Source organism: Methylocella tundrae, assembly GCF_901905185.1.
Taxonomy (GTDB): Bacteria; Pseudomonadota; Alphaproteobacteria; order Rhizobiales; family Beijerinckiaceae; genus Methylocapsa; species Methylocapsa tundrae.
In genome coordinates this window covers 1-53,837 of record NZ_CABFMQ020000083.1, presented here as the reverse complement: position 1 = coordinate 53,837, position 53,837 = coordinate 1, and the positions used below count along the sequence as shown (strand labels likewise).

Annotated in this window: 61 protein-coding genes, 2 tRNA genes and 4 pseudogenes; 19 read left to right on the top strand and 48 right to left on the bottom strand. The window is 61.4% G+C overall.

All coding sequences use genetic code 11. From position 1 onward, the window contains the following. Window positions 1-177 precede the first annotated feature (177 nt). A complete protein-coding gene (locus MPC4_RS11615) occupies window positions 178-879 on the bottom strand; it encodes an outer-membrane lipoprotein carrier protein LolA (protein WP_134486446.1) in 702 nt (233 codons plus the stop codon). Window positions 880-1,197: 318 nt separating this feature from the next. Between MPC4_RS11615 and metB the strand changes: the two genes are divergently transcribed. Next, window positions 1,198-2,355, top strand: a complete 1,158-nt coding sequence (metB, locus tag MPC4_RS11610) for a cystathionine gamma-synthase (RefSeq protein ID WP_174512652.1) — start codon at window positions 1,198-1,200, stop codon at window positions 2,353-2,355. A gap of 76 nt (window positions 2,356-2,431) precedes the next feature. Here metB and MPC4_RS11605 read toward each other — a convergent pair whose 3' ends face one another. Then, window positions 2,432-5,095 (bottom strand): DNA translocase FtsK, encoded by a 2,664-nt coding sequence (locus MPC4_RS11605; RefSeq protein WP_174512651.1) that lies wholly within the window; start codon window positions 5,093-5,095, stop codon window positions 2,432-2,434. A 279-nt stretch (window positions 5,096-5,374) separates the two neighbouring features. Here MPC4_RS11605 and rpmB point away from each other — a divergent pair, with 279 nt between their 5' ends. The 3 genes from rpmB (at window position 5,375) to MPC4_RS11590 (ending at window position 7,186) form a co-directional block, all read left to right on the top strand. Beyond that, window positions 5,375-5,665: a 50S ribosomal protein L28 gene (gene rpmB, locus MPC4_RS11600; RefSeq protein ID WP_134486442.1), complete on the top strand. Its 291-nt coding sequence runs from the start codon at window positions 5,375-5,377 to the stop codon at window positions 5,663-5,665. Between the two features lie 92 nt (window positions 5,666-5,757). Beyond that, a protein-coding gene (locus MPC4_RS11595) for an IS5 family transposase (protein ID WP_174512650.1) occupies window positions 5,758-6,521 on the top strand; the annotation gives its coding sequence in 2 pieces (ribosomal slippage) (window positions 5,758-6,093 and window positions 6,096-6,521; 762 coding nt in all). A 422-nt stretch (window positions 6,522-6,943) separates the two neighbouring features. Further along, on the top strand, window positions 6,944-7,186 hold the full coding sequence (locus MPC4_RS11590) for a hypothetical protein (protein WP_174512617.1): 243 nt from the start codon (window positions 6,944-6,946) through the stop codon (window positions 7,184-7,186). A 14-nt stretch (window positions 7,187-7,200) separates the two neighbouring features. On the opposite strand, the gene MPC4_RS11585 is transcribed toward MPC4_RS11590, so the two are convergent. Continuing rightward, entirely contained in the window at window positions 7,201-7,998 is a 798-nt protein-coding gene (locus tag MPC4_RS11585) for a M48 family metallopeptidase (RefSeq protein WP_174512649.1), read from the bottom strand. Window positions 7,999-8,073: 75 nt separating this feature from the next. Beyond that, window positions 8,074-9,363 (bottom strand): polyhydroxyalkanoate depolymerase, encoded by a 1,290-nt coding sequence (locus tag MPC4_RS11580; protein ID WP_174512648.1) that lies wholly within the window; start codon window positions 9,361-9,363, stop codon window positions 8,074-8,076. 434 nt (window positions 9,364-9,797) lie between these two features. On the opposite strand from MPC4_RS11580, the gene MPC4_RS11575 reads away from it, so the two are divergent. The 3 genes from MPC4_RS11575 (at window position 9,798) to MPC4_RS11565 (ending at window position 12,357) form a co-directional block, all read left to right on the top strand. Beyond that, window positions 9,798-11,138 carry an ActS/PrrB/RegB family redox-sensitive histidine kinase gene (locus MPC4_RS11575; RefSeq protein WP_174512647.1) on the top strand — a complete coding sequence of 447 codons (1,341 nt, stop codon included), beginning with the start codon at window positions 9,798-9,800 and terminating at the stop codon, window positions 11,136-11,138. Window positions 11,139-11,332: 194 nt separating this feature from the next. Next, on the top strand, window positions 11,333-11,932 hold the full coding sequence (locus tag MPC4_RS11570) for an ActR/PrrA/RegA family redox response regulator transcription factor (RefSeq protein ID WP_174512646.1): 600 nt from the start codon (window positions 11,333-11,335) through the stop codon (window positions 11,930-11,932). Window positions 11,933-12,281: 349 nt separating this feature from the next. Beyond that, window positions 12,282-12,357: transfer RNA gene (locus tag MPC4_RS11565), tRNA-Ile, on the top strand. A 308-nt stretch (window positions 12,358-12,665) separates the two neighbouring features. Here the strand turns inward: MPC4_RS11565 and cobT are convergent. The 3 genes from cobT to MPC4_RS11550 all read right to left on the bottom strand — a co-directional run bounded on the left by cobT (window position 12,666) and on the right by MPC4_RS11550 (window position 16,312). Further along, window positions 12,666-14,564 (bottom strand): cobaltochelatase subunit CobT, encoded by a 1,899-nt coding sequence (gene cobT / locus MPC4_RS11560; protein WP_174512660.1) that lies wholly within the window; start codon window positions 14,562-14,564, stop codon window positions 12,666-12,668. A gap of 61 nt (window positions 14,565-14,625) precedes the next feature. After that, a complete protein-coding gene (cobS, locus tag MPC4_RS11555; protein WP_174512645.1) occupies window positions 14,626-15,627 on the bottom strand; it encodes a cobaltochelatase subunit CobS in 1,002 nt (333 codons plus the stop codon). 82 nt (window positions 15,628-15,709) lie between these two features. Next, window positions 15,710-16,312: a J domain-containing protein gene (locus MPC4_RS11550; RefSeq protein WP_134486427.1), complete on the bottom strand. Its 603-nt coding sequence runs from the start codon at window positions 16,310-16,312 to the stop codon at window positions 15,710-15,712. Window positions 16,313-16,431: 119 nt separating this feature from the next. On the opposite strand from MPC4_RS11550, the gene MPC4_RS11545 reads away from it, so the two are divergent. Beyond that, window positions 16,432-16,761: a BolA family protein gene (locus MPC4_RS11545; protein ID WP_174512644.1), complete on the top strand. Its 330-nt coding sequence runs from the start codon at window positions 16,432-16,434 to the stop codon at window positions 16,759-16,761. Between the two features lie 76 nt (window positions 16,762-16,837). Continuing rightward, a pseudogene (locus MPC4_RS21765) lies at window positions 16,838-16,961 on the top strand (cobaltochelatase CobT-related protein); the annotation flags it as partial. Between the two features lie 139 nt (window positions 16,962-17,100). Here the strand turns inward: MPC4_RS21765 and secB are convergent. After that, window positions 17,101-17,598 (bottom strand): protein-export chaperone SecB, encoded by a 498-nt coding sequence (gene secB / locus MPC4_RS11540; RefSeq protein WP_174512643.1) that lies wholly within the window; start codon window positions 17,596-17,598, stop codon window positions 17,101-17,103. 247 nt (window positions 17,599-17,845) lie between these two features. Here secB and MPC4_RS11535 point away from each other — a divergent pair, with 247 nt between their 5' ends. Both MPC4_RS11535 and MPC4_RS11530 read left to right on the top strand, forming a co-directional pair. Then, window positions 17,846-18,478 carry a thiamine phosphate synthase gene (locus MPC4_RS11535; RefSeq protein ID WP_174512642.1) on the top strand — a complete coding sequence of 211 codons (633 nt, stop codon included), beginning with the start codon at window positions 17,846-17,848 and terminating at the stop codon, window positions 18,476-18,478. Then, a complete protein-coding gene (locus MPC4_RS11530) occupies window positions 18,462-19,487 on the top strand; it encodes a tetratricopeptide repeat protein (protein WP_244628969.1) in 1,026 nt (341 codons plus the stop codon). The genes MPC4_RS11535 and MPC4_RS11530 overlap by 17 nt, the downstream gene beginning before the upstream one ends. Window positions 19,488-19,491: 4 nt before the next feature. On the opposite strand, the gene MPC4_RS11525 is transcribed toward MPC4_RS11530, so the two are convergent. The 4 genes from MPC4_RS11525 to MPC4_RS11510 all read right to left on the bottom strand — a co-directional run bounded on the left by MPC4_RS11525 (window position 19,492) and on the right by MPC4_RS11510 (window position 23,348). Then, the gene (locus tag MPC4_RS11525; protein ID WP_244628971.1) at window positions 19,492-20,121 is read right to left on the bottom strand and encodes an RluA family pseudouridine synthase; all 630 of its coding nucleotides are present in this window, start codon (window positions 20,119-20,121) and stop codon (window positions 19,492-19,494) included. A gap of 74 nt (window positions 20,122-20,195) precedes the next feature. After that, window positions 20,196-21,176: a magnesium transporter CorA family protein gene (locus MPC4_RS11520; protein ID WP_174512639.1), complete on the bottom strand. Its 981-nt coding sequence runs from the start codon at window positions 21,174-21,176 to the stop codon at window positions 20,196-20,198. Window positions 21,177-21,334: 158 nt separating this feature from the next. Continuing rightward, the gene (locus MPC4_RS11515; protein WP_174512638.1) at window positions 21,335-22,912 is read right to left on the bottom strand and encodes an OpgD/OpgG family glucan biosynthesis protein; all 1,578 of its coding nucleotides are present in this window, start codon (window positions 22,910-22,912) and stop codon (window positions 21,335-21,337) included. A 157-nt stretch (window positions 22,913-23,069) separates the two neighbouring features. Further along, the gene (locus MPC4_RS11510; protein ID WP_244628968.1) at window positions 23,070-23,348 is read right to left on the bottom strand and encodes a hypothetical protein; all 279 of its coding nucleotides are present in this window, start codon (window positions 23,346-23,348) and stop codon (window positions 23,070-23,072) included. Between the two features lie 215 nt (window positions 23,349-23,563). Between MPC4_RS11510 and MPC4_RS11505 the strand changes: the two genes are divergently transcribed. Next, window positions 23,564-25,321, top strand: coding sequence for an AMP-binding protein (locus MPC4_RS11505; RefSeq protein ID WP_174512637.1), 1,758 nt, complete (start codon window positions 23,564-23,566; stop codon window positions 25,319-25,321). Here MPC4_RS11505 and MPC4_RS11500 read toward each other — a convergent pair. After that, a pseudogene (locus MPC4_RS11500) lies at window positions 25,318-26,285 on the bottom strand (IS481 family transposase). The gene MPC4_RS11505 and the pseudogene MPC4_RS11500 sit on opposite strands and share 4 nt — an antisense overlap. A 48-nt stretch (window positions 26,286-26,333) precedes the next feature. Here MPC4_RS11500 and MPC4_RS11495 point away from each other — a divergent pair. Further along, window positions 26,334-26,825: pseudogene (locus MPC4_RS11495) on the top strand (IS630 family transposase); the annotation flags it as partial. A gap of 15 nt (window positions 26,826-26,840) precedes the next feature. Beyond that, entirely contained in the window at window positions 26,841-27,128 is a 288-nt protein-coding gene (locus tag MPC4_RS11490) for a hypothetical protein (RefSeq protein WP_174512636.1), read from the top strand. A gap of 81 nt (window positions 27,129-27,209) precedes the next feature. Here the strand turns inward: MPC4_RS11490 and MPC4_RS11485 are convergent, their stop codons facing one another. The 32 genes from MPC4_RS11485 to MPC4_RS11330 all read right to left on the bottom strand — a co-directional run bounded on the left by MPC4_RS11485 (window position 27,210) and on the right by MPC4_RS11330 (window position 47,524). After that, window positions 27,210-27,791, bottom strand: coding sequence for an adenylate kinase (locus MPC4_RS11485; protein WP_174512635.1), 582 nt, complete (start codon window positions 27,789-27,791; stop codon window positions 27,210-27,212). Next, entirely contained in the window at window positions 27,788-29,116 is a 1,329-nt protein-coding gene (secY, locus tag MPC4_RS11480) for a preprotein translocase subunit SecY (protein ID WP_174512634.1), read from the bottom strand. Before secY ends, MPC4_RS11485 begins: the two co-directional genes overlap by 4 nt. Next, window positions 29,117-29,323: a hypothetical protein gene (locus MPC4_RS11475; RefSeq protein ID WP_174512633.1), complete on the bottom strand. Its 207-nt coding sequence runs from the start codon at window positions 29,321-29,323 to the stop codon at window positions 29,117-29,119. Window positions 29,324-29,428: 105 nt separating this feature from the next. After that, a complete protein-coding gene (rplO, locus tag MPC4_RS11470) occupies window positions 29,429-29,917 on the bottom strand; it encodes a 50S ribosomal protein L15 (RefSeq protein ID WP_174512632.1) in 489 nt (162 codons plus the stop codon). A gap of 26 nt (window positions 29,918-29,943) precedes the next feature. After that, a complete protein-coding gene (rpmD, locus tag MPC4_RS11465) occupies window positions 29,944-30,153 on the bottom strand; it encodes a 50S ribosomal protein L30 (protein ID WP_134488340.1) in 210 nt (69 codons plus the stop codon). A gap of 11 nt (window positions 30,154-30,164) precedes the next feature. Then, window positions 30,165-30,734, bottom strand: a complete 570-nt coding sequence (gene rpsE, locus MPC4_RS11460) for a 30S ribosomal protein S5 (protein ID WP_134488342.1) — start codon at window positions 30,732-30,734, stop codon at window positions 30,165-30,167. A 141-nt stretch (window positions 30,735-30,875) separates the two neighbouring features. Then, on the bottom strand, window positions 30,876-31,238 hold the full coding sequence (rplR, locus tag MPC4_RS11455) for a 50S ribosomal protein L18 (protein WP_134488344.1): 363 nt from the start codon (window positions 31,236-31,238) through the stop codon (window positions 30,876-30,878). Between the two features lie 27 nt (window positions 31,239-31,265). Next, window positions 31,266-31,799, bottom strand: a complete 534-nt coding sequence (rplF, locus tag MPC4_RS11450; protein WP_134488346.1) for a 50S ribosomal protein L6 — start codon at window positions 31,797-31,799, stop codon at window positions 31,266-31,268. A 24-nt stretch (window positions 31,800-31,823) separates the two neighbouring features. Continuing rightward, on the bottom strand, window positions 31,824-32,222 hold the full coding sequence (rpsH, locus tag MPC4_RS11445; RefSeq protein WP_134488348.1) for a 30S ribosomal protein S8: 399 nt from the start codon (window positions 32,220-32,222) through the stop codon (window positions 31,824-31,826). Between the two features lie 12 nt (window positions 32,223-32,234). Then, window positions 32,235-32,540 carry a 30S ribosomal protein S14 gene (gene rpsN, locus MPC4_RS11440; RefSeq protein WP_134488350.1) on the bottom strand — a complete coding sequence of 102 codons (306 nt, stop codon included), beginning with the start codon at window positions 32,538-32,540 and terminating at the stop codon, window positions 32,235-32,237. Window positions 32,541-32,581: 41 nt separating this feature from the next. Beyond that, window positions 32,582-33,304 carry a 50S ribosomal protein L5 gene (gene rplE / locus MPC4_RS11435; RefSeq protein ID WP_174512631.1) on the bottom strand — a complete coding sequence of 241 codons (723 nt, stop codon included), beginning with the start codon at window positions 33,302-33,304 and terminating at the stop codon, window positions 32,582-32,584. Then, window positions 33,297-33,614, bottom strand: coding sequence for a 50S ribosomal protein L24 (gene rplX / locus MPC4_RS11430; RefSeq protein ID WP_134488354.1), 318 nt, complete (start codon window positions 33,612-33,614; stop codon window positions 33,297-33,299). The genes rplE and rplX overlap by 8 nt, the downstream gene beginning before the upstream one ends. Beyond that, window positions 33,614-33,982: a 50S ribosomal protein L14 gene (rplN, locus tag MPC4_RS11425; RefSeq protein ID WP_026606357.1), complete on the bottom strand. Its 369-nt coding sequence runs from the start codon at window positions 33,980-33,982 to the stop codon at window positions 33,614-33,616. Before rplN ends, rplX begins: the two co-directional genes overlap by 1 nt. Window positions 33,983-34,090: 108 nt before the next feature. Continuing rightward, window positions 34,091-34,330, bottom strand: coding sequence for a 30S ribosomal protein S17 (gene rpsQ, locus MPC4_RS11420; protein ID WP_134488356.1), 240 nt, complete (start codon window positions 34,328-34,330; stop codon window positions 34,091-34,093). Between the two features lie 64 nt (window positions 34,331-34,394). Then, on the bottom strand, window positions 34,395-34,607 hold the full coding sequence (rpmC, locus tag MPC4_RS11415; RefSeq protein ID WP_134488358.1) for a 50S ribosomal protein L29: 213 nt from the start codon (window positions 34,605-34,607) through the stop codon (window positions 34,395-34,397). A gap of 11 nt (window positions 34,608-34,618) precedes the next feature. After that, window positions 34,619-35,032 (bottom strand): 50S ribosomal protein L16, encoded by a 414-nt coding sequence (gene rplP / locus MPC4_RS11410; protein WP_134488360.1) that lies wholly within the window; start codon window positions 35,030-35,032, stop codon window positions 34,619-34,621. Between the two features lie 31 nt (window positions 35,033-35,063). Then, window positions 35,064-35,783: a 30S ribosomal protein S3 gene (gene rpsC / locus MPC4_RS11405; protein ID WP_174512630.1), complete on the bottom strand. Its 720-nt coding sequence runs from the start codon at window positions 35,781-35,783 to the stop codon at window positions 35,064-35,066. Between the two features lie 9 nt (window positions 35,784-35,792). Then, the gene (gene rplV / locus MPC4_RS11400; RefSeq protein ID WP_134488364.1) at window positions 35,793-36,179 is read right to left on the bottom strand and encodes a 50S ribosomal protein L22; all 387 of its coding nucleotides are present in this window, start codon (window positions 36,177-36,179) and stop codon (window positions 35,793-35,795) included. A 1-nt stretch (window position 36,180) separates the two neighbouring features. After that, the gene (gene rpsS, locus MPC4_RS11395) at window positions 36,181-36,459 is read right to left on the bottom strand and encodes a 30S ribosomal protein S19 (protein ID WP_134488366.1); all 279 of its coding nucleotides are present in this window, start codon (window positions 36,457-36,459) and stop codon (window positions 36,181-36,183) included. Between the two features lie 2 nt (window positions 36,460-36,461). Continuing rightward, complete coding sequence (rplB, locus tag MPC4_RS11390) at window positions 36,462-37,301, bottom strand: 50S ribosomal protein L2 (protein ID WP_174512629.1); 840 nt, start codon at window positions 37,299-37,301, stop codon at window positions 36,462-36,464. A 27-nt stretch (window positions 37,302-37,328) separates the two neighbouring features. Then, window positions 37,329-37,640, bottom strand: a complete 312-nt coding sequence (locus MPC4_RS11385; protein WP_134488370.1) for a 50S ribosomal protein L23 — start codon at window positions 37,638-37,640, stop codon at window positions 37,329-37,331. Then, window positions 37,637-38,257 carry a 50S ribosomal protein L4 gene (rplD, locus tag MPC4_RS11380; RefSeq protein ID WP_174512628.1) on the bottom strand — a complete coding sequence of 207 codons (621 nt, stop codon included), beginning with the start codon at window positions 38,255-38,257 and terminating at the stop codon, window positions 37,637-37,639. The genes MPC4_RS11385 and rplD overlap by 4 nt, the downstream gene beginning before the upstream one ends. After that, on the bottom strand, window positions 38,254-38,982 hold the full coding sequence (gene rplC, locus MPC4_RS11375) for a 50S ribosomal protein L3 (RefSeq protein ID WP_174512627.1): 729 nt from the start codon (window positions 38,980-38,982) through the stop codon (window positions 38,254-38,256). Before rplC ends, rplD begins: the two co-directional genes overlap by 4 nt. Window positions 38,983-39,066: 84 nt before the next feature. Then, entirely contained in the window at window positions 39,067-39,375 is a 309-nt protein-coding gene (rpsJ, locus tag MPC4_RS11370; RefSeq protein ID WP_026606368.1) for a 30S ribosomal protein S10, read from the bottom strand. A 129-nt stretch (window positions 39,376-39,504) separates the two neighbouring features. Beyond that, window positions 39,505-40,695 (bottom strand): elongation factor Tu, encoded by a 1,191-nt coding sequence (gene tuf, locus MPC4_RS11365; protein ID WP_134488375.1) that lies wholly within the window; start codon window positions 40,693-40,695, stop codon window positions 39,505-39,507. 41 nt (window positions 40,696-40,736) lie between these two features. Continuing rightward, a complete protein-coding gene (gene fusA / locus MPC4_RS11360; protein WP_174512626.1) occupies window positions 40,737-42,812 on the bottom strand; it encodes an elongation factor G in 2,076 nt (691 codons plus the stop codon). Window positions 42,813-42,849: 37 nt separating this feature from the next. After that, the gene (rpsG, locus tag MPC4_RS11355; RefSeq protein WP_134488379.1) at window positions 42,850-43,320 is read right to left on the bottom strand and encodes a 30S ribosomal protein S7; all 471 of its coding nucleotides are present in this window, start codon (window positions 43,318-43,320) and stop codon (window positions 42,850-42,852) included. An 81-nt stretch (window positions 43,321-43,401) separates the two neighbouring features. After that, the gene (rpsL, locus tag MPC4_RS11350) at window positions 43,402-43,773 is read right to left on the bottom strand and encodes a 30S ribosomal protein S12 (protein WP_012589627.1); all 372 of its coding nucleotides are present in this window, start codon (window positions 43,771-43,773) and stop codon (window positions 43,402-43,404) included. 399 nt (window positions 43,774-44,172) lie between these two features. Further along, window positions 44,173-45,594 carry a serine--tRNA ligase gene (gene serS / locus MPC4_RS11345; RefSeq protein WP_174512625.1) on the bottom strand — a complete coding sequence of 474 codons (1,422 nt, stop codon included), beginning with the start codon at window positions 45,592-45,594 and terminating at the stop codon, window positions 44,173-44,175. 95 nt (window positions 45,595-45,689) lie between these two features. Further along, on the bottom strand, window positions 45,690-46,475 hold the full coding sequence (gene tatC / locus MPC4_RS11340) for a twin-arginine translocase subunit TatC (RefSeq protein ID WP_174512624.1): 786 nt from the start codon (window positions 46,473-46,475) through the stop codon (window positions 45,690-45,692). A gap of 138 nt (window positions 46,476-46,613) precedes the next feature. Next, window positions 46,614-47,237: a Sec-independent protein translocase protein TatB gene (gene tatB / locus MPC4_RS11335; protein ID WP_174512623.1), complete on the bottom strand. Its 624-nt coding sequence runs from the start codon at window positions 47,235-47,237 to the stop codon at window positions 46,614-46,616. Window positions 47,238-47,275: 38 nt separating this feature from the next. Next, window positions 47,276-47,524 (bottom strand): twin-arginine translocase TatA/TatE family subunit, encoded by a 249-nt coding sequence (locus MPC4_RS11330; RefSeq protein WP_134488383.1) that lies wholly within the window; start codon window positions 47,522-47,524, stop codon window positions 47,276-47,278. A 330-nt stretch (window positions 47,525-47,854) separates the two neighbouring features. On the opposite strand from MPC4_RS11330, the gene MPC4_RS11325 reads away from it, so the two are divergent. Further along, window positions 47,855-49,267 carry an APC family permease gene (locus MPC4_RS11325; protein WP_174512622.1) on the top strand — a complete coding sequence of 471 codons (1,413 nt, stop codon included), beginning with the start codon at window positions 47,855-47,857 and terminating at the stop codon, window positions 49,265-49,267. 45 nt (window positions 49,268-49,312) lie between these two features. Here MPC4_RS11325 and MPC4_RS11320 read toward each other — a convergent pair whose 3' ends face one another. Then, window positions 49,313-50,407, bottom strand: a complete 1,095-nt coding sequence (locus MPC4_RS11320) for a sensor histidine kinase (RefSeq protein WP_174512621.1) — start codon at window positions 50,405-50,407, stop codon at window positions 49,313-49,315. A gap of 317 nt (window positions 50,408-50,724) precedes the next feature. On the opposite strand from MPC4_RS11320, the gene MPC4_RS11315 reads away from it, so the two are divergent. Beyond that, window positions 50,725-51,516: a TIGR01458 family HAD-type hydrolase gene (locus MPC4_RS11315; RefSeq protein ID WP_244628967.1), complete on the top strand. Its 792-nt coding sequence runs from the start codon at window positions 50,725-50,727 to the stop codon at window positions 51,514-51,516. Between the two features lie 166 nt (window positions 51,517-51,682). Then, window positions 51,683-51,772: transfer RNA gene (locus MPC4_RS11310), tRNA-Ser, on the top strand. A 62-nt stretch (window positions 51,773-51,834) separates the two neighbouring features. On the opposite strand, the gene MPC4_RS11305 is transcribed toward MPC4_RS11310, so the two are convergent. Continuing rightward, complete coding sequence (locus tag MPC4_RS11305; protein ID WP_174512620.1) at window positions 51,835-52,314, bottom strand: EVE domain-containing protein; 480 nt, start codon at window positions 52,312-52,314, stop codon at window positions 51,835-51,837. Then, on the bottom strand, window positions 52,311-52,673 hold the full coding sequence (locus MPC4_RS11300) for a VOC family protein (protein ID WP_174512619.1): 363 nt from the start codon (window positions 52,671-52,673) through the stop codon (window positions 52,311-52,313). Before MPC4_RS11300 ends, MPC4_RS11305 begins: the two co-directional genes overlap by 4 nt. Before the next feature lie 67 nt (window positions 52,674-52,740). Here MPC4_RS11300 and MPC4_RS11295 point away from each other — a divergent pair, with 67 nt between their 5' ends. Together MPC4_RS11295 and MPC4_RS11290 are read left to right on the top strand one after the other, a co-directional pair. Beyond that, on the top strand, window positions 52,741-53,175 hold the full coding sequence (locus tag MPC4_RS11295) for a MarR family winged helix-turn-helix transcriptional regulator (protein WP_174512618.1): 435 nt from the start codon (window positions 52,741-52,743) through the stop codon (window positions 53,173-53,175). 61 nt (window positions 53,176-53,236) lie between these two features. Then, window positions 53,237-53,714 (top strand): annotated as a pseudogene (locus tag MPC4_RS11290) (IS701 family transposase); the annotation flags it as partial. Window positions 53,715-53,837: the final 123 nt, after the last annotated feature.

Below are 53,837 nucleotides of genomic sequence, written 5' to 3'. Positions count from 1 at the left end.
AAAAAAGAGGGCGCCCGGCCAGAGACCGGACGCCCTAGGAGCGAAGCTTTGCCGGGAGGGGGGGCCGGCGCAGGTCGAATCAGACGAAGCGGGGGGGAATACGTCCGATCGGCTTAATCGCTCACATAAAAGGAAGATAAGCCGCCTGTTTTGCGATTCAAGCCCGAACGCTCCGCCTCAATTATTTGTGTTCGACAACCTCTCTTGGGTCAGCTGGAAAATGTTTGGGTCTGGTTTCTTGGTCAAATCAATGTTGAATAAAGAGATTACTGTTTCGTAACCTTGCGGGTCGGTCACCTGCCATTGCTTCAGCGTGAACTTTGCAGGATCGAAAATCAGCTTGATTTCGGACGTCCCGCCAAAGGTCGCATTATCCTCGACCTGAATGATCACAGAACTCGGATCGCTCGCGACGCTGACGACCTTCACGTCGTGAGCAAGGTCGATGTGATCCTTGAGGAGAAACTTGAGCGGCGTCTGGCTGATGAAATAAACGTCTTTCGTCGCCGTCTTGCGGTCATGAACCGCGACGGACAGGCCGTCCGCGACAATCTCAAGCGTTGCGGGGGCGGCGTATTCAAAGCGAAGTTTTCCCGGCCGCTGGACGTAGATTTTGCCTTCCGATCGTTTTCCGTCGGGGCCAATCTGGACAAAATCGCCGACCATTGTCGTCGCCGCGTTGAAATAGTCATTCGCCTTCTGGATCGCGAGTTGGGGGTCCATCGGGACGAAGGGCTTTGGCGCGGGCGCAGGCGCGACGACAGGTTTGACCGGCTTCGGAATAACCGGAGAGGGTTCGGCGCGGGACAGTCCGGCGCCGAGCCCAACGGCGGCCACGCCAGCGACGAATGCGAGAACAAATCCTGCCGTCCGCTTCATAAAACCTTCCTTGGAGATTGCGACTTTTGACCGGGTCGCCACAATTTGATTATCACGCTTAGAAAACGGATATGGCGTCAATAGGACATCGGCCCAAGGGCGCGCGCCCCAAACGGGCAGCGGCAAAAAGAAACAGGCCGGCCGGCCCGTTGCGAATCGGATGGCGCGATTGAAAGCCTACTTTCCGTCCGGGACGCCGAACAATCAAGCTTTGCGGTTATGCGGCGGAGGGCCCTGCGAGACGATCAGCCGCTTGCGTCGCCGCTTTTGACTCTGTTCTATGAGCCGGGACTTAAAGCTTTGTGCGGACAATCATCCATGAGTAAACAAAAAGCGCTCCAGACCATCGCCGCGGCCAATGGCGTCGCGGAAGACAGCGCCTATGGAGCGGTAACGCCGCCGATCTATCTTTCGAGCACCTTCGCTTTCGAAAGATTTGAGAAGGGCGGCGCCTATGAATATTCGCGCTCCGGCAATCCGACCCGCGACGTCCTCGCCGACACGCTGGCGAAGCTCGAAGGCGGCGCTGGCGCCGTCACTCTGGCGAGCGGCATGGCCGCGATCAATCTGGTGCTTGCGCCGCTTGAAGCCGGCGATCTCGTCGTCGCGCCGCATGACTGCTATTCCGGCGCCCAGAGGCTGCTGACCGCGCATGCCGACAAAGGTCATTTCAAGCTCGAACTGATTGATCTTGCCAATGAGGACGCGCTGGCCTCCGCCCTGGGCCGGCGCCCCAAACTCCTGATGATCGAGACGCCGAGCAATCCATTGATGCGCGTCACGGATCTTCGCCTTCTGTGCGGCCGCGCAAAGGAGGTCGGCGCGAAAGTCGCCGTCGACAACACATTCCTGTCGCCTGCCCTGCAACGGCCGCTCACCTTCGGCGCCGATTATGTCATTCATTCGATGACAAAATTCCTTAACGGCCATTCCGATGTCGTCGGCGGCGCTGTGATCTGCGCGCATGCGGACGACGTCGAGGAAATGAAAAGCTGGGCCAACATCACCGGCGTCACGGGTTCGGCCTTTGACGCTTATCTCACGTTGCGCGGCGTTCGGACTCTGTTTGCCCGCATCGAGCGCCAGCAGAAAACGGCGGGCGCGATCGCTTCCTTCCTGCAGCAGCATCCCTCAGTCGAGGCGGTGCATTATCCGGGACTTCCCTCGCACCCTTCGCATGGCGTCGCCAAAGCGCAGCAAAGCGGCTTTGGCGCCATGCTCAGCTTCGAAATCAGCGGCGGAGTCGAGGCGGTGCGCCGTCTCGTCGAGACGGTCGAGATCTTCACCCTGGCGGAATCCCTCGGCGGCGTCGAAAGCCTCATCGCGCATCCAGCCACCATGACGCATGTGAGCATGACGCCCGAAGCGCGCTCCTGCGCCGGGATCAAGGACAATCTTCTGCGGCTCTCGGTTGGCCTCGAAGATGAGGCGGACCTTATCGGCGATCTTTCGCGAGCGCTGGACGCGAGGCGGTGAACCAGCCGATGACTTTCGGGCGGCCGCCCATAAGCGCCCAGGGGGAGCCTTCGCGAGCCATAAAGGCCGCCGAAAATCACCCCTCCGCCGCGAGGTCGAAAGCGCCGCGGTCGATCCCGCCGCCGACAAGAATGGCGCGCTTGCCGGAATGATTGGGGGCGCCGACGACGCCTTCCTGCTCCATCCGCTCGACCAGAGAGGCGGCCTTGTTGTAGCCCACCGAAAGACGGCGCTGAATGTAGCTTGTCGAGCATTTGCGGTCGCGCAGCACGATCGCGACGGCGCGGTCGTAGAGGTCGCCCGACTCTTCGGCGTCCATGCTGCCGGGGGAAGCGCTGCCGCCATCTTCGGCGTCGCCGACATCATCCTCTGAAGTGATCGCCTCGAGATATTCCGGCTGGCCCTGGCTTTTGAGATGGGCGACGACTTTCTCGACTTCGCCGTCGGCGACGAAAGGCCCATGCACGCGGGAGATGCGGCCGCCGCCGGCCATGTAGAGCATGTCGCCCTGGCCGAGCAGCTGCTCGGCGCCCTGCTCGCCGAGAATGGTGCGGCTGTCGATCTTGGAAGTGACCTGAAAGGAAATGCGGGTCGGGAAATTCGCCTTGATGGTGCCGGTGATGACGTCGACCGAGGGCCTTTGGGTCGCCATGATGAGATGAATGCCCGCCGCGCGCGCCATCTGGGCGAGGCGCTGAATGGCCCCTTCGATGTCCTTGCCGGCGACCATCATGAGGTCGGCCATCTCGTCGACGATGACGACGATGAAAGGCAGCGGCGACAGATCCATGGGCTCATGCTCATAGATCGCCTCGCCGGTCTCCCGGTCATAGCCCGTCTGCACCGTGCGCATCAGAGTTTCGCCCTTGGCCGAAGCCTCAACCACGCGCGCATTAAATCCCTCGATGTTGCGCACGCCGAGCTTCGACATTTTCTTGTAGCGGTCCTCCATTTCGCGGACCGCCCATTTCAGCGCGACGACAGCCTTTTTGGGATCGGTGACGACCGGCGTCAAAAGATGCGGAATGCCGTCATAGACTGACAATTCGAGCATTTTCGGATCGACCATGATGAGTCGGCACTCCTCCGGCCGAAGCCGGTACAGCAGCGAGAGAATCATGGTGTTGATGGCGACTGATTTGCCCGACCCGGTGGTGCCCGCGACGAGAAGATGCGGCATGCGGGCGAGATCGACGATGATCGGCTCGCCGCCGATCGTCTTGCCAAGGGCTATGGCGAGCCGATGTTTTGACTTCTCGAAATCCTCCGAACCCAATAATTCGCGCAGGAAAACGGTTTCGCGGCGCTGATTGGGCAATTCGATGCCAATAGCGTTGCGGCCTTGCACCACGGCGACGCGGGCGGAGATCGCCGACATCGAACGGGCGATGTCATCGGCAAGTCCGATCACGCGGGAGGATTTGATGCCGGGCGCCGGCTCCAGTTCGTAGAGCGTCACGACGGGCCCGGGACGCACGTTGATGATCTCGCCCTTGACGCCGAAATCCTCCAGCACGCCCTCGAGCAGGCGCGCGTTCTGACCCAGCGCGTCCTCGGAGACCTGATTGCTGACGAGCTTCTTCGGCTCGGCGAGCATATTCAGCGGCGGCAGGACATAGTCGTTGCGCCCGAATCGGTCCTTCAAAGACGGATGGGCTTCTTTCTGGGCGCGCTGTCCCGGCCGGACCGGCGCCGGCGGCGGGGCGACGATGCGGCGCGCCGGCGCGGCGGCTTCGGGGCCGGCCGCTGATCTGGGCTTTTCGCCGGCTTCGCTTTTCTGGCGGGCGGCGGCGCGCGTCGCCGGCGGCGCATAGGCGGTCGCGTCAAAGCGCGGTTCGGCAATCCCCTGCTCCGGCCAGGTGAGCGGCGCCGCTCCGAAATCGAAGGGCTGATCGGATTCCACGAGGGGCTCGAAACCTTGCAATGGAGGATCAAAGTCGCGCGGCGAAAACTGCGGCGCGGTCTGCCAGGGAGCCGGAGTTGGCGCTGTGACGCGGGCCGCCCGGCGGCGCGCGATCTGGCGCGCGAGCACCGCCTTGAGGCTGAGAAAAGCGTGAATGAGAGCGCCAAGCGCGACCAGCGCAAAGCCTGGACCGCCCGAGTCGTCGTCCTCGGCGTCGGCCCGGCGCCGGACGGGACGCGCATCCTCGTCCTCGTCTTCGTCGAGATCGTCGAACTGATCGCGAAGGCCGACGCTGGCGGAGAGCGCGAGAATCGCTCCAGCGGTCAGGCCAAGGCCAAGCAAAAGCAGACCAGGGGCGAAGCCGGCCATCAGCCTTTTCGGAATCGCCAGAAGCGCGTCGCCGATGACGCCGCCAAGGCCTGTCGGCAGCGGCCATCGCGCCGTGACCGGGAGCAGCGAGGCGACAGCCGCCGCGAGCGCGCCGCCGGCGATCCAAAGCACGAGGCGGCTCGTTATGCGTTCGAGCCGCCGCGCCGTGAGCAGGCGCCAGCCCCAGAGGCCAACCGGAATCAGAAAAGCGATCACGCCGAGGCCGAGCATCTGCATCAGCAGGTCGGCGGCGACCGCGCCGGTCGATCCGAGCAGATTATGGACCGGGCCGGAGGTGGCGTGATTGAAGCTCGGGTCTTCGACGGACCAGGACAGGAGCGCGAGGATGAGGGCGATCGTTCCGGCGATGAGGCAAAGCCCAGCGAGCTCCGCCCCCCGGCGCGCTGCGAAAGCGCGCAGCGATTCGGGGATCAGGTCGAGCGCCGTCATGCTGGTTGTCGTTCGCATCCGCTTTACCGCCGCCTGCCGAGAGCCTCGCCTTCGTCCGCCTTCCGGCGAACGAAGAGCAAATTAGCAAGAGGCGGTTAAAGGTGCTTTAACCTTAAAGCGGCCCGCGACATCGTCGCGGCGGCGACTTATGCCGAGTTCCGACCTTGACGCGAGGCGTTGGGCGCTCTATGTCCTGCGCCTTCACATGCTGCATTGTTCAGGATGCGCTCGATTCCCCTGAGGTTGCGCTCAAGGGCCGCCGAGAGCGCCACGTTTTGAATTTGAAGAGGAAGCAAGATGTCCCGCCGCTGCGATTTGACCGGCAAGGCCGTACAAACCGGCAATCTGGTCAGCCATTCGAACCATAAGACGCGGACGCGTTTCCTGCCGAACCTTTGCAACGTCACGCTGATCTCGGACGTGTTGCAGCGCAAGCTCCGCTTTCGCGTCGCCGCTGCGGCCCTGCGGTCGGTCGAACATCGCGGCGGCCTCGACGCGTTCCTCGTCAAGGCCGACGACGCCGAACTTTCGACCGGCGCCCTCGCCGTCAAGCGAGAGATCCTCAAGAAGCAGGCCGGCGCCGCCTGAGGGCAAAAGCTGCGCGCCGCTTAGGAAGTGTGGACTCTTGGGATTCCCAAGGGTCTTGAGGTGTGATTCATGGCTGTCTTTTGGAGACAGCCATGGGTGTTCTGGACCGCCTGATTCTTCGCGACGATCAGTGGGAGCGGATATCGGCCCACATCATCGGGGACGAGCGCACGCGCGGTTCTTCGGGCCGTGACAACCGCATGTTCGTCGAGGCGGTCTTGTGGATCGTGCGGACCGGTTCGCCCTGGCGCGACCTGCCCGAAGCCTTCGGCGACTGGAACAGCGTCTTCCGCCGGTTCAGCCGCTGGAGCCACAAGGGCGTCTGGTGGCGCATCTTCGAAGCCATGTCGGACGACCCGGACTTTGAATATCTGATCGTTGACTCCACCATCATCCGCGCCCACCAGCATGCTGCCGGGGCCAAAAAGGGGGGTCTGAAGATCAGGCCCTTGGCCGTTCACGCGGCGGCTTGAGCACCAAGATCCACATGGCCGTGCGCGGCCTGGGCTGTCCGGTCCGCTTCATCCTCACGGCCGGCCAGAAAGGGGATGCCCCGCAGGCCGAGGCGCTGATCGAAGACCTGCCCGCTGATGTCGTTATGGCCGACACCGCCTATGACAGCGAAAAGCTGCGTCAGACCATCGCGCGAAAAGGGGCGGAGGCGGTGATCCCGAACAACCCCTCGCGCGCCCTCAAATACCCGCTCGACAAGGATCTCTACGCTCAACGCCACCTGATCGAATGTTGCTTTTCAAGGCTGAAGCAATTCAGGCGCGTCGCAACGCGCTTCGAGAAGACCGCAAAACACTATCTCGCCATCGTCGCAATCGCCGCAACCGTCATATGGCTCAGGTAACTGTCCACACTTCCTAGGGCGCGGGGCAGTGCAGCCGGACGTTCGCGCTTCGGTCGGCTTGAATGGGTTTTGCCAGCGGCCTCACGGCCGCTGGTTTTGTTTTGGATGATCATTCCCGGACTGGTCCGCACGCTAAGGCTCCGCGCTTCTGCCCGAGGCTCGCGATCATCGCGCAAAGGCGCAAGCCGCCTGCACGCAGTTGAGTTTTCCGACTCTTTCGTCCCCTGCGACGGATCCGAACCGCCAAGCTATCCATTCGCGGCGGATTGTGCTGTAATTTCATCGTCAGCCGGCCGATCCAGCCAGTTCGGTCGCCGCTGAGCCCGCCGCCAATGTTTCGGACCGAGCTCTATTCAGCCGGCTCGCGTCGCAGATCCAAACGCCATCAATTCGCATCAACCGGCCCAGCCAGGACAAATCATATGAAGAAGGCGCTCCTTGTTTCCGCCGCCGCTCTCATTGCCGTGAGCGCTGCGATCTTCTCATCGACGAAGGCCGACGCCTATGTCTGCGCGCGTGGTCCCTATCGCGCCGGCTGCGCTGGCGCGCGCGGCGGCGTCGTGGTGCGGCGAGGGCCGGCCTATTATCCACGCGGCGGCGTTGTCGTGCGGCGCCATTATGGCCCCTACGGCGGCGGGGTCGTCGTTCGGCGCAGATACTACTGAAGAATCCTGACGCCTCAGTCGGCGCCGCTTTTGCCGGCGCCGAATCGAAGCAAACCGGCGCCGTTGGCTTTCAGCCAGGATTCGGCGGCCTCGACATCCGGCGACAGCCGTCCGACGACCGCCCAGAAGGCCGCCGAATGATTCATATGGACGAGATGCGCGACTTCATGCGCCGCCAGATAATCGAGCACAAAAGACGGCGCCAGAATGAGGCGCCACGAAAAGTTCAGCGCGCCGGACGCTGAGCAAGACCCCCACCGACTGCTGGTATCGCGCAAGGTGATCTTGCGCGGCTTGACGTTGAGCCTTTCCGCGTGACGCGCGACCGCCGTCTCGATGTCGCGCCTCGCCTCGCGAATCAGAAACTCCTGCACGCGCCGCGGTGTGAAGGAGGCCTCGCCGCTGACATAAAGAATTCGCTCGGCCCCTGTTTCAGCGCCAGATCCCCGCTCTTCGTGGGCGGCGGTCACCGCGCCGGTTCCGCGCGGGCCCGGCCGCAGAGCGATCCTGTGGAAAACACCGCGCAAGGGCACAACGCCTCCGGGCTCGAAACGGATTTTCTCCGGCAGCCTGCGCAATTTCGCGCCAATCCAGGGCGCGTGGCGCTCGGCGAAGGATTTTGCCTCTTTGATGCTGGCGCGCGCCGGCAGGGTCAGCATCACGTCGCGCGTCGCCGTCCGGACGCGCAACGTGAAACGCCGAGCCAAGGCCGTGCGCTTGATGCTAATCCGGTATGTCTCGCCGCTATGCGAGACATCAATGAAGTCAGCCCCCTTCGCCGGAGGGACATCCTTTCGGAGCAGACGCAGCATGGCCGCAAGCCTAGCTGGATGCTGCATGAGTCGCTAGCGGCAAGTTGCGATCAAGGGCGCCCCTCGACCTTCGCGTCAGATGCGTTCGACCAAAGACAGATTACGCACCGAACGCTTGCCGTTGGCGTGAAAATCCAGAATTCGCGGGACGATCTGGTTGCGGAAACGCGATCCGTTGAAGACCCCGTAATGGCCGACCTTTTCCTGCAGATAATCAGCCTTCATGGATGCTGGAAGGTTATAGCAGAGATCATGCGCGGCCAGGGTTTGGCCAGCTCCGGAAATATCGTCGTTCTCGCCTTCGACTGTCATGAGCGCCACTCTGTGGATGGCGGCGAAGTCAACCTTCGCGCCGTGATGAGTCATCTCGCCTTTTGGCAAGGCGTGCTTCACGAACACTGTGTCGACGGTTTGCAGATAGAATTCGGCGGTCAGATCCATGACCGACAAATATTCATCGTAAAATTCGCGATGCTTATCGGCAGAATCCCCGTCGCCTTCGACAAGGTGGCTGAACAGGTCGATATGGGCGTTGACGTGGCGATCGATATTCATCGCCATGAAGCCGGCAAGTTGCAGAAAACCTGGATAAACCTCGCGGCCGGCGCCGTGATATCCGAGCGGCACGGTGCTGATGCAATGATGCTGGAACCACGCGCTGCCGCGCTCCTGCGCCAGAAGATTGACTTTGGTCGGGCTGCGCCGCGTATCGATCGGGCCGCCCATCAAGGTCATCGAAGCTGGAACGTGAGGATTATCCTCCGCCTCCATCAGCGCCACAGCGGCGAACAAGGGCGCCGCCGGCTGGCACACGCCGAGCGTATGCAGAGCAACGCCGTCCTTCTCCTTGCTCAAGTGCTCGCAGATGGAAATCAGGTAATCAATATAATCATCCAAGTCGAAACGGCCGGCGGACATCGGCATCAGTCGGGCGTCGGCCCAATCGGTGATGTAGACGTCATAAAAAGGCAAAAAAGCCTCGACGGTTCCGCGCAGCAGGGTGGAATGGTGGCCAGACATCGGCGCAACGATCAGGAGCTTTGGTTGCGGCTCCCCCTGATTGCCTTCCAGCTGCCGCTCGAAATGGATCAGCCGGCAGAACGGGCGCCGCCAAACGATGTTTTCAACCACTGGCGCGCGTTTGCCGCCGACAATCGTGCTCGACAGGCCGAACGCCGGCTTTCCGTAGCGGCGCGTCATGCGTTCAAAGAGTTCGACCGTCGCGACCATGTTCTTGCCGACATGGGTATAGGACAGGAAATTGACAGGGCTCTTCAGCCAGAGCTGAGCAATATCCGAAATCGCTCGAGCAGGCGCGAGTGCGAGGTGAGAGATTTCATGCAATTCGTAAGTGAACGGAGGCATATCCCACCCTCTTTCCCGGCAGACCGGTCAATGCATCAAAATCAAAATGGATCCTCATCTCGTCCGCAATTATCAAGCTTCCTGGGCCTTGGAAGGCGAAATACCACGTCGAAGAACACTTTCCTCATTTAATAGTTCGAAATGCGCAATACCACTGCATTTTCTGTCGTTCTGTGACTAGAATCACACGATTCGGCTTCCATTCAATACGAATCCGATCCGCCATTGCACAGCTCAGGCCTAAGTTTAAGCAGCCTAACGTACGAGGCGGCGCAATGTTATTCGAAATTAGCTTCTAATACCTAAGTAGTAGGTCACGAGCCTCCACCAAGGGGCTCCTTTTTTGAGCCGCATATGCGCCGCGGGCAAGACCCATCTGGACGTTTTGCACAAAGCAGCTTGCACAGTCGTCCGGCTCGATTAAAGCTTCGCCGATGGCTGATTTTTCCGATTTTGATCTTGGCCGCGGCTCGCGGCGCCTGCATGTCCACACGCTCGTCCAGTTGCGCTGGCTCGCCCTTCTCGGCCAGGCGGCGGCGATTCTGTTCACTTATGACGTGCTGGGGTTTTCGCTTCCGATCGGGCCATGCCTTCTTGTCGTCGCCGTTTCGGCTTTGCTGAACGTCGCGCTGCGGGTTCGTTACGGACGCGTCAATCAGCTCGACGAACGGCCCGCCGCGGCAATCCTCGCCTACGATATTATCCAGCTGACCGCCCTGCTTTACTTGACCGGAGGCATTGAAAACCCTTTTTCGATGCTCTTTCTTGCGCCGGTCATGGTGTCCGCCGTATCGCTTTCCGGCTGGATCACGATGATGCTGACAGCGTTGACGATCGCCGCCGCCTCGCTCTTGACGGCGACGCATTATCCCCTGCCCTGGTTCCCCGGCGCCTCCCTGCAGCTTCCGCTGGTTTACGCCACCGGCCTCTGGACGGCGCATGTGGTGAGCGCCGTCTTCATCGCAATCTATGCCTCGCTGGTCGCGCTCGAAGGGCGCAAGCTCGCCGACGCCCTGGCGGCGACGGAACGCGTCCTCGCCCGCGAACAGCATCTGTCTCAACTGGACGGCCTCGCGGCGGCGGCGGCGCATGAACTCGGCACCCCGCTCGCCACGGTGACGCTGGTCGTCCGGGATCTCGAAAAGCAGCTGCCTTCCGCCGGCCCCATTGCCGAAGACGTCGCCCTGCTGACCCAGGAAGTCGCCCGCTGCCGAACCATCCTCGGGAAACTCACCTCGCTTGGCGGCGACGACGGCAATATTCTCGACGAGATGACCGTCAGTCTGCTCCTTGAGGAGGTCGTGGTCCCGCAACGCGATTTCGGCGTCAAAATCACCATCGTCGAAGACGGCGAGGGACGGCAGCCCGTATCCCGGCGTAACCCCGCCATATTGTACGGGCTTGGCAATCTGATCGAAAACGCCATCGATTTCGCAGCCTCGGAAGTGCGCATCATCGCGCGGTGGGATGCGAATTTCGTCAAGCTGATCATCGAGGACGACGGCCCGGGGTTTTCCCCCGACGTCGCGAGCCGCATCGGCGCGCCCTATGTGACGACGAAAACAGACCGGCGCGCCAAATCCGAGGAAGGCTCGGGCCTGGGACTTGGTTTGTTCATCGCCAAGACATTGCTGGAGCGGTCGGGCGCGACTGTTTCCTGCGCCAACCTGCCCCCTCCAAAGAGCGGCGCCCGCATATCGATTCTCTGGCAAAGGGCGCAGTTCGAGCGGGGGGCCAAGCTGCCGGCTGCTCCGCCGGAGCGCGCACTCGGCTGACGACGCTGTTGATTTTCGCAGGCTGTCCGGCCGCGCAGCGCTCTCCCATCCGCTTTCTCCGATTATCTTTCAAAAGTGGAAATTAACTTTAAATAAGGCTAGTGTGACGCCGTTTTGTCGCAGCATGTATGAGTAGCGTTTTCCTGATCGGCGGCGTCAGCGATTGGACAAGAGACTGGTTGAGATAGGTTGATATGAAAACTGAACCTCCCGTAGCGATCCAGGGTGGAAGCTTGAGTGAGGAAGCTCCCGAGCTTGCCGCCATCGGGCAGGATCGCTCCCTTCTTATCGTTGACGACGACAAGCCCTTCCTGGCGCGTCTAACGCGCAGCATGGAGAGCCGCGGCTTTGTTGTGAGGACGGCGGGGTCCGTCGCCGAAGGTCTGGAGGCGATTGCCCAAAGCCCGCCTGCCTTCGCCGTGATCGACATGCGGCTTGGCGACGGCAATGGCCTTGACGTCATCGTCGATTTGAAAACGAAGCGTCCAGACGCCCGCGGCATCATCCTGACGGGCTATGGCAATATCGTCACAGCCGTCACGGCGGTGAAATTCGGCGCCTTCGATTATCTGGCCAAGCCCGCCGACGCCGATGAAATCTACCATGCGCTGCTCGCGACCCAGAACGACAAGGTGGAGCTGCCTGAAAATCCGATGTCCGCCGATCGCGTTCGTTGGGAGCACATCCAGCGGATCTATGAGCTTTGCGGCCGCAATGTCTCGGAGACGGCGCGCCGCCTCAATATGCATCGCCGGACGCTGCAGCGGATTCTCGCCAAACGCGCCCCGCGCTGAGGCGCCGCCGCGGCGGTCACCGTGGCAATGGCGCGCTGCGCCCACTCATGATGACGCCAGGTGGCTTCGGCTCCTCCGCCGGCGGGCTCCGCCAGCGCCTTGGCGGTCGGGCGCGACATGCGTCGAAGCGATTTATCCTTTCCGACGCCTCGTGGGAGGGCGCCAACCCGTACAGTGCGGAGCGGTTCGTTTGCCCTGCGGCTGCGCCCCGACATCACTACGTAAGATCGAAAACTCTCTTTTTGACATGCTTCAGCGGCGCGGGCCATTGCTTCGCGGCGCAAAAAAGGTGTAATGCCGCATCCCCGGCCGACCTGTCGTCACATTGAGACGGATCTTCCAAGCCGCCGGGCCGGTAGCTCAATGGTTAGAGCCGGCCGCTCATAACGGTCTGGTTGCAGGTTCGAGTCCTGCCCGGCCCACCACATGCCTTTCGTTCACCATTGCACCTCTGAATTGGCTTTTTTTGATTTGGGCGCGGGAATGGGACGAGGGTGGACCGCCGGGAAAAGGCGTCGCTTAGAGCATGATGCCGAAAAGCGGACACGGGCTTTCAGGGCGACCCCATGCTCTGACTTCTTGAACAGAAACGCATGAGATCCTTTAGAGCGGAATCGCATTCCGCTCTTTAAGCCCTTATTTTACCGCATAATGTGGGCCCGAAAAGTCTGCACCTTTTCGGCATCATGCTCTAGACCTAATCGCGACGCGATTCCGTCCAAAGTCATCCAGCCTAATGCAGCTGAGATTCGCGCGCTTTTCGCGCCGGAGCTTTGCGGACAGCGCCCTTTGGCTCGGCGGTGTCGCTGAATAATTCCGCGAGCTTTTCCGTCATGGCGCCGCCTAACTCCTCTGCGTCCACAATGGTGACGGCGCGCCGGTAATAGCGCGTCACATCATGGCCGATGCCGATGGCGATGAGTTCGACCGGCGAGCGCGTCTCGATCGTCTCGATCACATGGCGCAGATGCTTTTCGAGATAGTTGCCAGGGTTGACCGACAGCGTCGAATCATCAACCGGCGCGCCATCTGAAATCATCATCAAAATGCGCCGCTGTTCAGGGCGCTGCATGAGGCGCCGATAGGCCCAGTCGAGCGCCTCGCCGTCGATGTTCTCCTTGAGCAGCCCCTCGCGCATCATCAGCCCGAGATGCTTGCGCGCGCGCCGCCACGGCGCGTCGGCCGACTTATAGATGATGTGCCGAAGATCGTTGAGCCGTCCGGGGTTCGCAGGCTTGTTCGCCTGCAGCCAAGCCTCGCGGGATTGGCCGCCTTTCCATGCCCTTGTGGTGAAGCCGAGGATTTCGACTTTGACGCCACAGCGCTCGAGAGTGCGCGCAAGGATATCGGCGCAGGTGGCCGCGACCGTGATCGGGCGCCCGCGCATGGACCCCGAATTGTCGATGAGCAGCGTCACCACCGTGTCGCGAAAATCGGTGTCCTTCTCATGCTTGAACGACAGCGGCTGCTGCGGATCGATGACGACGCGCGAGAGGCGCGCAGGGTCCAGCATGCCTTCCTCGAGATCGAATTCCCAGGAGCGGCTCTGCTGAGCCATCAGGCGTCTTTGCAGGCGATTGGCGAGCCGCGACACCACTGAGGAGAGATTTTGCAGCTGCTTGTCGAGGTAGGAGCGAAGCCGTTCCAGCTCTTCGGGGTCGCAAAGGTCTTCGGCGACGATGATTTCATCGAATTTCCTGGTGAAGGCCTTGTACTCCACGCCGCGCTGGTCGGCGCGTCCTGGCGTCGGCGGGCGGCGTGGATCGGCCGCCTGCTCCGAGTCGGAAAAATCCGCCTCATCTTCGAACTCTCCGGTCGGGGCGTCGGCGGCCTCCGCTTCGCTCTCGTCTATCGCGTCGGCGGAGTCCTCGGATTTCTCCATCTCCCGCGTGTCGCCGCTCTGATCCTCATCGCCTTTTTCGCCTTCGACGTCGGCGTCGCCTTCATCGGCCTCGTCGGTGGAGTTTTCATCATCCTCGGGCCGATCATTGAGGCTGCCTTCGTCGAGCATTTCGAGCGAAGTCAAGAGCTTGTGCACCGACTGGCCGAAGGCGCGCTGATCTTCGATCGAGCCGCTCAGCCTATCGAGGTCCGCTCCGGCGCGTTCCTCGATGAAGGGCCGCCAGAGACCAACGATGCGCTGGGCGTTCTTCGGCGGCTTGAGGCCGGTCAGGCGCTCGCGCACGATCATGGCGAGGGCATCCTCGATCGGCGCGTCGGCGCGCGTCGCGACGTCGGCGTAGCGCGCGCGCAGAAACCTGTCATCGAGCATGGCGTCGAGATTGGCGGCGACGCCCTGCATCCTTCGCGATCCGATCGCTTCGACGCGCGCCTGTTCAACGGCGTCGAACGCGGCCCGCGCCGTTGCGACCTGTGGCGTCAGGCGGCGATGCATGTCGCTGTTGTGGCACGCGAGGCGCAGCGCCATCGAATCAGCGTGGCCGCGAACGATCGCGGCTTCACGCGCATCCAGTCTCCTTGGCGGATCGGGCAAACGGGCCTTGGCGCCGGCGCCGGTCTGGATCAGGCTCGGGCGTTCGGGCGCGTAGACAACCTCGAGAGCCGGATTTTTCGCCATCGCGCGCATGCAGGCGGCGACCGCCCGCTTGAACGGCTCTTGCGGGCTCTCCATTTTGGAAGGCGGTTTCTGGTTCGAGGCGGTCAAGACGGCTCCGGGCGATTCTTCTCGGCTCTCAGGTCATTACGACATTGGTCGCGCTTTCGGGCAGCTCCTTACCAAAGCAGCGCTGGTAGAATTCGGCGACCAGCGCGCGCTCCAGTTCATCGCATTTGTTGAGAAAGGTCAGGCGGAAGGCGAAGCCGACGTCGCTGAAGATTTCGGTGTTTTCCGCCCAGGTGATGACCGTGCGCGGACTCATGACTGTCGAAAGGTCGCCCGCGATGAAAGCATTGCGGGTGAGATCGGCGACGCGGACCATCTTGCCGATCTGATCGCGGCCTTCCTTGGTCTCCTTGAAGCGCTTGACCTTGGCGAGAACGATATCGACTTCCTTGTCGTGCGGCAGATAGTTGAGGGTGGCGACGATCGACCAGCGGTCCATCTGCCCCTGGTTGATCTGCTGCGTGCCGTGATAGAGGCCGGAGGTGTCGCCAAGACCGATCGTATTGGTCGTTGAAAAAAGGCGAAAAGCGGGATGGGGCCGGATCACCCGGCTCTGGTCGAGTAGGGTCAGACGGCCGGATACTTCGAGAACGCGCTGGATGACGAACATCACGTCGGGACGCCCCGCGTCATATTCGTCGAAACAGAGCGCAATGTTGTTTTGCAGCGCCCAGGGCAGAATGCCGTCCCGGAACTCCGTGACCTGCTTGCCGTCCCTGATGACGATGGCGTCCTTGCCGACGAGATCGACGCGCGAGACATGGCTGTCGAGGTTGATGCGCACGCATGGCCAGTTGAGGCGCGCCGCGACCTGCTCGATATGGGTCGATTTGCCGGTGCCGTGATAGCCCGTCACCATCACGCGCCGGTTTTTGGAAAAGCCGGCCAGGATGGCGAGAGTCGTGTCGCGATCGAACAGATAGTCGGGATCAAGATCCGGCACATGCGGATCGCCGTTGGAATAGGCGGGACACTCCATGTCGGTGTCGATCCCGAAAACCTGGCGGACCGAGATCTTCATGTCGGGAAGGCCGGCGACCGGGGCGCTCTCGTCGATAGTTGCGCTTTGCATTCTCCCTCCGTTCCGATGGGCTCGGTCAAGTTTGGTCAATCGCGGGAATCGTCAGGCGCTTGACGATCCGGCGCGGTCGGCGTCAAGCGGACCGGACCGTTTTCAGATAATTGTACGCGCGAATGATCTCGCGCAGCTTGTCTTCGTTGGAGCGATCGCCGCTGTTTGCGTCCGGGTGCAGGCGCTTCACCAGATCCTTGTAGCGGGCTTTGATCGCTGCCGCATCCGCCGTGTCGTCGAGGCCCAGCTGGTCGAGGGCTTTCAGGGCCGCCACTCCGTAGCGCGGCTTCGCGGCTTCGACGCGAGCGGCGCGGCGCCCATGCGGCCGGGCCATGCCGAGCGGGTCGGGCGTCCCAGGAATATCACCGTCTTCGCGAAAGCCTTTTTCCCCTCGATTGGCGCCCATTGTCCATGTCGGCCGATGCCCGACAAGGGCGTCGCGCTGGTACAAGGCGACATCTTCCGCGCTCATCCCATTGAAATAATTGTAAGTCGCATTGTACTCCCGCACATGGTCAATGCAGAAGGAAAAATATTCGCCCTCGCGCAGGCGCCCCATCGGCGCGCGATGTCCGCCGGGCGCGGAGCACCCGGGAAAGTCGCAGCGCGGCTGGTCCGCACGGATGGCCTGTTTGGGTTCACGCTTGACCCTGATGCGATCGAAGATACGAGAATTTAGATCCATGACCTCGGCATTATGAATGTCTTTGGGGTGGCCGCAAGCGCGTCAGCGCGGTAAAAAGATAATCGAGTTCCATTTGTACGAGAAGCCGCTGGATCTTACACGCGGCGCAGGAGATGCGGATGAGCAATCATACAGAAACCGTGGCCCGTCCGACAGGACCATCGGTCGCCGATGCGATGAAGGCGAAACTGGAAGCGGCGTTCGCGCCACTCTCGCTCGAAGTCATTGATGAATCACATAAGCACGCCGGTCATGCCCATGCCGTAACCGAGAAGCCCGGCCGCGCCGGCGCCGCGGGCGAGACGCACTTTAAGGTCAAAGTGGTCTCTCAATCGTTCCAGGGCAAGAGCCGCGTCGACCGGCATCGCGCGATTAACGCGGCCCTGGCGCATGAGCTCGACGCCGGCGTCCACGCCCTCGCCATCGACGCCAAAGCGCCCGGCGAATGAGGCCGTCGCCGCGCTTATGCGGCTAAAGGCCACGCCCGACTGAAATTCTTTTATCCCGACCCGCCGGCGACAACTTATCGCCATCGGCCATGATCGACGCGCTATTTTCGGTGCGCCGTCGTCATTGTCGACGCGGAGGAGCTCGGAGGCGCGCCGTGACGGAAAACCTCGCGGACTTATTCAGCGGCGCAGCCAAGCCAAAGGGCGCTGTCCGCAAAGCTCCGGCGCGAACCTCAGCTGCATTGACGTTGGATCGGAAGCCCGCCCACCGGCTGCCCAGCCAGGCGGGAGGGCGGCACATCTTCGTCGCAGAACCTGATCTCGCTTCGCTCGATCCGCTCAGGCGATCGTCGGCGCCTCGGCATTGGCGGCGACCTGGCTCAGGCGTTGGCGATAGAGAGCCGCGAAATCGATCGGATCAATGTAAAGGGGCGGAAAACCGCCGCCGCGCACGGCCTCGGCGATGATATGGCGCGCAAATGGAAACAGGAGGCGTGGGCATTCGATCATGACGACCGGATGCATGTCGCTCTGGGGAATATTGACGAGGCGAAACAGACCCGCGTAATCGAGCTCGAATTTGAACAGGACGTCTGACTCGGCCTTGGCGGAGCCTTCGAGCAGAATATTGACCTCGAACTCGGTCTCGGCGACCTGGCGGGCGTTGACGTTGACCTGAATCTGAATGTTCGGGGGCTTGTCCTGAGGTCCGAGCGAACGCGGCGCATTCGGATTTTCAAACGAAAAATCCTTTATATACTGCACCAAAGCATTGATCGCTGGGGCCGTGCTCTCGTCGAACGTCGCCCCGCTGCCGTTACCGTTTCCATTAGCCATTGCATTTTTCTCCCGCGGCTGCGGGTAGCACGGAAGCCAAACGGGAACAAGCGCTTCGAAGCGCCGGCGCGTTGCGGCGGCGCCCCTCGCCAATTGACGCGCCCCGCGTCAAAACCGTCCGAAAACAGGCTCATATGTCCGGCGTCGCGTTTGGTCGCGATTTCTTTACGCGATCTGGTATCCACTTTCGATCAAAATGCTCTAATGAGGGGGCAGATAAGCAATTGCGAGCGAGTTCCTTTCCGCTATGTCGTCCGATTCGCCCCGTCTTTTCCTGATTACGCCGAAGATCTCCGACGCGGCCGCTTTCGCCGCGACGTTGGACGCGGCGCTCAAAGCCTGCGACGTCGCTTGCGTGCTGCTGCGCACGGAAGGGCGCGACCTTGGCGAAAACAAGAAAATCGTGCGGGCCCTCGCTCCCCTGGCGCAGGATCGAGACGCCGCCCTGCTCGTCGAAAACGATGCGCAGCTCGCGATCCGCTCCGGCGCCGACGGCTGTCATATCGAGAGCGTTGGCGAGCCGCTGGCGGCGGCCCTCGCGGCGCTGCAGCCGGACCGCATCGTCGGCGCGGGGCGCCTGACGAGCCGCGACGACGCGATGACGGCGGGAGAGGCCGGCGTCGATTATCTGATGTTCGGCGGTCCAGATGACGCAGAGCCGCACGAAGCCATCCTCGAGCGGGTCCGCTGGTGGGCGGAGATTTTCAACATTCCCTGTGTCGCTTACGCGCATGCTCTGACCGACGTTGGCGAACTCACCGAGGCCGGCGCCGACTTCATCGCTCTTGGCGAGGCGGTGTTCGAAGATCCGCGCGGCCCCGCCGCCGCTTTGGCGGATGTCGCTGCTACCTTGGCGAAGACGCGTGAAAAAGCACAATAATCCGGCTCTCAGCCGGTTGATCCTCGTGCTTTGCGCCGGCCTCGCGCAAGCAGCCTATTGTTCGGACGCGAGTCGCGCGGGGGGACGGACGCAGCAGGCCCAAGACGAGACAACAGAGCAGAACAAAGAAGCGGCGCCGCAGCCCTCTTCCCCTCCGAAAGCCGACGAGAACGCGCCGGATCTTGCCTTCGGCGCCTATCAGCGCGGCTATTACGTGACCGCTTTGGCCGAAGCGATGAAGCGGATCGCGGCCAACCCTGACGACGCGGCCGCGATGACGCTGGTCGGCGAACTTTATGCCCAGGGTCTTGGCGTGCGCCGGGACGCGAAGGAGGCGGTGCGCTGGTACAAGCTCGCCAGTGATCGCGGCGACCGGCAGGCGACCTTTCGCCTCGCGCTCGCGAACCTCGTCGGCGACGGGACGCCAAAGGATCGCGACGAAGCCCAGAAGCTGTTTGAAAAGGCCGCCGCGCAAGATCATCCGGGCGCGCTCTACAATCTCGGCGTCATGGCGATCGAGAACAAGGGGGGCGCCGCGCCCGATTTTACAAAGGCCGCGAAGCTTTTTGAACAGGCGGCCGATCTTGGCGATTCCGACGCCGCCTATGCTTTGGGCCTGCTCTACCGCAATGGAACAGGCGTCGAAAAAAGCGACGAGCGCGCCGCCGAATGGATCGCCCGCTCGGCCAAGGATAATAATGTTCCCGCCGAGATCGAATACGCCATCATGCTGTTCAACGGCGTCGGCGTGCCGAAGGATGAAACCGCGGCCGCCAGGCTGTTTCTGAAGGCGGCGGCGCGCGACAATCCCGTCGCCCAAAATCGCGCCGCCCGCGTCCTTGCGGCGGGCCGAGGCCTGCCAAAAGACATGGTCGAGGCGATGAAGTGGCATATTTTAGCGCGCGCGGCGGGCGTCAAGGATAAATGGCTCGACGGCGAACTCGCCAAGCTCACGCCGAAAGAAAAAGAGGCCGTGCAGGCCGCCGTCCGCCAATATATCGGGCGGTGAGATCTTAATCCTCGAAGGTGAGGCCGCCCGCTTCCAGCGCGGCCCGCATGTGACCGGGAACCCGCGCCTCGACCCGGACCGGCTCCTTGTTCTTGTAGAGCGGGATTTCAATGGTTCGCGCATGCAGTTGCAGTTGCGTCGGACCGCGGTTGCCGTAGATAGGGTCGCCGAGGATGGGCCAGCCCCTGGCTGCGCAATGCACGCGCAATTGATGCGTGCGGCCGGTCAAAGGCGTCAGCGCCAGCAGCGTAAGGCCGCTTCCCTCCGAGAGTATGCGCCATTCTGTCTGCGCCGTTTGACCCTTGGGATCGACTTTCATCCACCAGCCGCGGCTTTCGTCCAGGCGGCCGAGCGGCAGGTCGATCAAGCCTTGATCCTCTTCGGGGCGCCCCTCGACGATTGCCCAATAGGTTTTGTCGATCTTGCCTTGCTTGAACAAAAGACCGAGCTTTTCCAGCGCCTTGTGATGACGTCCGAGGACCAGGCAGCCGGAGGTGTCGCGATCGAGCCGGTGCGCGAGGGCCGGATTGCGCGGCAGGCCGAAGCGCAGATGATGGAATGAGGCTTCGAGATTTTCGCCGCCCTTCGGGCCCTTATGAACGGCGATGCCGGCCGGCTTGTCGAGCACCAGCATCAGAGCGTCGCGATAGAGCAGCCGCGCGCTCAGTTCGGCTTCCGAAAGAGTGGCTTCTTGCGGCCCGGCGAGGCTCACCACCAGCCGCGCCATTTGAACCAGAGGAATGGAACGAGGGCGCTCAAGAAGATGAGGGCGAGGCCCCATGCGTAGCCATAGGTCCATTCCAGCTCCGGCATGTTCTTGAAGTTCATCCCATACATGCTGGCGACGAGGGTCGGTGGAATGCCGACGACGGAAACCACGGTCAAAAGCCGGAAGATGTTGTTCTGCTCGATGTTGGTCAGTCCAAGCGTCGCATCCAACAGGAAATGAATCTTTTCGGTTTGCCGCGTCTCATATTCATTGAGGGAGCTGATGTCGCGGCCAAGACTCTTGATTTTGGCGAGCTTATCGTCGGTCAGGTAGGAAGCGGCTTCACTGGTGACAAACGGCAGCATGCGCGACATGCCGAGCAGCACGTCGCTGATTTTCGAGGTCAGATCGCCATTTCGTCCGATCTGGGTCAAAACCTTGCGCAAATCCTTATTGTCCTGACTTGGGCCGCGTTGCAGACCATTCGCCCCGAATATCATCTGGGACAAGGAGTCGAGATCCGCATTGATCATTTCCAGTTCGTCGGCGCTCCGGTCGATGACCGCTTCAAACAGAGTGATGAAGCCGCCAGGGCCGTCCGCGGCGCGCCCGTTCTCGATCGCATCGGCGTAATGCAGATCCTCGCAGGCCTTGATCTGCTTGTAGCGGATGGTCAGCACATAGTCTTTCGCCAGCACGAAACCGAGCGGCGAGGTCTGCGCGGCGCCGTTCGCCAATCGCACGATCGCGGGCATGCTCATGAACAAATGGTCTTTATCGCGATAGAGACGGCTCGACGTCTCGATTTCCTGCAGCTGCTCGATCGTCGGCACTTTGATGTTCAAAATACGCTCGAGGAATGCGATTTCCTTCTCGTCCGGCCGGAACGCGTCGATCCAGTTCACCTCGATTGGAAGCGCCGCCGCGTCAAGGCCGACCTTGATCTCTCCCTTGGCGGTCGTCGAGTGGAAACTCAGCATGGGATCTCGCAGTGAAAGGGGAGCGTCGCATTCTGTTCAACATATGCGCGTCTTGAGGCAAAGCAGAATGCGCCGCACGCCCGCTTATGCAAGCAGGATGGCGGCGATGCGACGGTCACCAACCGCAAGACGCCGGACCCCTTCCACCACCGCGTGCATCAGAACGGATGATATTGGAACATCCAGGTTTCGCTCAAGATTTTTTCCCCCGACCGGAGGAAAAGGCGCATCTCCACCGGCTCGGTTCCGGAGCCGACCGTGAAATCGAATTGGGCGCGCCAATGACCCGGCGTGTCGTCCGGCACGGCCTCGGTGAAAACATAGGAAAAGGTTCCGCGCGAAGCCCAGAGCACGGGCTCCGGCTTCACGCCGAAAGGAAGATCGGCAAGCGGCGGCCCTGAAAATTCGACCATGAATTTGCGCACGCCTTTGGGGCGCGGCTGGCCGGGCTGGCCGCCGTTGCCGAGACGCGTCGCCACGCAGCGCGCGAGATTGGTCGGAAACGGCTCGTCCGCCTCCCAGTAAAGGCGATAGGACAGCGCCAGCTCCGCGCCCGCGGTCGCCGGTTTTTCCGGCGTCCACATGGCGACGATATTGTCGTGGATTTCATCGTCGGTTGGAATTTCGACGAGCTCGACGGCGCCTTCGCCCCACTGCCCCAGGGGCTCGACCCAAAGGCTCGGCCGGCGATCATAGTAAACGCCATCCTGATAGTGATCGAAATTGCGGTCGCGCTGAAGCAGGCCGAAGCCGCGCGGATTCTGGTCGCTGAAGGAGGATACGATGATGCGCGGCGGATTGTTGAGAGGGCGCCATATTCTTTCGCCCGTTCCCGTCCAGATGGCGAGGCCGTCGGAATCGTGAACTTCCGGGCGCCAATCGACCCCGGTTTCCTTTTTGGTCTCCGAGAACCAATACATGGAGGTCACTGGCGCTATGCCGAACCTTGCGACGTCGGCGCGCAAAAACAGCGCCTGTTCGATGTCCATGATGACGCCTTTGCCGCGCGTCATCACGAAGCGGCAGGCGCCGGTGATCGACGGCCCATCGAGCAAGGCGTAGACCGTCAGCGAATCCGTCGCATGGGCGCCGTCGATGTAGAATTTCGTAAAGTCGGGAAACTCCTCCGGCTTGCCCGCGACCGCGACGTCGAGCGCGACGGCCCGCGCGGAAAGCCCATATTGCCGCATCGCCCCGATCGCACGGAAATAGGCGGCGCCGAGAAAGGCCACCCAGTCATTCTTGCGCCAGTCGAGCGCGCCGCCCTTCGGCTCCTGAATGCGCAAGCCGGCGAAGCCCGCCCCTTGCGGCAGCTTTTTCGCAATCGAATCGGCTGGCATGGTGAAATAGCTTTGATCGTAGATGATTTCGCGGGCGCTGGCGCCCTCGACGACATTCATCTCGACCGCTTTCTGGAAGAACATTCCAAGGTGAAAGAAGCTGACCGGAAAGCGCCCTCCACCGTCGGCATAGAGGGCGTGATCCATGTCGAAGGCGATCTTGCCCCAGGCTTCGTAATTGATCTTGCTTACGATGTCCGGCGCCGGGTGCGGCGGCCCGACATAGGTCTCGCCCGCCATGCGCTTGGCGGTCGCCTTCAGATGATCGAAAGAAAACGGCCGCGCGGGTCCAAGTTTCAGGCCCTCCAGCGCCATAGCCTCGCTGATTCCGGCGGCGCCAAAGCCCATGGCCGCGGCGGCCTTCAACACCGCTCTCCGGTCAAAGGCTTTGGTCATGTCGTCTCCTTAACTTGGCTGCTTTGCGGGTGGGAGCCTTCCGCGCTCGGAAAGCATCTCTTTCAGCGCATGGTCGTGACGCGTATCCATCACGCTGAAGTCCCGGGGATTTCACGGTTCGGGGTTTTTTGTGGAACAGCGGCGTGGGCCCGGCGGCTCAGCCGCGGTAGGGCTCGTGCTTAATTGCGATACGCATGAAATAATACAGCAAAACGAAACCGCAGAGCGTAAAGCCGACCTCAATGACGCGGCTGACCGTGGGATCGAGCTGCAACAGGCCGCCGATCGCCCATCCGGCGGCCCATGATGCGCCGATCATTTCGGTTCCGACGAGAACGGCGACTGCGATGAGCGTCGAAAGATGAAGCCAGTTGATCGGCTTCTGCGCTGCGGCGCCTTTGGCCAAATCTTTGGGTTGAGCCGGGTTTTGAGCCAAGTCGCATCTTCTCCAGTGCCGCGCCGCGCCCTCGCGTCGAACGCTCGAAAACGCCAAGCATACGCGAAAAGATAGGCAAATTTGTCTCGCCACTATATCATAGTCGCGTCAGGAGCAAGCGGTCGAGCCGGTGCGCCGTCGTCGCGAAAGCGTCATCGAGGCAGACTGCCGGCACGAAAACGGGCCGGCGACGTTCGAAAAAGGGGTGGAGCCTGATGAGGCGAGAGGAGCTCGATGCGCCGCCGGCGAGCGCCGCTGACCTGCCCTGGCTCAAGGTTTACCCCGCCGGCGTTCCGGCCGGGATCGAGCAGCCGCGCTATCGGTTGCTTGGCGAAGCCGCGCCGGATCTTTCGGCGCGCTGGGGCGGGCGCAGCGCTTTTACCACCATCATGCCAAACGGCATGTCCGGCTCCTTGAGCTTTGCGGAGGTCGATCGCCTGTCCGGCGCCTTCGCCGCATATCTGCGCGACTGCCTCGGCCTCGCGGCGGGATCGCGCGTCGCCATTCAGACGCCGAACGGACTTACCTACCCGATTGTCGCCTTCGGCGTGTTCAAGGCCGGCTGCGTTCTCGTCAACATCAATCCGCTCTATACCGCCGCCGAGATGATCCATGTCTTCGAGGACGCCAAACCTTCTGTGATCGTCGTGATTGACATGTTCGCGGAAAAGCTGGCGACGGCGTTGGAGCAAGCGCCTGTTCCTCATGTCATTCTCAGCGAGGCGGCGAGCCTTTTTCCGCCGCATACGCGGCTGATCATCGGTTTTGTCCAGAAACATTTGCGCAGGGAGGTTCCAGAGCCGCGCTTCGCCTCCGTCCCAATCGCGAAGGCCCTTGCGATGGGCGCTCACAAGGTCGCATCGGGGGCCGACCTCGGGGCCTATGCCGCCGGCCTTGAGCCCTCCTCCCCCGCCTGTCTGCAATATACCGGCGGCACGACGGGCGTCAGCAAGGCGGCGATGCTGACGCACCGCAATCTCATCGTCAATGTGGCGCAGTTCCTGGTGTTCGTCGGCGGCGCGATCGCGGAATCCGATCATGTCCTGACGGCTCTTCCGCTCTATCATTCCTTCGCCTTCACCGTGAACATGCTCGGCTTTTTCTTCCGCGGCGCGCATAATGTGCTGATCCCCAATCCGCGCCCGCTAACCAACATGCGGCGCGCCTTCGCCAAACAGCCGATCTCCTTCATCACCGGCGTCAACACGCTCTTTAACGGGCTTCTCAATGAATCCTGGTTTACCGACAATCCGCCGCCTGCTCTGAAGCTGTCGGCCGCTGGCGGCATGGCGCTGCACGAAAGCGTCGCGCGCCGATGGGAGGCGATCACGAAATCGCCCCTGATCGAAGGCTACGGCCTCAGCGAAGCCTCGCCCGTGCTGACGTTCAATCCGCCTTATCGCGTCAAGCCGGGCTCCATCGGCGTGCCTCTGCCGTGGACGGAGATCCAATGCGTCGATTACGCCGGCCGGGAGGCGCATCCGGGCGAACATGGCGAATTGATCGCGCGCGGACCGCAGGTCATGGCCGGCTACTGGAACCAGCCCGAGGAAACGAAGATCGCCCTGCGCGATGGCTGGCTCTACACCGGCGACATCGCCACCATGGACAGCGAGGGCTATTTCACCATCGTCGACCGGCGCAAAGATATGATTCTCGTGTCGGGCTTCAATGTCTACCCGAACGAGGTCGAGGCGGTGTTGTCGCAGCTTCCAGGCGTCAGGGAATGCGCGGTGATCGGCGTCGCCGACGAATGCTCCGGCGAAGCCGTCAAGGCGTTTATCGTCCGCAGCGACGAATCGCTTGACGCGGAAACCGTCCGCGCCTTCTGCAAGACGCAGCTCGCCGCCTATAAGACTCCGAAAATCGTCGCCTTCCGCGATGATCTGCCGAAATCGAATGTCGGCAAGATCCTGCGCAGAAATCTGCGGATGATGGAGACGTTTTCGGAGATGGATTCGCGCGAAGCCTAGGTGTTTGGTCGCGGAATGAGGTAACGCGGGTTGATCCTGAAGATGGATGGGTTGGTTGTCCAGGCATGAGCGATCACCTCGAATGGCGTTTTCCATCTCAAAGCCTTCAGATGCTTGGCAAAATTGTAGGTCTTCACGAAGGCGAGGACGTGAGCTTTCAAGCTTTCGATGTCCAGATAATGGAACGCTTTGATCGTCGCGTCCTTGATCGTGCGGTTCATTCGCTCGGCCTGACCATTGGTCCACGGATGATAGGGTTTGGTCAGCTTATGTGTGATGCCGTTCTGGACGCAGGTGCGGCCGAAGATGTGGAGGCCGACAAAGACGCTGTTCGGCCCGGTCCGATTTTTCGGCAGATCGGCGAAGGCGATGCCGTTGTCGGTGAGCACCGTGTGGATCTTATAAGGGAAGGCTTCGATGGCGTGTTCCAGAAAGGCGGCGGCATTCATCTTCCCGGCCTTCTCGTAGAACTCGACGAAGGTGAACTTCGAGACGCTATCAATCGCGAGGAACATGTGGATCTTACCGTCCGCGTGGCGCAGCTCACAGCTGTCGATGTGGACATAGCCGATCGTCGTCTCGGCGAAGCGGCCGCGCTTCGTCATCGTCTCGCTGGCCGGCAGGCGGGAAACGCCATGGCGCACGAGGCAGCGGTGCAGGCTCGATCGCGTCAGCTTCGGGATGCTGTCACGAAGGCATCCCATGACGTCATCGAGCGGCAGGAGCGTCCGCTGACGAAAGGGGCGACGATCATGGCTTCCTCGATCGGCGTCAGAACGGTGCTGCGACAGTCCCGCGGTCCCATTGGCGCGTCGGCTGTCCCGGATCGCGAGCGCCATTTGTTCACCGTCGTCCGGCTCAGCCCATACCGCTTGGCGAGGACGCTCGCCGCCTCTTTCGACGCTTGGAGTTCGGCTCGAACTCGCGGCGTTGTTCGGGCGCTGCCATGAAGAATGCTTGCCATAACGCCTCCTCTGCCTTCCCGCTTAGCTTAGCGTCATGACTCCCCGGGACCAAACACTCAACCAAGATGACGCGCCTGCGTGGCCGCTGCCTCAAGGGCCAGCGTCTTCGCTCCAAAGCTCCTTTCGGACATTGGAAGACACAGACCTTCGTCGCCGGCCTGCGTTGCCATGGGCTCACCGCGCCCTTCGTCATCGACGCTCCGATGAACCGGCGCATCTTCGAGACCTATGTCGAGACCCAGCTCGCGCCGACCCTTGAAAAGGGCGATGTCGTGATCATGGACAATCTGGCGGCCCACAAAAGTCCGGCTGCCGAAAAGGCCATCGGGGCCACGGGCGCATGGATTCTGTTCCTACCGCCCTACAGTCCGGACCTGAATCCGATCGCGATGGCCTTCTCCAAACTAAAAGCGCGTCTGCGCGCCAGCGCCGTCAGGACGATCGACGCCCTCTGGCGCGAAATCGGCCAAATCTGCGATCTATTCGAGCCAGCCGAATGCCAAAACTACTTCAAAGCCGCCGGATATGGATTCACTTGAACATCCGACGCTCTCGTGCTGGTCTTTCCACAATGGTGGTTCGATGCGCCGGGGGGCGGACTCACCCCGCTGCTGACGCAGATCGACGCCCTTTGGGTGGTGAGTTCGACCGGCGCGCCCTGGTGGGCCGCCCGCCTCGTCATGGGCGATCCGGTCCGCCGTCAGATCGCGCGCGGCGTCAAACCCTGGATCTGCCCGAAAGCGACGTTCCGCATGCTGACCTTGCATAATATGGATCGATTTACGCCAGCAAAGGGAAGCGTCTTTCTCGACCGTCTCGAACAGGCCTTTCAGCGCTTTTGAGCGGCCTCGCGAAATGGACGGCCGGACGCCCGCTCGCCGCCCCGCCGTCTCCGCTTTCATCAATTGGCGTTTCGAACCGAATCAGCCTTGCAGCGCGCGCTCGATCGCAGCGGACACTTCATCGATCGGCGCCATGCCGTCAACCGCCTGCAAAGCGCCCGTCGCCGCGTAAAACGCCGAGACCGGGGCGGTCTGGGCATGATACGACTCAAGCCGCTTCTTGAACGCCTCCGGATTGTCGTCGGCGCGAACGGCCTCTCCTTTGGCGATGGATTCCTGCGCCCGATTCTCGATTCTGGCGAGCAGAGCCTTGTCGTCGACCTTGAGCTCGATCACCGCATCAAGATCCATGTCCTTGCCATGGAGGATCTTCGCGAGCGCCTCGGCCTGCTTCACCGTGCGCGGAAAACCATCGAGGATAAAACCCGCCCTGGCGTCGGGCTCATCGATGCGATCGGCGATGATGCCAACCACGATTTCATCCGAAACGAGCCCCCCGGCATCCATCACCGCCTTCGCCTTGAGGCCGATCGCCGTACCGGCTTTGACCGCCGCGCGCAGCATATCGCCGGTCGACAATTGAGGAATTTTGTATTTTTCCTGCAGACGCGACGATTGCGTCCCCTTCCCGGCCCCTGGCGGGCCAAGAAATACAAGCCTCATCTGCGTCTCCCCTTCAATTTTGCTTTTTTGACAAGGCCTTCATATTGATGCGCCTGCAGATGGCCAAGGACCTGAGCCACAGTGTCCATCGTCACGCTCACCACGATGAGAAGCGAAGTGCCGCCAAAATAGAACGGAAGCGCCGCGTAGGAAATAAGCATTTCTGGTAATAGACAGATGACCGCGAGATAGGCCGCGCCAATCACCGTAATCCGCATCAGGATGGTGTCGATATATTGAGCCGTCCGCTCGCCCGGACGGATTCCGGGGATGAAGCCGCCATGTTTCTTCAGATTATCGGCGGTCTCCACCGGATTGAACACGATCGCCGTGTAGAAGAATGCAAAAAATACAATCAACGCCACATAGGCGACCATATAAAGCGGCCGGCCATGGCCGAGATAGCTCGAGATGATCGCGACGATGCCGGACTGGTTTTGCGAGAAATTCGCGATCGTCGTCGGCAGCAACAGCAGAGAAGAGGCAAAAATCGGAGGAATGACGCCTGAGGTGTTGAGCTTCAACGGCAGAAACGAAGTCTGCCCCTCATAGACCTTATTGCCCTGCTGGCGCTTTGGATAGGTGATCAGCAGACGGCGCTGCGCCCGCTCCATGAAGACGATGAAGGCGATGACGCCGATCGACATCGCGAGGACGCCGATGATCACGCCTGTCGAAATGGCGCCCTGCCGGCCAAGTTCAAGCGTGTTGACGATGGCGGAAGGGAAAGCCGCGACGATGCCGGCGAAGATGATGAGCGACGAACCATTGCCGATGCCGCGCGAGGTGATCTGCTCGCCGAGCCACATCAGGAACATTGTGCCGCCCATCAGCGTCAGCACGGTCGAGATGCGGAAGAAGAAACCGGGATCCGTGACGACGCCCGGCTGGCTCTCGAGCCCGACGGAAATGCCATAGGCCTGGAATGCGGCCAGCACCACGGTCAGATAGCGCGTATATTGGTTGATGACCTTGCGCCCGGATTCGCCCTCCTTCTTCAAGGCTTCCAGCGTCGGAAATACCGAAGTCAGAAGCTGAATGATGATCGAGGCCGAAATATAGGGCATGATGTTCAGCGCGAAGATCGCCATGCGCTGCACGGCGCCGCCCGCGAACATATTGAAAAGTTCGAGAACGCCCTGCTTGTTGCCGGTGAAATTTGCTTCGAACGCGGCGGGGTCGATCCCCGGCAGGGGAATATAGGTGCCAAACCGATAGATGATCAGCGCGCCGAGAGTGAACCAGATGCGCTTCTTGAGTTCCTCGGCCTTGCCGAACGCGCTCCAATTGACGTTTGCCGCAAGCTGTTCTGCCGCCGATACCATTCAGTGCTCCTCAGGCGCCGCAAGCGCCGGAATGCTCATATTGAGGCCAGGCGCCCGGGCCGGGAATTCGCGGATGCGCACATCGGAGGCGTCCAGCGGCTCCGCGTCAATGTAGGATCGCCGCCGGGATGCGCCACCGTCACCTCGCTCGCGACCCCTTATCAGGACGCCGACGCTTTCCTTATAGGTCAGCCGCGAAAGGAGCAAAAGCCCTTCCGCGAAGCTTTGCGAACAGGTCGCCAGAGCCCTGTCACGGCCTCCCCGCGTCCCGCGAGAAGCTCGCGGCGAAAGCCCGACAGGCGCTGCGACGGCTCAGCCAGCGTCGGCGGGAGCCTCGGCCGCGGCCTTCAACAGGCGAATGGAGCCACCGGCGCCTTCAATCGCGGCGACCGCGCTCTTCGACGCGGCGGCGACCTCAAACGACAGCTTGGCCTCAAGCTTGCCGACGCCGAGGATTTTCACGCCGTCGCGGGGCTTCGAGATCAGTCCGCACTGAATCAGGGCTTCGTTGGTGATGGCGGCCGCCGGGTCGAGCTTGCCCGCTTCGACCGCTTCCTGAATCCGGCCAATGTTGATCTCGTTGTAATCCGTTCCGAAGGGATTCCAGAAGCCGCGCTTGGGCAACCGCCGGTGCAAAGGCATCTGACCGCCCTCGAAACCCTTGATCGCGACGCCTGTGCGGGCCTTCTGCCCCTTGACGCCGCGCCCGCAGGTCTTGCCCTTGCCGGAGCCGATGCCGCGTCCGACGCGCATACGGGATTTCGACGAACCGGGATTGTCGGAAATGTCATTCAGTTTCATGTCAGTGTCCTTAGCCGGCCGCGGACTCAAGCGCCTTCGACGATGCGCAGGAGATGAGCGACTTTCGCGATCATGCCGCGCACCGCCGGGGTGTCCTCAAGCGAAGAGCGGCGGCCGATTTTGTTGAGCCCGAGGCCCTTCAGCGTCGCGCGTTGCTCCGCGGGCCGTCCAATGGGGCTTTTGGTCTGCTCCAGGGTGACCCTGGCGGCGGACCCGGATTGGGCGTTGCTGGTCATCATCGGCTCCTTCACCCTTCGCTGACGGCTTCGGCTTCGCCGCCTTGGCGGCGGGCCTGAAGGGTGGACACTTTGAGATTGCGGCGCGCCGCGACAGCGCGCGGGGAATCCTCATGGGTCAGCGCGTCGAAGGTCGCGCGCACCATGTTGTAGGGGTTCGAGGACCCCTGCGACTTGGCGACGACGTCATGCATTCCGAGCGTCTCAAAAATGGCGCGCATCGGACCGCCGGCGATGATGCCCGTGCCAGCGGGAGCCGCGCGCAGCACCACGCGCCCTGCCCCATGACGCCCGTTGACGTCATGATGCAGCGTCCGGCCTTCACGCAGAGGCACGCGGATCAGGGAGCGTTTCGCCGATTCGGTCGCCTTCCGGATCGCCTCCGGCACCTCGCGCGCTTTGCCGTGACCGTAGCCGACGCGACCCTTCTGGTCGCCGACGACGACGAGCGCCGCGAAGCCGAACCTGCGGCCGCCCTTCACCACCTTGGCGACGCGATTGATATGGACCAAGCGGTCCATGAATTCGCTGTCGCGCTCCTCGCGGTCGCGGCCACGGCCGCCTTCACCTTCACGCGCCATGTCTTTGTTCCATCTTCACGTCAATTTCCTATCCGTCACTGTCGCGCGGCCGCCAATTGCGTCCCGCTCGCTCCGGTCCTGGCATTCACCGCCTCGACGCATGACCTCATCCGAAAAGTCAGCACTTTTCGGGATCACCCGTCAGAAGCTAAGACCACCTTCGCGCGCGCCTTCGGCCAACGCCTTGACGCGCCCGTGATACATGTATGAGCCGCGATCGAACACGACTTCCTTGACCCCGGCCGCGGCCGCGCGCTCGGCGATCAGCTTGCCGATCGCTTTCGCCGCCTCGACGTCGGCGCCGGTCTTCAGACTTTCGCGATTGGCCTTCTCGAGAGACGAGGCGGCCGCCAGCGTGCGGCCGGCGGCGTCGTCGATGATCTGGCAATAGATCTGTTTCGACGAGCGGAAGACCGAAAGCCTTGGCTTGCCGTAAGCGCGCGCGCGCAGCGAGCGTCTGACGCGCGCCTGGCGACGGGCTGTGGCCACATTGTCTTTTGCCATGACTGGCTCCTGATCCTTAGCTCGAAATTACTTCTTCTTGCCTTCCTTGCGGAAGATGAATTCGCCGGCGTATTTGACGCCTTTGCCCTTATAGGGCTCCGGCGGACGCAAAGCGCGTATTTCGGCGGCGACCTGTCCGACCTGACGCTTGTCAATGCCGGTGATCGACACCTCCGTCGGCTTCGGCGCGACGATGGCGATGCCTTCCGGTATCGGAAAGCTCACATCATGGCTGAAGCCGAGCGAGAGCTGCAGGTTTTTGCCTGAAACCGCCGCCTTATAGCCGACGCCGGTGATCTCGAGCTTGCGCTCGAAGCCTTTCGAGACGCCAGTGACGAGATTATTCACCATGGAGCGGGTCATGCCCCATAAGGCTCGCGCCCGCTTGGTTTCGTTGCGCGGCGCAACCTCGATGCCGCCGTCGCCCAAAACAACGCTGACGTCGTCAGGCGCGGCGAAGGACAACGCGCCTTTGCCGCCCTTCACCGAAATCAACTGCCCTTCGATCTTGGCCGTGACGCCGGAGGGAATGACGACCGGCTTCTTTCCGATACGAGACATAACTTAAATTCCTCGGTCTTTCGGTCAGAAGACCTTGCAAAGGACTTCGCCGCCAACATTGGCTTCGCGAGCGGCATGATCAGCCATCACGCCTTTCGGCGTGGAGATGATCGTGATGCCAAGGCCGTTCGCCACGCGGGGCATGGCGTCGACGGCGGCGTAAACGCGCCGCCCGGGCTTCGACACGCGCTGGATCTCCCGGATCACCGGAAGGCCATCGAAATATTTGAGTTCGATCTCGAACTCTGTGCGGCCGTTGCCATATTCGGTCGTCGAATAGCCCCGGATATAACCTTCAGACTGCAGCACGTCGAGCACATGCGCGCGAAGGCGCGAGCCTGGCGTCTGCACTTTGCCTTTGCGACGCATCTGCGCATTGCGGATACGGGTGAGCATATCGCCCAACGGATCGTTGACAGCCATGATCCGTCCCTCCTACCAGCTCGACTTGACGAGACCGGGAATGAGGCCCTGCGACCCCAGTTCCCGCAACGCGATGCGCGACATCTTCATCTTGCGCGTGAAGGCCCGCGGGCGACCGCTGACTTCACAGCGGTTGCGGATGCGCACGGCGGATGAATTGCGCGGCAGCTCGGACAGTTTGAGGCGCGCGGCAAAGCGCTCCTCGCCGTTCAGGCTTTCATCATTGGCGATCGCCTTGAGGCGGGTCCGCCGGTCGGCATACTGCTTCACCAATTTGATCCGGTGCTTGTTCTTCTCGATCGAGCTTTTCTTAGCCATAAACCTCTACCCCTGGTCGCCGCGTCTGAAACGAGTGTGTTTCACTGCCGGAACGGGAAGTTGAATGCGCGCAACAGGGCGCGCGCCTCGTCGTCGGTTTTCGCCGTCGTGCAGACGATGATGTCCATGCCGACGATGCTTTCCACCTGATCATAATTGATCTCGGGGAAAATAATGTGTTCCTTGATGCCCATGGCGTAGTTGCCGCGGCCATCGAAGCTCTTCGGGTTCAGGCCGCGGAAGTCGCGAATGCGCGGCAGCGCAATCGTCACCAGACGGTCGAGAAACTCATACATGCGCGTCTTGCGCAAAGTGACCTTCGCGCCGATCGGCATGTTTTCGCGCACCTTGAAGGTCGCGATCGCCTTACGGGCATGCGTGATGACGGGCTTCTGTCCGGCGATCAGACCGAGGTCCGCCGCCGCCAGCGTCACCTTCTTGGTGTCGTTGACCGCTTCGCCGACGCCCATGTTCAGGACGATCTTTTCGATTGTCGGCACTTCGAGCGGATTCTTATAGCCGAACTGCTCGGTGAGCTGCTGGCGCACAACCTCATCGTAATGCTTCTTGAGACGCGGCGCGTAATCCTTCGGCGAGGCGAGATCCGCCGCCGAAGCGGTCGCATAAGCGGCGCGCTCGCGCCCACCGCCCTCACCGCCGCCCTTAGCAACGGTCTTGGGGGCAGCGCTCTTTGCGCCCTTGGCGTCTTTGCCGCCCTTGGGAGCGGCGCCCTTGCCGCCCTTCCCTGCTTTGGAATCAGCCATCGATCACGTCTCCCGACCGTTTCGCCACGCGAACCTTGCGGCCGTCATCTTGAATCTTGAAGCCAACCCGCGTCGCTTTGCCATCCTTGGGGTCGGCGATCGCGAGGTTCGACAAATGAATGGTCGCCTCTTTCGAGACGATGCCGGCTTCCTGGCTCGCAGTCTGCCGCTGATGGCGCTTTACGAGGTTCACGCCGCGAACGATGGCGCGATCCTCTTTCGGAATGACCTTCAGCACCTCGCCCGAGCGGCCCTTGTCGCGACCGACCAGGACGACGACCTTGTCGCCCTTCTTGATCTTGGCGGCCATTACAGCACCTCCGGCGCGAGCGAAATGATCTTCATCTGGTTGCGCGCGCGCAATTCGCGCGGCACCGGCCCAAAGATGCGGGTGCCGATCGGCTCCGACTGATTGTTGATCAGCACTGCGGCGTTGGAATCGAAGCGGATCACCGAACCGTCGGCGCGCTTGATGTCCTTCGCCGTGCGCACAACGACCGCCTTCATGACATCGCCCTTCTTGACGCGGCCGCGCGGAATAGCCTCCTTGATCGACACGACAATGATGTCGCCGACGCCGGCATATTTCCTCTTCGAGCCGCCGAGCACCTTGATGCACATCACGCGGCGCGCGCCGGAATTGTCCGCGACGTCGAGATTCGTCTGCATCTGGATCATCGTTTCTTACCTTTCTTGTCAGAACGGTTTCCGGAGCGTCAACCACGCCGCGGACTACGTCTGAAGGAGGCCCGCCTCCTTAGCGTCTAAAGAGCAATCCCAAAAGCCTCAGGCGTTTTCCGTCGGCACGACGATCCATCGTTTCAGCTTAGAGATCGGCTTGGTCTCCTCGATGGACACCGTATCGCCGACCTTGAAGGCCTTTGTCTCGTCATGCGCATGGTAGTTCTTCGACCGCCGCACCGTCTTCTTCAAGAGCGGGTGCGTAAATCGACGCTCCACCTTCACGACAATGGTTTTTTCCTGCTTGTCGCTCACGACGACGCCCTGGAGAATTCGCTTCGGCATAGTCTTTCAAACCTGTTCTTTTCCGACCGGGCGGAGCCCGCGGCGCAAGCCTATTTCAGCAAGCCTATTTTACGGCCCCGCTCCGCAACTGCGCAGCGATCGTCTTGAGGCGGGCGATGTCGCGGCGAACGACCCGCACGCGCGCGGTGTTTTCGAGCTGTCCGGTGGCGCGCTGGAAGCGGAGATTGAACTGCTCTTTCTTGAGGTTCAAAATCTCCTGCTCGAGCTGATCGCCGGACATGACCTTGAGATCGGACAAACGCTGTGTCGCTTTCATGACCGCTCCCCCTATTCCTGAATGCGCTGGATGAAGCGCGTCTTGATCGGCAGCTTCGCGGAGGCGAGCCGCAGCGCCTCACGCGCGAGATCGACAGGAACGCCGTCGAGTTCGAACATGATGCGGCCCGGCGCCACGCGAACCGCCCAAAGCTCAGGCGCGCCCTTGCCCTTACCCATGCGCACTTCAGTCGGCTTCTTCGAGACCGGCACATCCGGGAAGATGCGGATCCAAACACGGCCGGCGCGCTTCATGTGACGCGTCATGGCTCGGCGAGCCGCCTCGATCTGACGCGCGGTGATCCGCTCGGGCTCGAGCGCCTTCAGGCCGAACTGCCCGAAGTTCAGTTCGAAACCACCCTTCGAGGCGCCGTGAATACGGCCCTTGAAGGCTTTCCGGAATTTGGTGCGCTTGGGTTGCAGCATGATTCAAAAACTCTCAGATGTTCAGTCGCGCTCAGGCGGCGTCGCGATCGCGCCGGCGCCGCTCGCCGCCGCCGCCGCCGTGGTCCTGCTCGGCCAATCGCTTGTCCTGAGCCATTGGATCATGTTCCAGGATTTCACCCTTGAAGATCCAGACCTTGATGCCGCATGTGCCATAGGCCGTGTGAGCCGTCGCCGTGCCGTAATCGACGTCCGCGCGCAGCGTATGCAGCGGCACCCGGCCCTCGCGATACCATTCAAGCCGCGCGATTTCAGCGCCGCCGAGGCGACCCGAGCAATTGATGCGGATGCCTTCCGCGCCGAGGCGCATCGCCGATTGCACTGCGCGCTTCATGGCGCGCCGGAAGGCGACGCGACGCTCGAGCTGCTGCGCAATCGAATCCGCGACGAGGGTCGCGTCGATCTCGGGCTTGCGCACCTCGACGATGTTGATGAGGACTTCGCTGTCCGTCATCTTCGCGACGAGCTTGCGGATCTTGTCGATGTCCGCGCCCTTCTTGCCGATGACGACGCCGGGGCGGGCGGAATGAATTGTCACACGGCATTTCTTGTGCGGACGCTCGATGATGATCTTCGAGACGGCGGCCTGCTTCAGCGTCTTCATCAGAGCCTCGCGGATCGCCATGTCCTCATGGAGGAGCTTGCCATATTCGCCCTTGCCTGCGAACCAGCGCGAATCCCAGGTCCGGTTGATGCCGAGCCGAAGGCCGATCGGGTTGACTTTCTGTCCCATCTTCTCTCCTCAGGCCTCAGCCGCAGCGGCGACTTCGCGCAGCACGATGGTCAGATGCGAGAACGGCTTCTCGATCCGGCCAGACCGACCGCGCGCACGCGCGCTGAACCGCTTCATCACCAAAGCCTTGCCGACATGGGCCTCGGCGACGACGAGATCGTCGACATCGAGGCTATGATTGTTTTCCGCATTCGCGATCGCGCTCTCCAACGTCTTCTTGACGTCGAAGGCGATGCGCTTGCGCGAAAATTGCAGATCGGCCAGCGCCCGGTCGACCTTCTTGCCGCGAATGAGCTGGGCAAGCAAATTCAGCTTCTGCGGGCTGACGCGCAACATGCGCGCCACCGCCTTGGCCTCATTGTCTTTAAGCGCGCGCTGCGTTTTCTCCTTGGACATATCAGCCTCTCCTGGCTTTCTTGTCCGCCGCATGGCCGTGGAAGGTCCGCGTCGGAGAGAATTCGCCGAACTTATGGCCGATCATTTCCTCAGTCACAATGACGGGGACATGCTTGTGGCCATTGTAAACGCCGAACGTCAGCCCGACGAACTGCGGCAGAATGGTGGAGCGCCGGCTCCAGATCTTGATGATTTCGGAGCGTCCCGAAGCGCGAGAGGCGTCTGCCTTCTTCAGCAGATAACCGTCGACGAACGGGCCTTTCCAGATCGACCGAGCCATGATCAGCCCTTCTTCTTGCTCTTGTGACGCGAGGTCACGATGAATTTCGTTGTGGACTTGTTCGAGCGCGTCTTCTTGCCCTTGGTCGGCTTGCCCCATGGGGTCACCGGATGGCGACCGCCCGAAGTGCGTCCCTCGCCGCCGCCATGCGGGTGATCGACCGGGTTCATGGTCACACCGCGATTGTGTGGCCGCCGGCCGAGCCAGCGGCTGCGTCCCGCTTTGCCAACCGAGGCGTTCATATGGTCGGGGTTCGACACCGCGCCGACAGTGGCGAAGCACTGGCCGTGGATCAGCCTCTGCTCGCCCGAATTCAACCGGATGATCACATAGCCCTGGTCGCGGCCGACAACCTGCGCGAAGGTGCCCGCCGAACGAACCATCGCACCGCCCTTGCCGATCTTCATCTCGACATTGTGCACGATCGTTCCAACCGGCATGTTGGCGAGCGCCATCGCATTGCCCGGTTTCACGTCCGTCTGCGCCGAGGCGATCACCTCGTCGCCGACCGCAAGCCGCTGCGGCGCAATGATGTAGGACTGCTCACCGTCCGCATAGCGCACCAGCGCGATGAACGACGTGCGGTTCGGATCATATTCGATCCGCTCAACCGTCGCCGGCACGTCAAGCTTGCGGCGCTTGAAATCGATGATCCGATAGCTCTGCTTATGACCGCCGCCGCGAAAGCGAACGGTGATCCGCCCATTGTTGTTGCGTCCGCCCGACGACGACTTGCCCTCGGTCAGCTGCTTCAGCGGCTTACCTTTATAAAGGTCGCTGCGATCGACGATCACGAGCTGGCGAAGGCTCGGCGTGACCGGTTTGAACGTCTTCAGTGCCATCGGCGCAAATCCCTAAAATCCTAAAGTTCAAAGACCAGTCGTGACGTCGATCTTGTGACCGTCAGCGAGGGTCACAACCGCCTTCTTCACGTCTGACTGAACGCCCCGCGTTCCTTTGAACGTTTTCTTCTTGCCCTTGCGGATCAGCGTATTGACGCCGGTCACCTTGACGTCAAACAGTCTTTCGACCGCCGCCTTGATCTCAGGCTTTGTCGCCGTCCGGCGAACCTTGAAGATCACCTGGTTCGCTTCCGAGGCGAGCGTCGCTTTTTCGGTGATCACCGGCGCGAGGATGACGTCGTAATGATGCGCATCGAGCGCGAGTTTCGAGCTGCTCATTTTAAACGCGCCTCCAGGGCGTCGATCGCCGCTTTGGTCAAAACGAGTTTGTCCCGGCGCAGAATGTCGTAGACGTTGATGCCCTGCACGGGCAGCACGTCAATTTGAGGAATGTTGCGCGCGGCGAGTGCGAAATTCACCTCGGGCTCCGCGCCGTCGATGATCAGCGCGTTGGTCAGGCCAAGCTTGGCGAAGCTGGCCTTGAGGCCCTTCGTCTTCACATCCGGAACTGCGGCTTCCGACCAGACGATGATCCCGCCATCCTGCGCCTTTGCCGACAGCGCGTGCTTCAACGCCAGCGCCCGCACCTTCTTAGGCAGGTCGTGCGCATGGGAGCGCACCACCGGACCGAAGGCGCGACCGCCGCCGCGGAACTGCGGCACGCGCGCCGAGCCGTGTCGCGCCGAGCCAGTGCCCTTCTGCTTATAGAGCTTCTTGCCGGTGCGCGCGATTTCCGCCCGCCCCTTGGTCTTATGCGTTCCAGCCTGCCGCTTGGCGAGCTGATAGCGGACCATACGCGCGATCAGATCATGGCGCGGTTCGAGTCCGAAGATCGCATCGTCAAGGTCAATCGACCCGGCCGCCTCGCCGTTCAAAGAGGTAATGTCGATCTTCACGATTCCGCTCCCGTCCCCGTCTCGGCGACATCGCCCTCGACGGCGCCTTCGGCCAGGCGATATTTGCCAGGCTTCGGCGCGTCTTTCGGAAGCGCCTTCTTCACAGCGTCGCGCACATAGATCCAGCCGCCGGCGGTGCCAGGCACCGCGCCTTCGACAAGGATCAATCCGCGCTCGATATCGAGCTGGACGACCCGAAGATTAAGCGTCGTTACCCGCTCGGTCCCCAAATGTCCGGCCATCTTCTTGTTCTTGAAGGTCTTGCCGGGATCCTGACGGCCACCGGTCGAACCATGCGAGCGGTGCGACAGCGACACGCCATGCGTTGCGCGCAAGCCGCCGAAGTTCCACCGCTTCATCGGGCCGGCAAAACCTTTGCCGGTGCTCGTGCCCGTCACATCGACAAACTGACCGACGACGAAATGATCCGCCGTGATCTCCGCGCCGACCGGAAGCAGCGCATCTTCCTCAACGCGGAATTCGGCGAGCTTAAGCTTCGGCTCGACCTTCGCGACGGCGAAGCGGCTACGCTCCGCCTTCGACACGTTCTTCACCTTGGCCCGGCCAATGCCGAGCTGAAGCGCCGTGTAGCCGTTCTGCTCTTTGGTCCGGTGCGCGACGACCTGGCAGCCGTCGAGCTTCAAAACCGTGACCGGCACATGCTCGCCGACGTCGCTGAAAACGCGAGTCATGCCGAGCTTCTGTGCGATGACACCTGACCGCATGGTTCAATCCTTCAAGTCCCAAGCATGACGCAGCCATTTGGCCGCCAAGCGAGGGGATTCGTCTCTTGCAACAGCCCGCTTGCGCTAAAGCTTGATTTCCACGTCGACACCGGCGGCGAGATCGAGCTTCATCAAAGCGTCCACCGTTTGCGGCGTCGGATCAACGATATCGAGCACGCGCTTGTGCGTCCGGATCTCGAACTGCTCGCGCGACTTCTTGTCGACATGCGGCGAACGGTTCACGGTGAACTTCTCAATCTTCGTCGGCAGCGGAATGGGTCCACGAACCTGCGCGCCCGTCCGCTTCGCCGTCGAGACGATCTCTTTCGTCGAAGAATCCAGGATTCGATGATCGAATGCCTTGAGGCGAATGCGGATATTCTGGCCGTTCATCAATTCAATCCCTGTCGGCCTGCGTCGGAAATATCCGGTTCGCCGGCTTTAACCCTGTCCCATGCCGCCCCCGCATGGCTGACGGCGCAAAGCCGCCAGCCCGGGGACTTATCGTCTTGTCCGCAATCGTTACTCGGTGATCGAGGCGACGACGCCGGCGCCGACGGTGCGGCCGCCTTCGCGAATAGCGAAACGCAGCTTCTCTTCCATCGCGATCGGCACGATCAGCTCGACGTCCATGGTGACGTTATCGCCCGGCATGACCATTTCCGTGCCCTCGGGCAGCGTGACGACGCCCGTGACGTCGGTCGTGCGGAAATAGAACTGCGGACGGTAGTTCGTGAAGAACGGCGTATGACGGCCGCCTTCGTCCTTGGTGAGGATGTAGGCCTCAGCCTTGAACTTGGTGTGCGGCTTCACAGAGCCCGGCTTGCACAGCACCTGGCCGCGCTCGACGTCCTCGCGCTTGGTGCCGCGCAGCAGCGCGCCGATGTTGTCGCCGGCCTGGCCTTGATCCAGCAGCTTGCGGAACATTTCAACGCCGGTCACGACGGTCTTGACGGTCGGCTTCAGCCCGACGATCTCGATTTCTTCGCCAACCTTGATGATGCCGCGCTCGACGCGGCCGGTCACCACTGTGCCGCGGCCAGAGATCGAGAAAACGTCTTCGACCGGCATAAGGAAGGGCTGGTCGATCGGACGCTCCGGCTGCGGAATATAGGCGTCGACGGTCTCCATCAGCTTGAGCACGGCGTCATGTCCGATTTCAGGCTGCTTGCCTTCGAGCGCGCAAAGAGCCGACCCCTTCGTGATCGGAATGTCGTCGCCGGGGAAATCATATTTCGACAGCAGTTCACGAACTTCGAGCTCGACGAGCTCAAGAAGCTCGGCGTCATCGACCATGTCGACCTTGTTCATGAACACGACGAGCGCCGGAACGCCGACCTGACGCGCAAGCAGGATGTGTTCGCGCGTCTGCGGCATCGGACCATCAGCGGCGGAGACGACGAGGATCGCCCCATCCATCTGCGCCGCGCCCGTGATCATGTTCTTCACATAGTCGGCGTGGCCGGGGCAATCGACATGCGCATAGTGGCGGTTCTTGGTCTCGTATTCGACGTGCGCCGTCGAGATCGTGATGCCGCGCGCCTTCTCTTCCGGCGCCTTGTCGATCTGATCATAGGCCGTGAAGACCGCTCCGCCAGACTCGGCCAAGACTTTGGTGATCGCAGCCGTCAGCGACGTCTTGCCATGATCGACATGGCCGATCGTGCCAATGTTGCAATGCGGCTTGTTCCGCTGGAATTTTTCCTTGCCCATCGTATGGCTCCTCTAGAATCTCTTAGCGCTTGGCTCGCCGCTTAAGCGTATTTTGCCTGGACCTTCGCGGCTTCGCCCGCGGGGACCTGTTCATAGTGGTCGAACTGCATCGTGTAGTTGGCGCGGCCCTGGCTGAAGGACCGCAGTTGATTGACGTAGCCGAACATGTTCGCAAGCGGCACCATCGCATTGATGACGACCGCATTGCCGCGCATGTCCTGTCCCTGTACCTGACCACGCCGTCCGAGCAGATCGCCCATGACTGAGCCGGTATAGTCCTCCGGCGTCGTCACTTCGACCTTCATGATCGGCTCGAGCAGCACGGAGCCGCCCTTCTGCAGCGCCTCCCGGAAGGCCGCGCGGGCGGCGATCTCGAAGGCGAGCACCGACGAATCGACGTCGTGGAAGCCGCCGTCGATCAATGTCGCCTTGACGTCAACGACAGGGAAGCCGGCGAGGACGCCCGATCCCATAACGCTATTGATGCCCTTCTCGACGCCGGGAATGAATTCCTTCGGCACCGAGCCGCCGACGATCTTTGACTCGAAAACATTGCCCGCGCCTGCTTCATTCGGCTCGAAGACAATGATGACGCGGGCGAACTGACCCGTGCCGCCCGTCTGCTTCTTGTGCGTATGGTCGATCTCGACGCGCTTCGTCAGACGTTCGCGATAGGCGACCTGCGGCGCGCCAATATTTGCGTCGACCTTGTAGGTTCGGCGCAAAATGTCGACCTTGATGTCGAGATGAAGCTCGCCCATCCCCTTCAGAATGGTCTGGCCGGATTCCTGATCGGTCGAGACCCGGAACGAGGGATCTTCCGCCGCAAGCTTCGCCAGGGCGAGGCCGAGCTTTTCCTGATCGGCCTTGGACTTGGGCTCGATCGCAATCTCGATGACAGGCTCGGGGAACTCCATGCGCTCCAGAATGACCGGCTTGTTGAGGTCGCAAAGCGTGTCGCCCGTGCGGGTGTCCTTGAGGCCCGCGAGCGCGACGATGTCGCCCGAATAGGCTTCCTTCACGTCCTCACGATTGTTGGCGTGCATCAGCAGCATGCGGCCGATGCGCTCTTTTTTGTCCTTGGTCGAGTTCATGACGGTCGTGCCCGACTCGACATGACCCGAATAGACGCGCGCAAAGGTCAACGTGCCGACGAAAGGATCATCCATGATCTTGAAGGCGAGCATGGAGAAGGGATCTTCGTCGCGCGGCATGCGCAGAACTTCCTCGCCGGTGTCGACGTCGACGCCCTTGATCGCCTCGCGATCGATTGGCGAGGGCAGATAATCGACGACAGCGTCGAGCAAAGGCTGCACGCCTTTGTTCTTGAAGGCGGAGCCGCACAGGACCGGAATGAAGGTAATGTAGCGCACAGCCTTGCGAATGAGGCGCTTCAGCGTCTCTTCATCGGGCTCGACGCCGTCCAGATAGGCGGACATTACATCGTCGTCGAGCTCAACTGCCGTTTCCAGAAGGATATGGCGGTATTCTTCGGCCTTTTCCTTAAGGTCGGCCGGAATTTCCGCGTCATGGTACTTGGCGCCAAGCGCCTCGTCTTCCCACACCACCGCCTTCATGCGGACAAGGTCGATAATTCCCTTGAAATCGGACTCGGAGCCGATCGGCAACTGGATACAGACGGGACGGCCGCCGACCTTGGTCTTAATCTCATCGACGCAGCGATAGAAATCGGCGCCGATCTTGTCCATCTTGTTGACGAACACAACACGCGGAACATGATATTTGTCAGCCTGACGCCATACGGTTTCCGTCTGCGGCTCGACGCCCTGGTTGCCGTCGAGCACGCATACCGCGCCGTCGAGCACGCGCAGCGAACGTTCGACTTCGATGGTGAAATCGACGTGGCCAGGGGTGTCGATGATGTTGAGGCGCTTGCCATTCCAGAAGGTGGTCGTCGCGGCGGAGGTGATCGTAATGCCGCGCTCCTGCTCCTGCTCCATCCAGTCCATGGTCGCAGCGCCGTCGTGCACTTCGCCGATCTTGTGCGATTTGCCGGAATAATAGAGGATCCGCTCCGTCGTCGTCGTCTTGCCCGCATCAATGTGGGCCATGATGCCGAAGTTGCGGTAGTCCTCGATTTTATGGCTGCGCGGCATATTCAATTCCCTTCAAGCGCGAAACGCTCAAAATTCTTTACCAGCGATAATGCGAGAAGGCGCGGTTGGCTTCCGCCATACGATGCGTGTCTTCCCGCTTCTTGACCGCGTTGCCGCGGTTGTTGGCGGCGTCCATCAGTTCGGCCGACAGGCGATCCACCATGGTCTTGTCGTTGCGTCCCCGGGCGGCGGTGATGATCCAGCGGATGGCCAGCGCCTGACGGCGCTCCATGCGGACCTCGACCGGAACCTGATAGGTCGCGCCGCCGACCCTGCGCGAGCGCACTTCGATCGCCGGAGCGACATTTTCCAGCGCCTGCTTGAAAACGACGAGCGGCTCGCCGCGGGTCTTCTGCTCGATGATGTCGAAGGCGTCATAGACAATCGCCTCGGCGACCGACTTTTTACCGTCGTACATGATCGAATTCATGAACTTCGTGAGAATGACATCCCCGAATTTCGCGTCCGGGATGACTTCCCGCTTTTCGGCGCTATGGCGGCGAGACATATCGTTACGCTCCGTCCAACTTCAATTTCTAAATGGGGCCAAGATGCAAGGCCGGCTATGGTGCTTTACGCGAAAGCCCGATTATTTCGGCCGCTTCGCGCCATATTTCGAACGGCGCTGCTTGCGGTTCTTGACGCCCTGCGTGTCGAGCACGCCGCGCAGGATGTGATAGCGCACGCCGGGCAGATCCTTGACGCGGCCGCCGCGGATCATCACCACCGAATGCTCCTGCAGATTGTGGCCCTCGCCCGGAATATAGCCAATGACCTCGAAACCGTTGGTGAGGCGCACCTTGGCGACCTTGCGAAGCGCCGAGTTCGGCTTCTTCGGCGTGGTCGTGTAGACGCGCGTGCAGACGCCGCGCTTCTGCGGGGAGGCGCCGAGATGGCGGGCCTTTTCCCGGTAGGTCTTTTCCTGTCGCGGCTTGCGGATCAATTGACTGATCGTCGGCATGCTTCGTCTTTCCAAACAATTAGAGGCAAGAGCCATTCTGCCCTTGCCGAGGTAGCGATATCGCCAGAATCCCCGCTTTGCCTGCCGACCGGCACGCAAAAACGCGAAAAAATCAGCGCCAATAGCCTCTTAAGGCTTTCGGCGCTGGGTTCACGCAGAGGACCACGGCAAACCATGGTCTTGCCTCTCGTCGACCCAAGACGAATCCGCAAGGAATCGCGCAGAGGATCTTTATTGTGACATTACAGTCGCTGGATCCGACAGCGTTTAGGCTTCAATGGGTTCAGGACGAGACGTCCCCGAAACGTAAAAGCCTACTGCCTGTCTGAGGTGGGCGGAACTTAGTGACGTCCACCTGACCCGTCAACCCCTTTCCGCAGGAAATTCATCTCTCTTTAGCTATTGCGCTTTTTCGATACGCGTCACGCCGCCCATGTAAGGCCGCAAGGCGTCCGGCACAGTGATCGAGCCGTCCTCATTCTGGTAGTTCTCCAGAACGGCGACGAGCGCGCGCCCGACCGCGACGCCCGAGCCGTTGAGCGTAAAGACAAATCGCGTATTTTTCGCGCCCTCCGGCCGGTAACGCGCATTCATGCGCCGGGCCTGGAAATCGCCGCAGAGGGAGACGGACGAAATCTCGCGATAGCGGTCCTGGCCCGGCAGCCAGACCTCAATGTCATAGGTTTTCTGCGATGCGAAGCCCATGTCGCCGGTGCAGAGCGTCACCACGCGATAGGGAAGGCCGAGGCGCTGCAATACTTCTTCGGCGCAGGAGAGCGTGCGCTCATGTTCGGCAAGCCCCTGCTCCGGCGTCGTGACCGACACGAGCTCCACCTTGGCGAACTGGTGCTGGCGAATCATGCCGCGTGTGTCGCGTCCGGCGGAGCCCGCCTCAGCGCGAAAGCAGGGCGTGCAGGCGGTGAACCGGAGCGGGAGCTGCTTTTCGTCCAGAATCGATTCGCGGACGAGATTGGTTAGGGGGACTTCAGCGGTGGGGATGAGCCAATATCGGTCGGTGTCCTGCTGCAATCCACTAAATTCAAAGTCAGTTTTACGCGCTTCTTCGATACTTGTTTTTTCGGCACAGTCGAGCGCTAGCGCCCAAATATTCTTCATACCGTTATAATCTCGGCTTTGGTCGATAGGACCCGCATAGGTCGCAAACTGATCCTCAAAAAACTTCGGCAGTTGCGCCGTGCCGAACATCGCCGCGTCCTTGACGAGGATCGGCGGATTGACCTCCGTGTAGCCGTGCTCGCCGGTGTGCAGATCCAGCATGAAGGCGCCTAAGGCGCGTTCCAGCCGCGCCAGCGGACCCTTGTTCACGACGAATCGCGCGCCGGATAATTTCGTCGCGGTCTCGAAGTCCATCAGGCCCAAGGCTTCGCCCAACTCGAAATGCTCCTTCGGCTTGAACGAAAATTTCGGCTTCTCGCCAAAGGCATGATGCTCGGGATTGTCGTTTTCGTCCTTGCCGAAAGGAACGTCCTCAAGCGGCAGATTAGGAATCTCGGATAAGGCCTTCTCGAGCGCCGCGGTCGCCTCGCGTTCCTCCGATTCGAAGTCGGCAAGCCGCGTCTTGAGTTCGGCGACCTCAGCCTTCAAGACGTCCGCCTTGGCTGAGTCTTTGGCGGCCATGGCCTGGCCAATTTCCTTCGAGGCGGCGTTGCGGCGCTCCTGAGCTGCCTGGGCTTGGGCGATCGCCGCGCGGCGCGCGTCATCAAGCGCGAGAAGATGGCCCGCCAAGGGCTCGAGGCCACGCCTCTGCCGACCCTTGTCAAAACGCTCAGGATTGTCGCGAATCCATTTGATATCGTACATTGAATTTCTTCCAGCGTAACAAACGCCATGATGCGGGCGCGAAGGCTGCGGCTCCCTTATCGCTCACCATGAGGGCTGGGGGATGCGCAGTGTTCTTAAGCGCCCGGCGCCTGCCCCGCGCTTTGGGTCATGCGCTTCTTTTCGATCATCCCCACCGCCACAATGGACAGCTCGTAAAGAAGCAGAGCCGGCGCCGCAAGCGCGAGCATCGAAAAAATATCGGGCGGCGTCAGCACAGCGGAAATAATAAAGACGAGCACCACGGCGTAACGCCGCTTGTCCCGCAAAAAGGCCGAGTCGATGATTCCGACCTGCCCGAGAAGGGTGAGAACGACCGGTAGCTGGAAGGTGACGCCAAAGGCGAAGATCAAGGTCATGATCAGCGAGAGATATTCGCTGACGCGCGGCAAAAGCTCGATCTGCGCCCTGCCCGGTTCCTTTGCCTGCTGCATGCCGATGAAGAAATGCAGCAGGTTCGGCATCACGACGAAATAGACGAGCAAAGCGCCAAGGGCGAAAAAGATCGGCGTCGCCATCAGATAAGGAGCGAAGGCCTTGCGCTCATGCTTATAGAGCCCCGGCGCCACAAAGGCGTAGATTTGCGCGAAAATCACCGGACAGGAGAGGAAGGCGGCGGCGAAAATCGCGACGCGAATCTGAGTGAAGAAATACTCCTGCGGCGCCGTGTAAATGAGTGTCGCGTCGGGGCCCGCGACATGCTCAAAGGGCACCAGAAGGACATTATAAATGTCCTTGGCGAAAAAGAAGCTGATGAGGAACATCACGAGAAAAGCCGCCACCGCCTTGATGAGCCGCGAGCGCAGCTCGATCAGATGCTCCATCAACGGGGCTTTGCTAGCCTCGATATCAGCGTCGGTCATCGAAGGCTCGTCTTTGCAGGCTGCTGCTTGGGCAGTTGGTTGGCGGACGCCGGCCGGAGATCCACTGGGAGACGGCGCGACGCGGCCGGCGGCCTGGTCCGCGCCCTCGTGAGATCGAGCGCTGGCGCCTTCTCGAAATCACGCATTATCTTGCAGCGATGGGTCGCGCCGAAGGGGAGCCGCCGAATGATCGCCCTCGACATGCGGCTGCTCGGGGCGAGGCGCGGTTTCGATTTCAGCCTTGAGAGCGGTCGCCAGAGCCTGCATCTCGGCGTCTATTCCCGCCTTCGAGCCTTCCTGGCCCTTTTGATCCGCGGCGGCGCCCTCGTGCGGGCCTTCCGGCGATAAAGGCAAATCCAGCTCCTTCAGCGCCGGCCCGGAGCCATCCGGGGCAGCCGGCAAGCCTGGCGGGGACAAGGCCTGGGCGGCTGCGGGATCAGCCTCCGAAAGGGCGCTGGATTTGGCGGCCGGCGCGGCGCCGTCGATCGCGCCCTTGAGCTCATTCTTAATATCGGCGAGAGGGTTGAATGGAATGTCGACCTTGGCGCTTTGGGCGAGCTTTTCGACGTCAGCCTTGACGTCGGCCATGTCGGCTTCCCGCATCGCCTCCATGAACTGGCCCTGAAATTCCGCCGCCATCCGCCGCATCTTGCCGACAGCCTGCCCAAGCTGACGCAGCACGCGCGGCAGCTCCTTGGGCCCGATGACGATCAGCGCCACGATCCCGATGATGATGAGTTTGCCAGCGTCGAAATCGAACATGCGGGACGGTTACTCGAATCTGCTCGCAGGGGCTCGGCTCAGCTGACCTTGCGAGTCTCCGAGACCTTCGCCGGATCGCCAGCGACCTGATGGTCGATGCTCCGCAATGGGGCCTCGCCGGCCCGCTGGGCCTCAGCCTTCTCGTCGTCTTCCGAAAGGCCCTTCTTGAATGATTTAATGCCTTTGGCGACATCGCCCATGATGTCGGAAATTTTGCCCTTGCCGCCGAACACCAGCAGCACGACCGCCCCGACGATAAGCCAATGCCAGATGGAAAGACCGCCCATGGCGAAAACCCCTTGAATGAGAGCGCGCCGGCGCCAGGCGCGCGTTTAAGCGCAGAACTTATGGCGCCCCCGGTCCAAAAACAAGGAAGGGCCGTGAGGAAATTCAGGCATCGCATTTAACCTTGTGCCTCGTTCTTAAGCAAATGGCGCAGCTTTGAGCGCACATGACGTCTCGATGCGCGCGCCCAAAACCGCCGCCCGTGTTTGTGGGCCGCATTTTCCGAACATTCCCTCGAAGCAACTATTATTCCCAAATCCCGCAGCAGGCAGTGGCACATGGATTGCCAAGAAGTTTTTTTCACTTTTAGGAAACCAAGCTGCGAGGCTTCCATGTCTGAATTGCGAAAAGATAGTCTCTCCTTCGTCGAGACACTCGGCCAGTCGGTCGCCAATGTCTCGCCGACGCTGACTCCCGCCCTTGCCGTCGCGGTCGTCGCGGGCATGGCGGGAACAGCGTCCTGGCTGGTCTATATCGCGGCGACCATCGCTCTGCTGATCGTCGGTCTCAATGTCGGCAAGCTTGCCAAGCGGATTCCCGCCGCCGGGTCTTTCTTCGTCTACGTCTCCCGTTCGCTCGGGCCGTCCTACGGGCTGCTCTCCGGCTGGTCCATGCTGGCGGCTTATCTCTTCACTGCGATGGCGCTGACCATCGCAACCTCGCTTTTCATCAAGACCCTATTGACGACGCTGCAGATCGCCGCGGCGCCGCCGAGCATCATCATCTATCTCGCGGTGTCGGGTTTGGCGCTCTGGTTCGCGTTCCGCGACATTCGCCTGTCGTCGCGGGTCGGCCTGACGCTCGAAGCAATTTCCGTCGCCATTATCCTCATCGTCAGCGTTTCCGCGCTCGCCCATGTGGGCTTTGCTCCCGACGTCAAGCAATTCAGCCTCGAGGGAGCCGATCTCGGCAAGTCGCTTCAGGCGATCGTCTTCGCGATTTTCTCCTATGTCGGATTCGAGAGCGCCGCCTCGCTCGGCAAGGAGGCGCGCGATCCTCAGCGCGTAATCCCCAAAGCCATTCAATGGACCGCGCTGTCCGCCGGACTTTTCTTCGTGTTCACGACCTATGTCATCACGCAAGGGTTCCAGGACGATGCGACGAAGCTCGGCGCCAGCGGCGCGCCGCTCGGCGACATTCTCGCCGGGCAAAGCGCCTGGATCATCGCCCTTGTCTATTTTGGCGCAGCCATCAGCAGCTTCGCTTGCGCCCTAGCGTCGATCAACGCCTTCGGCCGCACCCTGTTCTCGCTTGGCCGCTACCAGATTTTGCACAGGTCTCTCGGGCTCGCGCATCAAAAGCACAAGACGCCCCATGTCGCCGTGACGATCGGGGCGGTCGTCAATTTCGTGCTGGTCGCGCTGCTCAGCGGAAATTCCGAAGTCGACACCTTCGGCTGGTACGGCACGATCGCCTCTTATGGCTTTATCGTTGTCTATTTTCTGGTCTCGATCGCAGCGCCGGTCTACCTCAAGAAAACCGGCGAACTCACGACGCGCGATACGGTCATTGGCGCCGTCGGCGCGACGCTGATGGCGCTGTCCCTCGTCGGCAGCCTGTATCCGCCGCCGCCGTATCCCTATAATCTGCTCCCCTACGGATTCCTCGTTTACATGCTGCTCGGCGTCGCCTGGTTCTATGTGCTGAAGGCGCGGGCGCCCCACACCCTGCTCGGCATAGAAAACGATCTCGAGGAGGCCGCGGCCGCGGCTGGCTCTCCAGCTACGGCCGTGGCGGCTGAGTAAACGAAAGACAATGAAGCGCGGCGGAGCATTTCCGCCGCGCCGCGATCAAGCCGCGGCTTCTGGCGTGGCGGCGGCGCGTGTAAAGAAGATGGTGACGCGCATGCCGCGGCCAGGGCTCGACTCGACCGTCAGCGTGGCCTTGGCGTTTTCGCGAAGCGAACGGACGATCAAGGCGCTGAGCTTGCCGCGCTTTGGCCATTCATCGCCTTCGGGCAGGCCAGCGCCGTCATCGGCGATCACGACGCGGCACCCCTCGCTGTCCGTGAGGCTCTGCAACGAGATCGTGCCTTGCTCGCGCCCCGGAAAAGCGTGCTTGAGGGCGTTTGTCAAAAGCTCATTGACGACAAGGCCGGTCGGCATGGCGACGTTGACCGAGACAGGATAGGCGTCGACCTTGAGGTCCAGCCGCACGCCCTCTGTTGCGTGAGCGCGCATGACGGCCGAGGCGATCTGGGTGAGATAGGCGCCAAGATCGACCTCCTGGCCAGGCTGATCGTCGCCGAGTGAATTATAAAGCAGCTGCAGCGCCTCGATGCGGCCGGCGATTTTATCGAAAGAGCCGCCTGCCGCGTCCGCGCTGGCGGTCTTCGCTTCATAGCGGATTAAGGCTGTGATCATCTGCAAATTGTTCCGGACGCGGTGCTGAATTTCCCGCAGGGCGGTGTCCTTCTCGCGCAATTGCCGCTCGAATTCTTCGCGCGCGCCATCGCGGTCGATATGGACGCAGACGAGCGCGGCGAGCCTGAACACGGTTATTCCAGCGTCGTCCTCGATCGTGTTCGAATAAGCCTCGACGGCGACCTCTTCGCCGTCGGGGCGCTCGATCATGAACGAGCCGACGTGATCACTGCTTTCAATGATGGCCTGGCCGAGAAGCCGAGCGGGGTCGCCACCCAGCGCGCGGCCGCGCACAACGCCCCACGGCCTGCCTTCCACCTCGCCGAAAGCTTGGCCGGACAGTTTTTCGAACTCTGGATTGACGTAGACGATGCGTTCGCCCTCCGCCATCTCGGAAACGATAAGAGCAACAGGGACCTGATCGAGAAAGCGGCGGAATTGCTCGCTTTCAAGCGCCCCGGCCAAATCGGGCGTCGTGAGCAGGTTTTCGATTTGCTCGGCCTTGTCGTCGTCTTTGGTCATGGGGCGGAAGAAAACTCTCTATCGGAAGTCGCGGAGCAAGCTGAGCCGGGAACGCCGCCTTGAACCACTCTAAGCAAGGTTGCGTTGTGGCGCCAACGCAGCTTGCTCAGCGAGCCGCCGATTTCGAATTGTTTTCGTTGCAAAACCGGCATCCGGCTTTCAGAACGATATGCAGCTTCGATGCTTCTAAACTTAAATAATAGCAGAAAATTCGCCAATGCGGGCTTTCATTCGCGGCGCGCCGGCCGCCGGCTCACTTTGATGGCGGCGCGATTGCTGCATAAATACGCACGCGGTCGAACGAAAGCGAAGATTAAGTGTCACAGGTGAAGAAGCCCGGAAGCGACCAAGCCGTCAAAGGCGTTCTCCTTGATATAGACGGCGTTGTCTGCGTTGGCCCCAGGGCTCTCGCGGGCTCGCTCGACGCAATCGCCCATATCCGGGAATTGGGCGTGCCGCTGAAGTTTGTCACCAATACGACGCGCCGTCCAAGGCGCGTCATCGTTGAGGATCTCATGCGCCTTGGACTCGAGGTCGCAACCGAGGACATATTCACGCCGGCAAGCATTGCACGCAATCTGTTGGCGCAGAAAAATATTGCGCCCTTGCTGATCGTGCACCCGGACCTTCGCGAGGATTTTGCCGGCTTGCCGGCAGGCAGCGTCGAGGCCGTCGTGATCGGCGACGCGGGCGACTGCTTCAGCTATGATAATTTGAACAAGTCCTACCGGAAGCTTATCTATGGCGCCGAGTTTTTCGCACTCGCGAAAAATCGGAATTTCCTCGACCGCGACGGGGAGCTCAGCCTCGACGCGGGTCCTTTCGTAGCGGCGCTGGAATATGGATCCGGGAAAACCGCAACGGTCCTCGGCAAGCCCTCCCCCGCCTTTTTCAAGCTCGCCGTCGAGAGCATGGGGCGCCCAAGGGAGCATGTCGTCATGATCGGCGACGATGCGGAAGCCGACGTCGGCGGCGCTATGGCGGCCGGCCTTCAGGCAATCCTCGTGCGCACCGGCAAATATAGGCCCGGCCAGGAGACGCATTTACCGACTCCGCCGACGGCCGTCGTCGCCGATCTCAAGGCCGCGGTCGAATGGATGTTTGGCTGATGAACCGGCTCGGACGCTATGACGCTTGACCTCCACCTCCGGCGCCGCTCACGGTCATTCTGCGTCAGGCGCCGCCGCCTGCAAAACGACAGTTGGAATCGCGCGCAGTTCTGCGTATAGACACGAAGCTTCGCCGTGCGTCGTCGGACGAGTCGTCATGATTGCCGGAAGGGTGGCCGAGTGGTTTAAGGCAGCGGTCTTGAAAACCGCCGTGGGTGCAAGCCCACCGTGGGTTCGAATCCCACCTCTTCCGCCACACTGCCCAAAAGGTCTCGTTTCGCGAACGATTTGCCGTCGAGAGCCGCCGATTTTCCTCTTTTATCCGATTTCAGTTGGAATGGCGCCGTGGGTCTGACTGTTGATCGACTGCTGCGAGGTGAATCTGTATTCCATGGCGATCGCGATCGTGTCGAAGTCCGCCTGCGTAATTTCGAAGAAGCCCTGACGCATCAGCCATCCCCAATTCTGGTTCTCTCGCGAGAAGGAAAGCTGGCCGAGCAAAGGGGTGATCGGCGCGTCTTTTGTAGGCTGATAGTCGATATCGCGACGCCAGGGGTGGAAGCATCCGGATTGTTCGGCATGATATGCTGTACCCGGTCGCACCCGTCCGATAGCCGTAAAGGCGCGAATTAGCGCGCCCTCACCCATGCATTCACGTGGCGAATAATAGACCACGCCATCTCCAGCCGAGAGCTTGCGAACGCGAGCCTCGCGCCCGTGGCAGAACTGGCAAAACCCGCCAGTCTCTGCCGCCTTGACATGATCGCGGCTTGCAACACCAATCCAGTAGCGCGTCATGCGGTATGAACCGTGATCGTGTAGCCAAACGGATCACGGAACGCGAAATACCGGCCGAACGGACCGTCCTTCGGCGGAAAGGCGATGGCTATTCCTGCCGCCTTCAATTCCTCATGCAGCGCATCGGCGTCATCACAGCCAAACCACAGAGCAACGCCCCAGCCCAGCCTCCCCTGAGCCGCGTCCAGGTCCACCAAAGGCTTTCTTACTGCGAAGGGAGCGGGCTTGCTGTCGAAGACCATCGATTCGGGCGTTTCTTGCAGCACAGGCAGGCCCAGCCTGTCCCCATAGAAGGCTTTGGCTGCGTGCAGGTCTTCTGTCTGGATGGCGATGAAATCGGGGCCGGTCAGTCTGGGCATGGTTGCCTCCGCGGCGTGGGATGATAGTATCAGGAACCTGATATAATATAAGGCCCCTTATATTGCAATGAACAAAGATATGACGCCGCTGCTGGGATATCGGCTCAAGCTTGCCCAGCATGCTCTGCACCGGCGCATGGAGGAGGCGCTGAAGCCACTTGGGCTCAATCCTGCCCAATATGCGGTGCTGGCCGAACTGAATGCGAGGCCGGATCAGACCAATGCCGACCTGGCCGAGCGAGCCTTCATCACCCCGCAATCGATGCAGGGCGTTCTGGCGAAACTGGAAGGATTGAGGCTGGTCGAGCGTCGGCAGGATGTTCGTCACGGTCGTCGCCAGCTCGCACGTTTGACGCCCGATGGGTATGTGAAGGCTGAGGCCGCGAATGCCGAGATGATGCGGGTCGAGGAAGTGCTTGAGGCCGCGGTCGATCCGGATACCGTTCAAGATGCCGTTGATCTGATGGACCGGCTTCACAGCGCCATGTGCAAGCAGGACTAGCACTACTTTGGCAGAATTTTGAGGGGTTGTGCATTTTTGGGATTCCCGAGACGCGCATTGCGTGATTCATGGGTGGTCGGCGTCACGGAGGGCCGACCATGGACGAGATTTGGAAGTCCGATCTTGAGCGGTGGCTGGCGCCTTTTCTCAGTGCTTTTCGACACAAGGCGCGGGCACGGATGTGCCCGGTTTATGTTGCGGGGCTGATCGGCGCGGGGGATCGCAAGAGCGTCCAGCCCATGGCGGCGCGCGACGGCGAAGTCGGCTACGACCAGCTTCATCACTTCATCGCCAGCGGCGTGTGGGACGCCGCGCCGCTTGAGAAGGCCCTGCTCGCCGAAGCCGACAGAATGGTTGGCGGCGCCGACGCGTGGCTGATCGTTGACGATACGGCATTGCCGAAAAAGGGCGAGCATTCGGTCGGCGTCGCGCCACAATATGCCTCGTCGCTCGGAAAGACCGCCAACTGTCAGTCGCTGGTCTCGCTAACGTTGGCGTCACGCGAGATTCCGGTGATGGTGGGCCTGCGGCTATTTGTAATGGACCGCAATCATCCGCGGCCGGGATCGCAATCATCGCAAGTTCCGGCCCACAATCATTGCAACTAGCCTCGGCGCTCGGGACCACAATCATTGCAACTGGACCCACATTGATTGCAACCG

Bases quoted from the DNA above. Each gene is read 5' to 3' on its own strand.
- MPC4_RS11615 (WP_134486446.1), bottom strand. From the start codon at position 879: ATGAAGCGGACGGCAGGATTTGTTCTCGCATTCGTCGCTGGCGTGGCC.
- metB (WP_174512652.1), top strand. From the start codon at position 1,198: ATGAGTAAACAAAAAGCGCTCCAGACCATCGCCGCGGCCAATGGCGTC.
- MPC4_RS11605 (WP_174512651.1), bottom strand. From the start codon at position 5,095: ATGCGAACGACAACCAGCATGACGGCGCTCGACCTGATCCCCGAATCG.
- rpmB (WP_134486442.1), top strand. From the start codon at position 5,375: ATGTCCCGCCGCTGCGATTTGACCGGCAAGGCCGTACAAACCGGCAAT.
- MPC4_RS11590 (WP_174512617.1), top strand. From the start codon at position 6,944: ATGAAGAAGGCGCTCCTTGTTTCCGCCGCCGCTCTCATTGCCGTGAGC.
- MPC4_RS11585 (WP_174512649.1), bottom strand. From the start codon at position 7,998: ATGCTGCGTCTGCTCCGAAAGGATGTCCCTCCGGCGAAGGGGGCTGAC.
- MPC4_RS11580 (WP_174512648.1), bottom strand. From the start codon at position 9,363: ATGCCTCCGTTCACTTACGAATTGCATGAAATCTCTCACCTCGCACTC.
- MPC4_RS11575 (WP_174512647.1), top strand. From the start codon at position 9,798: ATGGCTGATTTTTCCGATTTTGATCTTGGCCGCGGCTCGCGGCGCCTG.
- MPC4_RS11570 (WP_174512646.1), top strand. From the start codon at position 11,333: ATGAAAACTGAACCTCCCGTAGCGATCCAGGGTGGAAGCTTGAGTGAG.
- cobT (WP_174512660.1), bottom strand. From the start codon at position 14,564: ATGGAGAGCCCGCAAGAGCCGTTCAAGCGGGCGGTCGCCGCCTGCATG.
- cobS (WP_174512645.1), bottom strand. From the start codon at position 15,627: ATGCAAAGCGCAACTATCGACGAGAGCGCCCCGGTCGCCGGCCTTCCC.
- MPC4_RS11550 (WP_134486427.1), bottom strand. From the start codon at position 16,312: ATGGATCTAAATTCTCGTATCTTCGATCGCATCAGGGTCAAGCGTGAA.
- MPC4_RS11545 (WP_174512644.1), top strand. From the start codon at position 16,432: ATGAGCAATCATACAGAAACCGTGGCCCGTCCGACAGGACCATCGGTC.
- secB (WP_174512643.1), bottom strand. From the start codon at position 17,598: ATGGCTAATGGAAACGGTAACGGCAGCGGGGCGACGTTCGACGAGAGC.
- MPC4_RS11535 (WP_174512642.1), top strand. From the start codon at position 17,846: ATGTCGTCCGATTCGCCCCGTCTTTTCCTGATTACGCCGAAGATCTCC.
- MPC4_RS11525 (WP_244628971.1), bottom strand. From the start codon at position 20,121: ATGCTGGTGCTCGACAAGCCGGCCGGCATCGCCGTTCATAAGGGCCCG.
- MPC4_RS11520 (WP_174512639.1), bottom strand. From the start codon at position 21,176: ATGCTGAGTTTCCACTCGACGACCGCCAAGGGAGAGATCAAGGTCGGC.
- MPC4_RS11515 (WP_174512638.1), bottom strand. From the start codon at position 22,912: ATGACCAAAGCCTTTGACCGGAGAGCGGTGTTGAAGGCCGCCGCGGCC.
- MPC4_RS11505 (WP_174512637.1), top strand. From the start codon at position 23,564: ATGAGGCGAGAGGAGCTCGATGCGCCGCCGGCGAGCGCCGCTGACCTG.
- MPC4_RS11485 (WP_174512635.1), bottom strand. From the start codon at position 27,791: ATGAGGCTTGTATTTCTTGGCCCGCCAGGGGCCGGGAAGGGGACGCAA.
- secY (WP_174512634.1), bottom strand. From the start codon at position 29,116: ATGGTATCGGCGGCAGAACAGCTTGCGGCAAACGTCAATTGGAGCGCG.
- rplO (WP_174512632.1), bottom strand. From the start codon at position 29,917: ATGAAACTGAATGACATTTCCGACAATCCCGGTTCGTCGAAATCCCGT.
- rpmD (WP_134488340.1), bottom strand. From the start codon at position 30,153: ATGACCAGCAACGCCCAATCCGGGTCCGCCGCCAGGGTCACCCTGGAG.
- rpsE (WP_134488342.1), bottom strand. From the start codon at position 30,734: ATGGCGCGTGAAGGTGAAGGCGGCCGTGGCCGCGACCGCGAGGAGCGC.
- rplR (WP_134488344.1), bottom strand. From the start codon at position 31,238: ATGGCAAAAGACAATGTGGCCACAGCCCGTCGCCAGGCGCGCGTCAGA.
- rplF (WP_134488346.1), bottom strand. From the start codon at position 31,799: ATGTCTCGTATCGGAAAGAAGCCGGTCGTCATTCCCTCCGGCGTCACG.
- rpsH (WP_134488348.1), bottom strand. From the start codon at position 32,222: ATGGCTGTCAACGATCCGTTGGGCGATATGCTCACCCGTATCCGCAAT.
- rpsN (WP_134488350.1), bottom strand. From the start codon at position 32,540: ATGGCTAAGAAAAGCTCGATCGAGAAGAACAAGCACCGGATCAAATTG.
- rplE (WP_174512631.1), bottom strand. From the start codon at position 33,304: ATGGCTGATTCCAAAGCAGGGAAGGGCGGCAAGGGCGCCGCTCCCAAG.
- rplX (WP_134488354.1), bottom strand. From the start codon at position 33,614: ATGGCCGCCAAGATCAAGAAGGGCGACAAGGTCGTCGTCCTGGTCGGT.
- rplN (WP_026606357.1), bottom strand. From the start codon at position 33,982: ATGATCCAGATGCAGACGAATCTCGACGTCGCGGACAATTCCGGCGCG.
- rpsQ (WP_134488356.1), bottom strand. From the start codon at position 34,330: ATGCCGAAGCGAATTCTCCAGGGCGTCGTCGTGAGCGACAAGCAGGAA.
- rpmC (WP_134488358.1), bottom strand. From the start codon at position 34,607: ATGAAAGCGACACAGCGTTTGTCCGATCTCAAGGTCATGTCCGGCGAT.
- rplP (WP_134488360.1), bottom strand. From the start codon at position 35,032: ATGCTGCAACCCAAGCGCACCAAATTCCGGAAAGCCTTCAAGGGCCGT.
- rpsC (WP_174512630.1), bottom strand. From the start codon at position 35,783: ATGGGACAGAAAGTCAACCCGATCGGCCTTCGGCTCGGCATCAACCGG.
- rplV (WP_134488364.1), bottom strand. From the start codon at position 36,179: ATGTCCAAGGAGAAAACGCAGCGCGCGCTTAAAGACAATGAGGCCAAG.
- rpsS (WP_134488366.1), bottom strand. From the start codon at position 36,459: ATGGCTCGGTCGATCTGGAAAGGCCCGTTCGTCGACGGTTATCTGCTG.
- rplB (WP_174512629.1), bottom strand. From the start codon at position 37,301: ATGGCACTGAAGACGTTCAAACCGGTCACGCCGAGCCTTCGCCAGCTC.
- MPC4_RS11385 (WP_134488370.1), bottom strand. From the start codon at position 37,640: ATGAGCAGCTCGAAACTCGCGCTCGATGCGCATCATTACGACGTCATC.
- rplC (WP_174512627.1), bottom strand. From the start codon at position 38,982: ATGCGGTCAGGTGTCATCGCACAGAAGCTCGGCATGACTCGCGTTTTC.
- rpsJ (WP_026606368.1), bottom strand. From the start codon at position 39,375: ATGAACGGCCAGAATATCCGCATTCGCCTCAAGGCATTCGATCATCGA.
- tuf (WP_134488375.1), bottom strand. From the start codon at position 40,695: ATGGGCAAGGAAAAATTCCAGCGGAACAAGCCGCATTGCAACATTGGC.
- fusA (WP_174512626.1), bottom strand. From the start codon at position 42,812: ATGCCGCGCAGCCATAAAATCGAGGACTACCGCAACTTCGGCATCATG.
- rpsG (WP_134488379.1), bottom strand. From the start codon at position 43,320: ATGTCTCGCCGCCATAGCGCCGAAAAGCGGGAAGTCATCCCGGACGCG.
- rpsL (WP_012589627.1), bottom strand. From the start codon at position 43,773: ATGCCGACGATCAGTCAATTGATCCGCAAGCCGCGACAGGAAAAGACC.
- serS (WP_174512625.1), bottom strand. From the start codon at position 45,594: ATGTACGATATCAAATGGATTCGCGACAATCCTGAGCGTTTTGACAAG.
- tatC (WP_174512624.1), bottom strand. From the start codon at position 46,475: ATGACCGACGCTGATATCGAGGCTAGCAAAGCCCCGTTGATGGAGCAT.
- tatB (WP_174512623.1), bottom strand. From the start codon at position 47,237: ATGTTCGATTTCGACGCTGGCAAACTCATCATCATCGGGATCGTGGCG.
- MPC4_RS11330 (WP_134488383.1), bottom strand. From the start codon at position 47,524: ATGGGCGGTCTTTCCATCTGGCATTGGCTTATCGTCGGGGCGGTCGTG.
- MPC4_RS11325 (WP_174512622.1), top strand. From the start codon at position 47,855: ATGTCTGAATTGCGAAAAGATAGTCTCTCCTTCGTCGAGACACTCGGC.
- MPC4_RS11320 (WP_174512621.1), bottom strand. From the start codon at position 50,407: ATGACCAAAGACGACGACAAGGCCGAGCAAATCGAAAACCTGCTCACG.
- MPC4_RS11305 (WP_174512620.1), bottom strand. From the start codon at position 52,314: ATGACGCGCTACTGGATTGGTGTTGCAAGCCGCGATCATGTCAAGGCG.
- MPC4_RS11300 (WP_174512619.1), bottom strand. From the start codon at position 52,673: ATGCCCAGACTGACCGGCCCCGATTTCATCGCCATCCAGACAGAAGAC.
- MPC4_RS11295 (WP_174512618.1), top strand. From the start codon at position 52,741: ATGAACAAAGATATGACGCCGCTGCTGGGATATCGGCTCAAGCTTGCC.